49 protein-coding genes (1 of these 49 only partly in view) are annotated in these 56,163 nt (G+C 74.8%); 30 read left to right on the forward strand and 19 right to left on the reverse strand.

What is annotated here, in order from left to right:
- Window positions 1-127: 127 nt before the first annotated feature.
- Window positions 128-1,039, forward strand: coding sequence for an HhH-GPD family protein (locus AB6N24_RS02385; protein WP_412867833.1), 912 nt, complete (start codon window positions 128-130; stop codon window positions 1,037-1,039).
- A gap of 123 nt (window positions 1,040-1,162) precedes the next feature.
- Here the strand turns inward: AB6N24_RS02385 and AB6N24_RS02390 are convergent, their stop codons facing one another.
- The gene (locus AB6N24_RS02390; RefSeq protein WP_412867834.1) at window positions 1,163-1,759 is read right to left on the reverse strand and encodes an amino-acid N-acetyltransferase; all 597 of its coding nucleotides are present in this window, start codon (window positions 1,757-1,759) and stop codon (window positions 1,163-1,165) included.
- Between the two features lie 252 nt (window positions 1,760-2,011).
- Between AB6N24_RS02390 and AB6N24_RS02395 the strand changes: the two genes are divergently transcribed.
- Window positions 2,012-5,389 (forward strand): EAL domain-containing protein, encoded by a 3,378-nt coding sequence (locus tag AB6N24_RS02395; RefSeq protein WP_412867835.1) that lies wholly within the window; start codon window positions 2,012-2,014, stop codon window positions 5,387-5,389.
- Between the two features lie 176 nt (window positions 5,390-5,565).
- A complete protein-coding gene (locus tag AB6N24_RS02400; RefSeq protein WP_412867836.1) occupies window positions 5,566-6,780 on the forward strand; it encodes an MFS transporter in 1,215 nt (404 codons plus the stop codon).
- On the opposite strand, the gene AB6N24_RS02405 is transcribed toward AB6N24_RS02400, so the two are convergent.
- Window positions 6,704-7,756, reverse strand: coding sequence for a sugar-binding transcriptional regulator (locus AB6N24_RS02405; protein WP_412867905.1), 1,053 nt, complete (start codon window positions 7,754-7,756; stop codon window positions 6,704-6,706). The two genes, AB6N24_RS02400 and AB6N24_RS02405, sit on opposite strands and share 77 nt — an antisense overlap.
- A 147-nt stretch (window positions 7,757-7,903) precedes the next feature.
- On the opposite strand from AB6N24_RS02405, the gene AB6N24_RS02410 reads away from it, so the two are divergent.
- The 4 genes from AB6N24_RS02410 (at window position 7,904) to AB6N24_RS02425 (ending at window position 13,238) form a co-directional block, all read left to right on the forward strand.
- Complete coding sequence (locus tag AB6N24_RS02410) at window positions 7,904-9,670, forward strand: glycerol-3-phosphate dehydrogenase/oxidase (RefSeq protein ID WP_412867837.1); 1,767 nt, start codon at window positions 7,904-7,906, stop codon at window positions 9,668-9,670.
- Between the two features lie 40 nt (window positions 9,671-9,710).
- Entirely contained in the window at window positions 9,711-10,472 is a 762-nt protein-coding gene (locus AB6N24_RS02415) for an MIP/aquaporin family protein (RefSeq protein WP_412867838.1), read from the forward strand.
- Between the two features lie 155 nt (window positions 10,473-10,627).
- The gene (gene glpK, locus AB6N24_RS02420) at window positions 10,628-12,145 is read left to right on the forward strand and encodes a glycerol kinase GlpK (protein WP_412867839.1); all 1,518 of its coding nucleotides are present in this window, start codon (window positions 10,628-10,630) and stop codon (window positions 12,143-12,145) included.
- Window positions 12,146-12,302: 157 nt separating this feature from the next.
- On the forward strand, window positions 12,303-13,238 hold the full coding sequence (locus tag AB6N24_RS02425; RefSeq protein WP_412867840.1) for an NAD-dependent epimerase/dehydratase family protein: 936 nt from the start codon (window positions 12,303-12,305) through the stop codon (window positions 13,236-13,238).
- 70 nt (window positions 13,239-13,308) lie between these two features.
- Here the strand turns inward: AB6N24_RS02425 and AB6N24_RS02430 are convergent, their stop codons facing one another.
- Entirely contained in the window at window positions 13,309-13,998 is a 690-nt protein-coding gene (locus AB6N24_RS02430; protein WP_412867841.1) for a ThuA domain-containing protein, read from the reverse strand.
- Between the two features lie 123 nt (window positions 13,999-14,121).
- Between AB6N24_RS02430 and AB6N24_RS02435 the strand changes: the two genes are divergently transcribed.
- Window positions 14,122-15,156, forward strand: coding sequence for a LacI family DNA-binding transcriptional regulator (locus AB6N24_RS02435; protein WP_412867842.1), 1,035 nt, complete (start codon window positions 14,122-14,124; stop codon window positions 15,154-15,156).
- A gap of 141 nt (window positions 15,157-15,297) precedes the next feature.
- Window positions 15,298-15,795, forward strand: coding sequence for an SSI family serine proteinase inhibitor (locus tag AB6N24_RS02440; protein WP_412867843.1), 498 nt, complete (start codon window positions 15,298-15,300; stop codon window positions 15,793-15,795).
- An 85-nt stretch (window positions 15,796-15,880) separates the two neighbouring features.
- Here the strand turns inward: AB6N24_RS02440 and AB6N24_RS02445 are convergent, their stop codons facing one another.
- The 3 genes from AB6N24_RS02445 to AB6N24_RS02455 form a co-directional block, all read right to left on the reverse strand.
- The gene (locus AB6N24_RS02445) at window positions 15,881-17,224 is read right to left on the reverse strand and encodes an ABC transporter substrate-binding protein (protein ID WP_412867844.1); all 1,344 of its coding nucleotides are present in this window, start codon (window positions 17,222-17,224) and stop codon (window positions 15,881-15,883) included.
- A 74-nt stretch (window positions 17,225-17,298) separates the two neighbouring features.
- Window positions 17,299-18,237: a carbohydrate ABC transporter permease gene (locus tag AB6N24_RS02450; protein WP_412867845.1), complete on the reverse strand. Its 939-nt coding sequence runs from the start codon at window positions 18,235-18,237 to the stop codon at window positions 17,299-17,301.
- On the reverse strand, window positions 18,230-19,168 hold the full coding sequence (locus AB6N24_RS02455) for a carbohydrate ABC transporter permease (RefSeq protein WP_412867846.1): 939 nt from the start codon (window positions 19,166-19,168) through the stop codon (window positions 18,230-18,232). Before AB6N24_RS02455 ends, AB6N24_RS02450 begins: the two co-directional genes overlap by 8 nt.
- Before the next feature lie 256 nt (window positions 19,169-19,424).
- Between AB6N24_RS02455 and AB6N24_RS02460 the strand changes: the two genes are divergently transcribed.
- The 4 genes from AB6N24_RS02460 (at window position 19,425) to AB6N24_RS02475 (ending at window position 24,802) form a co-directional block, all read left to right on the forward strand.
- Complete coding sequence (locus tag AB6N24_RS02460; protein ID WP_412867847.1) at window positions 19,425-20,738, forward strand: Gfo/Idh/MocA family protein; 1,314 nt, start codon at window positions 19,425-19,427, stop codon at window positions 20,736-20,738.
- On the forward strand, window positions 20,735-22,045 hold the full coding sequence (locus AB6N24_RS02465; protein WP_412867848.1) for a DUF6807 family protein: 1,311 nt from the start codon (window positions 20,735-20,737) through the stop codon (window positions 22,043-22,045). Before AB6N24_RS02460 ends, AB6N24_RS02465 begins: the two co-directional genes overlap by 4 nt.
- On the forward strand, window positions 22,042-23,586 hold the full coding sequence (locus AB6N24_RS02470) for a UxaA family hydrolase (protein ID WP_412867849.1): 1,545 nt from the start codon (window positions 22,042-22,044) through the stop codon (window positions 23,584-23,586). The genes AB6N24_RS02465 and AB6N24_RS02470 overlap by 4 nt, the downstream gene beginning before the upstream one ends.
- A 250-nt stretch (window positions 23,587-23,836) precedes the next feature.
- The gene (locus AB6N24_RS02475) at window positions 23,837-24,802 is read left to right on the forward strand and encodes an MEDS domain-containing protein (RefSeq protein WP_412867850.1); all 966 of its coding nucleotides are present in this window, start codon (window positions 23,837-23,839) and stop codon (window positions 24,800-24,802) included.
- A gap of 41 nt (window positions 24,803-24,843) precedes the next feature.
- Here the strand turns inward: AB6N24_RS02475 and AB6N24_RS02480 are convergent, their stop codons facing one another.
- Window positions 24,844-27,255, reverse strand: coding sequence for an ATP-binding cassette domain-containing protein (locus AB6N24_RS02480; protein ID WP_412867851.1), 2,412 nt, complete (start codon window positions 27,253-27,255; stop codon window positions 24,844-24,846).
- A 234-nt stretch (window positions 27,256-27,489) separates the two neighbouring features.
- On the opposite strand from AB6N24_RS02480, the gene AB6N24_RS02485 reads away from it, so the two are divergent.
- The 3 genes from AB6N24_RS02485 to AB6N24_RS02495 all read left to right on the forward strand — a co-directional run bounded on the left by AB6N24_RS02485 (window position 27,490) and on the right by AB6N24_RS02495 (window position 28,780).
- Window positions 27,490-27,867 (forward strand): helix-turn-helix transcriptional regulator, encoded by a 378-nt coding sequence (locus tag AB6N24_RS02485; protein WP_412867906.1) that lies wholly within the window; start codon window positions 27,490-27,492, stop codon window positions 27,865-27,867.
- Window positions 27,868-27,872: 5 nt separating this feature from the next.
- The gene (locus AB6N24_RS02490; protein ID WP_412867852.1) at window positions 27,873-28,286 is read left to right on the forward strand and encodes a VOC family protein; all 414 of its coding nucleotides are present in this window, start codon (window positions 27,873-27,875) and stop codon (window positions 28,284-28,286) included.
- Between the two features lie 152 nt (window positions 28,287-28,438).
- Window positions 28,439-28,780 carry a hypothetical protein gene (locus AB6N24_RS02495; protein ID WP_412867853.1) on the forward strand — a complete coding sequence of 114 codons (342 nt, stop codon included), beginning with the start codon at window positions 28,439-28,441 and terminating at the stop codon, window positions 28,778-28,780.
- A gap of 78 nt (window positions 28,781-28,858) precedes the next feature.
- Here the strand turns inward: AB6N24_RS02495 and AB6N24_RS02500 are convergent, their stop codons facing one another.
- Together AB6N24_RS02500 and uxaC are read right to left on the reverse strand one after the other, a co-directional pair.
- Entirely contained in the window at window positions 28,859-29,611 is a 753-nt protein-coding gene (locus AB6N24_RS02500; protein ID WP_412867854.1) for an SDR family NAD(P)-dependent oxidoreductase, read from the reverse strand.
- A gap of 217 nt (window positions 29,612-29,828) precedes the next feature.
- Window positions 29,829-31,280 (reverse strand): glucuronate isomerase, encoded by a 1,452-nt coding sequence (uxaC, locus tag AB6N24_RS02505; RefSeq protein WP_412867855.1) that lies wholly within the window; start codon window positions 31,278-31,280, stop codon window positions 29,829-29,831.
- A 159-nt stretch (window positions 31,281-31,439) separates the two neighbouring features.
- Between uxaC and AB6N24_RS02510 the strand changes: the two genes are divergently transcribed.
- Together AB6N24_RS02510 and AB6N24_RS02515 are read left to right on the forward strand one after the other, a co-directional pair.
- Window positions 31,440-32,552 (forward strand): LacI family DNA-binding transcriptional regulator, encoded by a 1,113-nt coding sequence (locus tag AB6N24_RS02510; RefSeq protein WP_412867856.1) that lies wholly within the window; start codon window positions 31,440-31,442, stop codon window positions 32,550-32,552.
- The gene (locus tag AB6N24_RS02515; RefSeq protein WP_412867857.1) at window positions 32,549-34,111 is read left to right on the forward strand and encodes a mannitol dehydrogenase family protein; all 1,563 of its coding nucleotides are present in this window, start codon (window positions 32,549-32,551) and stop codon (window positions 34,109-34,111) included. Before AB6N24_RS02510 ends, AB6N24_RS02515 begins: the two co-directional genes overlap by 4 nt.
- A 111-nt stretch (window positions 34,112-34,222) precedes the next feature.
- Here the strand turns inward: AB6N24_RS02515 and AB6N24_RS02520 are convergent, their stop codons facing one another.
- Window positions 34,223-34,669, reverse strand: a complete 447-nt coding sequence (locus tag AB6N24_RS02520) for a hypothetical protein (protein WP_412867858.1) — start codon at window positions 34,667-34,669, stop codon at window positions 34,223-34,225.
- 244 nt (window positions 34,670-34,913) lie between these two features.
- On the opposite strand from AB6N24_RS02520, the gene AB6N24_RS02525 reads away from it, so the two are divergent.
- Together AB6N24_RS02525 and AB6N24_RS02530 are read left to right on the forward strand one after the other, a co-directional pair.
- Complete coding sequence (locus AB6N24_RS02525) at window positions 34,914-36,077, forward strand: Gfo/Idh/MocA family protein (RefSeq protein ID WP_412867859.1); 1,164 nt, start codon at window positions 34,914-34,916, stop codon at window positions 36,075-36,077.
- Complete coding sequence (locus AB6N24_RS02530; RefSeq protein ID WP_412867860.1) at window positions 36,074-37,024, forward strand: sugar phosphate isomerase/epimerase family protein; 951 nt, start codon at window positions 36,074-36,076, stop codon at window positions 37,022-37,024. Before AB6N24_RS02525 ends, AB6N24_RS02530 begins: the two co-directional genes overlap by 4 nt.
- Before the next feature lie 181 nt (window positions 37,025-37,205).
- On the opposite strand, the gene AB6N24_RS02535 is transcribed toward AB6N24_RS02530, so the two are convergent.
- Window positions 37,206-38,063, reverse strand: coding sequence for an MBL fold metallo-hydrolase (locus tag AB6N24_RS02535; protein WP_412867861.1), 858 nt, complete (start codon window positions 38,061-38,063; stop codon window positions 37,206-37,208).
- A 71-nt stretch (window positions 38,064-38,134) separates the two neighbouring features.
- On the opposite strand from AB6N24_RS02535, the gene AB6N24_RS02540 reads away from it, so the two are divergent.
- The gene (locus AB6N24_RS02540) at window positions 38,135-39,106 is read left to right on the forward strand and encodes a GlxA family transcriptional regulator (RefSeq protein WP_412867862.1); all 972 of its coding nucleotides are present in this window, start codon (window positions 38,135-38,137) and stop codon (window positions 39,104-39,106) included.
- A 21-nt stretch (window positions 39,107-39,127) separates the two neighbouring features.
- On the opposite strand, the gene AB6N24_RS02545 is transcribed toward AB6N24_RS02540, so the two are convergent.
- From AB6N24_RS02545 to AB6N24_RS02555, 3 genes are all read right to left on the reverse strand, one after another.
- A complete protein-coding gene (locus tag AB6N24_RS02545; RefSeq protein ID WP_412867863.1) occupies window positions 39,128-39,595 on the reverse strand; it encodes a hypothetical protein in 468 nt (155 codons plus the stop codon).
- 17 nt (window positions 39,596-39,612) lie between these two features.
- Complete coding sequence (locus tag AB6N24_RS02550) at window positions 39,613-39,981, reverse strand: hypothetical protein (protein ID WP_412867864.1); 369 nt, start codon at window positions 39,979-39,981, stop codon at window positions 39,613-39,615.
- Between the two features lie 363 nt (window positions 39,982-40,344).
- Complete coding sequence (locus tag AB6N24_RS02555) at window positions 40,345-40,614, reverse strand: hypothetical protein (RefSeq protein ID WP_412867865.1); 270 nt, start codon at window positions 40,612-40,614, stop codon at window positions 40,345-40,347.
- Between the two features lie 149 nt (window positions 40,615-40,763).
- Here AB6N24_RS02555 and AB6N24_RS02560 point away from each other — a divergent pair, with 149 nt between their 5' ends.
- From AB6N24_RS02560 to AB6N24_RS02570, 3 genes are all read left to right on the forward strand, one after another.
- The gene (locus tag AB6N24_RS02560) at window positions 40,764-41,126 is read left to right on the forward strand and encodes a gamma-glutamylcyclotransferase family protein (protein ID WP_412867866.1); all 363 of its coding nucleotides are present in this window, start codon (window positions 40,764-40,766) and stop codon (window positions 41,124-41,126) included.
- A 130-nt stretch (window positions 41,127-41,256) separates the two neighbouring features.
- Complete coding sequence (locus tag AB6N24_RS02565; protein ID WP_412867867.1) at window positions 41,257-41,532, forward strand: hypothetical protein; 276 nt, start codon at window positions 41,257-41,259, stop codon at window positions 41,530-41,532.
- Window positions 41,533-41,615: 83 nt separating this feature from the next.
- Window positions 41,616-42,323, forward strand: coding sequence for a hypothetical protein (locus AB6N24_RS02570; protein WP_412867868.1), 708 nt, complete (start codon window positions 41,616-41,618; stop codon window positions 42,321-42,323).
- 76 nt (window positions 42,324-42,399) lie between these two features.
- Here the strand turns inward: AB6N24_RS02570 and AB6N24_RS02575 are convergent, their stop codons facing one another.
- Complete coding sequence (locus AB6N24_RS02575; RefSeq protein ID WP_412867869.1) at window positions 42,400-44,508, reverse strand: FAD-binding protein; 2,109 nt, start codon at window positions 44,506-44,508, stop codon at window positions 42,400-42,402.
- A gap of 34 nt (window positions 44,509-44,542) precedes the next feature.
- On the reverse strand, window positions 44,543-45,337 hold the full coding sequence (locus tag AB6N24_RS02580; RefSeq protein WP_412867870.1) for a 3-ketoacyl-ACP reductase: 795 nt from the start codon (window positions 45,335-45,337) through the stop codon (window positions 44,543-44,545).
- Window positions 45,338-45,775: 438 nt separating this feature from the next.
- On the opposite strand from AB6N24_RS02580, the gene recQ reads away from it, so the two are divergent.
- The 3 genes from recQ (at window position 45,776) to AB6N24_RS02595 (ending at window position 51,178) form a co-directional block, all read left to right on the forward strand.
- A complete protein-coding gene (gene recQ, locus AB6N24_RS02585) occupies window positions 45,776-47,890 on the forward strand; it encodes a DNA helicase RecQ (RefSeq protein WP_412867871.1) in 2,115 nt (704 codons plus the stop codon).
- 70 nt (window positions 47,891-47,960) lie between these two features.
- Window positions 47,961-49,067, forward strand: a complete 1,107-nt coding sequence (locus AB6N24_RS02590; RefSeq protein ID WP_412867872.1) for an AEC family transporter — start codon at window positions 47,961-47,963, stop codon at window positions 49,065-49,067.
- A 311-nt stretch (window positions 49,068-49,378) separates the two neighbouring features.
- Window positions 49,379-51,178: a beta-1,3-glucanase family protein gene (locus tag AB6N24_RS02595; protein ID WP_412867873.1), complete on the forward strand. Its 1,800-nt coding sequence runs from the start codon at window positions 49,379-49,381 to the stop codon at window positions 51,176-51,178.
- 82 nt (window positions 51,179-51,260) lie between these two features.
- Here the strand turns inward: AB6N24_RS02595 and AB6N24_RS02600 are convergent, their stop codons facing one another.
- Window positions 51,261-52,136, reverse strand: a complete 876-nt coding sequence (locus AB6N24_RS02600) for an alpha/beta fold hydrolase (RefSeq protein ID WP_412867874.1) — start codon at window positions 52,134-52,136, stop codon at window positions 51,261-51,263.
- Window positions 52,133-53,176, reverse strand: coding sequence for an L-glyceraldehyde 3-phosphate reductase (gene mgrA, locus AB6N24_RS02605; RefSeq protein ID WP_412867875.1), 1,044 nt, complete (start codon window positions 53,174-53,176; stop codon window positions 52,133-52,135). Before mgrA ends, AB6N24_RS02600 begins: the two co-directional genes overlap by 4 nt.
- 144 nt (window positions 53,177-53,320) lie before the next feature.
- On the opposite strand from mgrA, the gene AB6N24_RS02610 reads away from it, so the two are divergent.
- Window positions 53,321-54,361 (forward strand): endo alpha-1,4 polygalactosaminidase, encoded by a 1,041-nt coding sequence (locus AB6N24_RS02610; RefSeq protein ID WP_412867876.1) that lies wholly within the window; start codon window positions 53,321-53,323, stop codon window positions 54,359-54,361.
- Between the two features lie 31 nt (window positions 54,362-54,392).
- Window positions 54,393-54,857 (forward strand): tRNA (cytidine(34)-2'-O)-methyltransferase, encoded by a 465-nt coding sequence (locus AB6N24_RS02615; protein WP_412867877.1) that lies wholly within the window; start codon window positions 54,393-54,395, stop codon window positions 54,855-54,857.
- 12 nt (window positions 54,858-54,869) lie between these two features.
- Here the strand turns inward: AB6N24_RS02615 and AB6N24_RS02620 are convergent, their stop codons facing one another.
- A complete protein-coding gene (locus tag AB6N24_RS02620) occupies window positions 54,870-55,331 on the reverse strand; it encodes a MarR family winged helix-turn-helix transcriptional regulator (protein ID WP_412867878.1) in 462 nt (153 codons plus the stop codon).
- Between the two features lie 56 nt (window positions 55,332-55,387).
- Between AB6N24_RS02620 and AB6N24_RS02625 the strand changes: the two genes are divergently transcribed.
- Window positions 55,388-56,163, forward strand: the 5' portion of a protein-coding gene (locus AB6N24_RS02625) for an FAD-dependent oxidoreductase (RefSeq protein WP_412867879.1). 400 nt of this gene lie beyond the right edge of the window; only the first 776 of its 1,176 coding nucleotides appear in the window; its start codon is at window positions 55,388-55,390; its stop codon lies beyond the right edge, outside the window.

The raw sequence follows: 56,163 nt of genomic DNA on the forward strand, positions 1-56,163 counted from the left end.
CGGCAGCGCCCGGCAGTGCGGGGCCACGCCCGCGCCCGGCCGTGCCGCGGCCACGCTCCCGTCGCACGCGGGCGTTCGCCGGGCCCGCGTGTCCCGAGCGGCGTGCCGGACGGGAGAGGATGTGCGCGTGACCGACGACCCCGGCCTGCCCCTGGTCCCGCGGGTGCTCGACTGGTTCGCGGAGAACGCGCGAGACCTGCCGTGGCGGTCGCCGGACCGGACCGCGTGGGGGGTCCTCGTGAGCGAGGTCATGCTCCAGCAGACCCCGGTGGTGCGCGTCGAGCCCGCGTGGCGCGCGTGGATGTCCGCGTGGCCGGAGCCCGCGGACCTCGCGGCGGCGAGCACCGCGGACGTGCTGCGCGCGTGGGACCGGCTCGGCTACCCCCGCCGGGCGCTGCGGCTCCAGGAGTGCGCGCGTGCGGTCGTGACGCGCCACGGCGGCGTGGTGCCGACCGACGAGGCGGAGCTGCTGGCGCTCCCGGGCGTCGGCAGCTACACGGCCGCCGCGGTGCGGGCGTTCGCGTACGGGCTCCGGTCGGTCGTGCTGGACACGAACGTGCGCCGGGTGCTCGCGCGCACCGCCGCCGGGGCGGCGCTCCCCGGACCCTCGCAGACCGTCGCCGAGGTGCGACTCGCCGAGTCGCTCGTGCCCGCCGACGACGCGACCGCCGCGCGCTGGGCCGCCGCGTCGATGGAGCTCGGGGCGCTCGTGTGCACCGCGCGGAGCCCGCGCTGCGACGCGTGCCCCGTCGCGGACCTGTGCGTGTGGCGGGCGGCGGGCTACCCGCCCGACGTGCACGCGTCCCGGCGGCGGACGCAGGGGTTCGCGGGGACGGACCGCCAGGTGCGCGGGCGGGTCATGGCGCTGCTGCGGTCGGCGCTCGAGCCCGTCCCGCTCGACGAGGTCGAGGCGGTGTGGCCGGACCGCGCGCAGCTGGTGCGCTGCGTCGACGGGCTCGTCGCGGACGGTCTCGTCGCGGTCGTCGCGCACCCGGGCGGCCCGGACGCCGGGCCGCCGACGTACCGGCTGCCCCACTGACGACGCCGCGAGCAGGGTGCGCCGCGCCGGCGCCGGACGGGTCCCGCAGTCGCCGACCGCGCCGGGCCGGCGACGCCCGCCCGTCCCCGTCCCCGTCCCCGGGCGGCGCCGGCGCCCGGCGGCTCAGTCGAGCTCGACGAGCATCCGCGTGTTGCCCAGGGTGTTCGGCTTGACCCGCGCGAGGTCGAGGAACTCCGCGACCCCGTCGTCGTGCGAGCGCAGCAGCTCGGCGTAGACGTCGGGCGTCACGGGCGTGCCGTCGATCACGTGGAAGCCGTGCGCCGCGAAGAAGTCGACCTCGAACGTCAGGCAGAAGAGCCGCCGCAGCCCGAGCTCGCGGGCCCGCTCGACGAGCGCGTCGAGCAGCGCGTGCCCGACGCCCCGCCCGCGCCACGACCGGTCGACCGCGAGCGTGCGGATCTCGGCGAGGTCCTGCCACATGACGTGCAGCGCGCCGCACCCGACGACGGCCGCGGCGGGGGTCGTCCCGGAGCGCCCGTCGGCCACGGCGGTCCGCGCGGTCCCCACCGGCCCGGCCGCCTCGGCGCCCCCGTCGGCCGGCACCGCCTCGGCGACCAGGAACTCCTGCACGGCCTCGTAGTACCCGACCCACTCCTTCGCGAGCAGGATGCGCTCGGACGCGTACGGCTCGACGAGCTCGCGGATGGCCCGGACGTCGGCGGGGCGTGCGGGGCGCACGTGGAAGGCAGGCTCGGTCACGCGCCCAACCTACCGACGCGGCGTCGGGCGGCCCGGCAGCCGGCACAGTGGAGCGGCCCGACAGCCGGCACCGTCGAGCGGCCCGGCAGCCGGCTCGGTCATGCCGCGCGCCGCCCGGCCCCGACGCGGCTCCGCCGGCGGCGACCCCGACACCTCACGTCCGGCCCCGCGGTGCCGATGTGCGGGGTGCAGTGCCCCGCGCCGCCGGACGTCGCCCGCCGGCTGCTCCCGCCGAGCGCCACAGAGGTCGCCATGATCCACGTCGGTGTGCTGACGCCCATCACCGGGGGGTTCTACTACGGCGACGTCGTGGCCAACGTCACGCGGGTGGTCGCCGCCGCGGGCGGGCACGTGACCCTCGTCCAGACGATCGACGCCGGGCGCTCGCGGCAGAAGCTGCCGCCGGCCCCGGACGTCCCGCACATCGGCTGGGAGTCCTTCGACGGGATCGTCGCGATCGCCCAGGCCGCGAGCGCGTCGTCGCTGCGGTCCGCGGTGGCGTCGGGCACGCCCGTCGTGACCGTCGGCAGCGAGATCGACCTCGACGCGGCGCAGGTCGTGGCCGACAACCGGGACGTCGTCCGCGGCGCCGTGGGGCACCTCGTCGAGCACGGGCACCGGCGGATCGCGTTCGTGGGCAACCTCTCGCAGTCGGACACGAACGCGCGGTACGAGGGGTACCGCGCGGGGGTCGAGGCGCACGGCCTCGGCGACGCGGTGCTCGTGACGACGGTCGACCACGTCGAGGCCGGTGGGCGTCTCGCGGTCGACGCGGTCCTGAGGTCCGGCGCGACGGCCGTGGTGACGGGCACCGACCGGATCGCCCTGGGCCTCGCTGCTGTCCTGCGCGAGCGCGGGGTGCGGGTCCCGGACGACCTCGCGGTCGTCGGGTACGACGACGTCGAGGAGGGCTGGTGGCACGACCCGCCCCTGACGACGGTCCACCAGGCGATCGGCACGCTCGGCACCCGGGCGGCGGAGCTCCTGCTCGCGGAGCTGCGCGGGGAGCCGGACCACGGGATGCACGTCGTCGCCTCGGCGTTCGTCGCCCGCGGGACGTGCGGCTGCCCCGTGGGCGCGGGCGGGTCGGCCGATCTCGGGGTCGCGGACGCGGCCGAGCTCGTCGCCGCGGTCGTGCAGCACCTCGGGCGCGGCGCTGCGCGGGACGAGGAGCGAGACGACGGGCCGGACGACGGGCAGGACGACGACGGGGCCGGCACGCTCGCCGGCCTGGACGCCGTGCTCGCCTCGACGGTCGCGCGCCTGTACCCCTCCCCGCCGCCGCCCGAGGCGATGGTGAGCTTCACCGAGGCGGTCGTCGACCGCTTCGCGGTGCTCGCGTCGGAGGCCGCCGGTCGGGGCGACCCCGCCGCCGGGCTCCTGCGCCGCGCGGGGGCCCGCACGATGATCGCCCTGCGCGACCACGAGCGCGGCGTGACGCTCGAGCGCACCGAACGGCTCGCGTCGTCGATCGTCGAGCAGTACGACGTGGGGATCGAGGTCCTGAGCACGTCCTCCGGCGACCCGGAACGGCTCGGGTGGCTGAGCAAGGCCTCCGCCCGGGTCGCGTGCCTGGCGCTGTGGGAGGGCGACCCGGTGGACGGCGTCCTGCGCGTGACCGGGGTGTTCGACCCCGAGGGCCGGCTCGGCGAGGTGCCCTCCGGCACGACGCGCATCGAGGAGTTCCCGCCCCGGTCGCTCGTCGAGCAGGCCGACGCGGGCGTCGGGGACGTGCTGTACGTCGTCCCGGTGCGCGGCGTGAACGGCGACCACGGCTTCCTGTGCGTGCTCGGCGCGTGCGAGCGGGGCTCGCGCTCGGACCCCGCGACGTACGCGCACTGGGCGACGACGCACAACCACTGGGCGGCGGTGCTCGGCGTCGCGCTCAAGCAGAAGGCGCTCCTGGAGCACCTCGGGCGCAGCGAGGAGCGGTACTCGCTCGCCGCGACCGCCGCCAAGGACGGGCTGTGGGAGTGGGAGGCCGGCGACGGGCACGTCTACGTGTCCGAGCGGTGCCGGGAGCTGCTCGGCGTCGCGGACGACGCCTCCGTCACGCTCGACACGTGGGTCACCCTCGCGCACCCGCTCGACGCGGACCGCGTGGCCGCGGAGCTCGCGCGTGCGGTCGCCGAGCCCGGCACCCCGGTCGAGGTCGAGTACCGCGTCGCGGGCGCGGACGGCACGACGCGCTGGGTCCTCACGCGCTGCCTCGGGGTCGCGTCGGACGGCGTGGTGCAGCGCGTCGTCGGCTCGGTCTCCGACATCCAGACGCGCAAGGACCTCGAGGAGCAGCTGCGCCAGGAGGCCCTCTACGACAACGTCACCGGGCTGCCGAACCGGCGGCTGTTCGTCGACCGGCTCGACGCCGCGCTGCGGCACCAGGGCCGGCACGACGCGACGGGGTTCGCGGTGCTGTTCTTCGACCTCGACGGGTTCAAGCTCGTCAACGACTCGCTCGGCCACCTCGCGGGCGACGCGCTGCTCCGCGTCGTCGCGGACCGGCTGCGCGTCGCGCTGCGCCCGCTCGACACCGCCGCGCGCTTCGGGGGCGACGAGTTCGCGGTGCTGCTCGTCGACCCGGTGCCCGAGGACGTGCTCGTGGTGGCGCGGCGCCTCCAGGACCGGCTCGCGGAGCCCGTGCAGCTCGGCGGCCAGGTGGTCGCGGTGACGGCGAGCGTCGGGGTGGCGACGTCGTCCTGCGGCTACGTCGCGGCCGACGACGTCCTGCGCGACGCCGACGCGGCGATGTACCACGCGAAGGGGACGCAGCGCGGGTCCGCGTCGGTCTTCGACCCCGACATGCACGTGCGCGCGACCGGCCGGCTGCGGGTGCGCGGGGAGCTGCGCGGGGCCCTCGCGCGCGGCGAGTTCGTCGTGCACTACCAGCCGGTCGTCGCGCTCGACGGCTCGGGCGTCGAGTCGTTCGAGGCGCTCGTGCGGTGGGAGCACCCCGAGCGCGGCCTGCTCCTGCCGGGCGCGTTCCTGCCCGTGATGGAGGACGACGGCTCGATCGTCCAGCTGGGTCGCCTCGTGCTCGACGAGGTGTGCCGGCAGGTGGCGGAGTGGCGCGCCGACCGCGGCCTGCCCGTGACCGTCGCGGTGAACCTCTCGCACCGCGAGTTCTGGGCACCGGACCTCGTCGTGGCCGTCCGGGACACGCTCGCGCGGCACGGCGTGCCGGCCGGGCACCTCGTCCTCGAGATCACCGAGTCGGTGGTGATCTCCCGTCCCGACGAGGCGCGCGACCTGCTCGAGGCCCTCGACTCCCTCGGGGTCGGGCTGCACATCGACGACTTCGGCACCGGGCAGTCCTCGCTCACGGCGCTGCGGACGCTGCCCGTGCACGCGATGAAGGTCGACGGCTCGTTCGTCCGGGAGCTCGCGAGCGCCCTCGCGACGCGGGACCTGGTGCGCGTGATCCTCGACATGGGCCGCGTCCTGGGGCTCGAGGTGATCGCCGAGTGCGTCGAGACGGAGGAGCAGGCGGCGATCCTGCGGTCGATGGGGTGCACGGGGGCGCAGGGCTGGCTGTACGCGAGGGCGCTGCCCGGTGACGAGGCGGGTGCGCTGCTCGGGGCGCCGGCCGGCGCGGTCGGTCCGGCGCTGGTCGCGGACGCGGCCCGGGGCTGACCGCGCTGCGGCCGGGTCGGGCCGGCCGCGGGGAGCCGGGCCGGCCGGGTCGTGCTGGGCCGCGAGCCGGCCCGGCCGGATCGCGGCGAGCCGCCGACCCCTGCGGCGGTGACCGCATCGTGCCCCGCCCGGGCCGCGTCACCCGCACTCGGCGATGATGGCCGCGTGATGTCCCGATGACCGCGCGTGCGGAGAACCTCGCGGTCACGGCCCCCGGTGGGCGCCGCGCCGCGGCGATCGCGCTGCTCGTCGCGGGCCAGAGCACCGCCGGCCTCGCGCTCGGGGCGGTCGGGTTGTTCCTGCCGCTGATCCGCGCCGACCTGGGCATCGGGTTCACGCAGGCGGGCGGCATCGCGGCGGCGGCGATGATCACGTACGCGCTCATGCAGGTCCCGGCCGGTCACCTCGCGGACGTCTGGGGTGCGCGCCGCCTGTTCGTCGTGGGCACGGTCGGCGTGAACCTGTGCACCCTCGGGATCGCGGTCGCGCCGTCGTACGCGTTCCTGGTCGTGGACCAGGCGGTCTCGGGGGCGCTGCGGGCGCTCGTGTTCATCCCGGGCATGGTGCTGATCACGGGGCTGTTCGCGGCCGAGCGCCGGTCGACCGCGCTCGGGGTGTTCGCGATCGGCGGCGTGTCCGGGAACGTGCTGCTCGGGGCTGTCGGCCCGCTGCTCGTCGGTCCCCTCGGGTGGCGCGGCGTGCTCGCGCTGTTCGGCGCGGCGGGCCTCGTGCTCGCGGTGGTCTACGGGGTGCTGCGCGACGCGGGCGCACCGCAGGCGAGGCCGGCGCCGGGGGGCGAGGGCGCGCGCGACGTGCTGCGCCACCCGGTGCTGTGGGTGGCCGGCGTCGTGCAGCTCGTGCGGTTCGGGGTCGTGAACACCCTGACCTTCTGGCTGCCGACGCTGCTCGTCGAGGAGCGCGGCGCGACGCTGCGCACCGCGGGGATCGTGATGGGCGTGGGCGGTCTGCTGATGGCGCCGATGAACTACCTCGGCGGGGTGCTCGCGGACCGCACCGGACGCCCGGCGGCGGTCGTCGGCGGGTCGCTCGTCGTGCTCGGTGCCACCCTGGCGGTGCTCGCGGGCGCCGACGGCCTGGCGGTGACCGTCGCGTGCGTGCTCGTCGCGCACGTCGTCATGCAGCTCTACTTCGGGCCGCTGTTCTCGATCCCGGTGCGCGTGCTCGGCGCCGCGCGGGCCGGCCTGCTCACGGGGGTGTCGAACGGCTGCGCGTGCCTCGGCGCGGTGACGTTCTCGTGGGCGCTCGGCTGGACCAAGGACCTCACGGGGTCGTTCACGCCGGGGCTCGTCGGGCTCAGCGTCGCGTGCGCGGTCGCCCTGACGGCGACCTGGCGCCTGGGCCGGATGCTGCGAGCAGCGCCGTCGCGGTGAGCTCGTCGACCACGAGGTCCGTCACGGCGCCCGCGCGGATCGCGGCCAGCAGCGGGACGACCTTGTTGTCCCCCGCCGCGACGCAGACGCGCCGCGGGACCCGCTGGAGCTCGGCCGGGGTCGGCCCGGTCGCGCGCGCGTTGAGCGGCACGTCCTCCCACGTGCCGTCCGCGCGCAGGAAGACCGTGCACACGTCGCCGACGACGCCCTCGCGGTGCAGCACCTCGATGTCGCCGTCCTCGAGGTAGCCCGCGGAGTACACGTGGCTCGGCACGGCCCCGGCCACCGCACCGACCGAGAACACGGCGACGTCGGCGCGCGCCTGGACGTCGAGCACGCGCCGCACCGACCGCTCGCGCCACATCGCCTGCTTGGTGTCGGGGTAGTCGAAGAACGCGGGCACCGAGAAGTGGTGCACGGCCGCCCCGAACGCGGACCCGAAGCTCGAGATGAGGTCGCTCGCGTACTCCACGCCGGACGTGCGCGTGTTCGCGGCACCGTTGAGCTGCACGACGGCGCTGCCCCGGGTGGGCTTCGGGACGAGGCGCCGGGACACCGCGGCGAGCGTCGTGCCCCAGGCGACGCCGAGCACCATGTCGGAGTCGAACCACGAGCCGAGCAGGCGCGCGGTCGTCAGCGCCACCTGGTCGAGCCGCTCGACGTGGCCCGCCTGGTCGGGGACGGGCACCACGTAGGCGTCGACGCCGAACGTCGCGGCGATCGTGCGGCCGAGCCCCGGTGCACGCGTGCTCGCGGGGCGCAGCGTGATCTCGACGAGCCCGGTCGCGCGGGCGCGCTTGAGCAGCCGCGAGACGGTCGAGCGCGAGGTGCCGAGATGACGCGCGATCACCTCCATCTTGAGGTCCTGCAGGTAGTACATCGACGCGGCGCGCAGCACGTCCTGCTCCCGGTCGAGCCCGTCCCCGCTGCCCGCCAAGGAATCCCCCGGCGCGGCGAGATGTGCACGTTCGTGCATCTCGGTTGCGCGTTCGTTCGTCACGTGACGACGATAACGAGCGGACCGAGGCCGGGGGAACCTCCCGGACGGTCCGCGTCCATGCACGGACCAGCACGCACGGACTGCACGCACGGAACGCACCAGCACCCGGGGGTCGGACGCACGATGAGGACTGCAGCACTGACGGCACGGCTCCGGAGCGACGCGCTCGACGCCCTGCGGAGCACCACCGAACCCGGCCAGGAGCTCGACGTCCTCGTCGTCGGCGGCGGCGTGACCGGGGCCGGCATCGCTCTCGACGCCGTCTCGCGCGGCCTGTCGACCGCGGTCGTCGAGGCCCAGGACTGGGCGAGCGGCACGTCGAGCCGGTCGAGCAAGCTCGTGCACGGCGGCCTGCGCTACCTGCAGATGCTCGACTTCCACCTCGTCCGCGAGGCCCTCACCGAGCGCGACCTGCTGATCAACCACCTCGCGCCGCACCTCGTGAAGCCCGTGAGCTTCCTGTACCCGCTCGAGAACCGCGTCTGGGAGCGCGCGTACGTCGGCGCCGGCGTCGCGCTCTACGACACGCTCGCATCGGTCTACGGGACCAAGCGCGCGCTGCCGATGCACCGTCACCTGACCCGCAAGGGCATGGAGCGGCTGTTCCCCGACCTGCGCCACGACGCCGCGATCGGCGCCGTCCGGTACTGGGACGCGAGCGTCGACGACGCGCGCCTGACCTCCACGATCATCCGCACGGCGGTGTCCTACGGCGCGCACGCGGCGTCGCGCACGCAGGTCGTCGGCCTCCAGACGACGTCCGGCGGGGCGGTCACGGGCGCCGAGCTCGTCGACCTCGAGACCGGCGACCACATCGACGTGCGCGCGCGCCACGTCATCAACGCGACGGGCGTGTGGACCGAGGAGACGGAGTCTCTCGCGAAGAGCGACGGCGGCCTGCGCGTGCTCGCGAGCAAGGGCATCCACATCGTCGTCCCGCGCAGCCGGATCGCGGGCGACACCGGGCTGATCCTGCAGACCGAGAAGTCGGTCCTGTTCATCATCCCGTGGTCGCGGTACTGGGTCATCGGCACCACGGACACCCCGTGGGAGCAGGACCTCGTGCACCCCGTCGCGACGTCCGCGGACATCGACTACGTCATCGAGCACGCCAACGAGGTGCTGTCCCGGCCCATCACGCGCGAGGACGTCATCGGGACGTGGGCGGGCCTGCGCCCGCTGCTGCAGCCCGGCACCAAGGCCGGCACGTCGTCCGCCAAGGTCTCGCGCGAGCACACCGTCGCGTCCCCGACGCCGGGCCTCACCGTGATCGCGGGCGGCAAGCTCACGACGTACCGGGTCATGGCGAAGGACGCGGTCGACTTCGCGATCGGCTCCCGGGCGACGAGCCTGCCGTCGATCACGCACGAGCTCCCGCTCGTCGGCGCCGAGGGCCTCGCCGTCCTGCAGCGCCGCTCCCGGGCCATCGGGCAGAAGTACGGCTGGGACCGCGGGCGGATGGACCACCTGCTGCACCGGTACGGGTCCCTGCTCGGCGAGCTGCTCGACCTCGTCGACGAGAACCCCGCGCTCGGCGACCCCGTGCCGGGCGCCGAGGCGTACATCGGCGCGGAGGTCGTCTACTCCGTCAGCCACGAGGGTGCGCTGCACCTCGACGACGTGATGATGCACCGCACGCGCCTGAACTACGAGGTCGCCGACAAGGGCGTCGCCGCGCTCGAGCACATCGTCGACCTCATCGCGCCGGTCCTCGGGTGGAGCGACGCGCAGCGCGCCGCGGAGCTCGCCGGGTACCGCGAGCGCGCCGCCGCCGAGGAGGCCGCAGCTGCGCTGCCCGACGACGAGTCCGCGGTCCGTGAGCGCCTGCGCGCCGCGGACATCGCCCCGCTCGTCCCGATCTCCGGCGGGCAGGTGCCCGCCGGTTCCTGACCGCTGAGGCGGTCTCACTCCAACAGGAAGGGGCGCAACGATGGGCTCCGTCACCATGGCGCAGGTCCTCATGTCCGAGGTGGTCGGCACCGCTCTGCTGATCCTGCTCGGCGCCGGTGTCGTCGCGAACGTGATCCTCCCCCGCAACAAGGGGTTCGACGGCGGCTGGCTCCTCATCAACTTCGGGTGGGGGCTCGCGGTGTTCGTCGGCGTGTACGCCGCCTTCCGCTCGGGTGCACACCTCAACCCCGCAGTGACGATCGGACTGTTCGCCGCGCAGGAGCCGTTCGCCAGCGCCCGCGTCGGCGAGAGGCTGGAGGTGACCGTCGAGCCGACGTTCTCGAACATGCTCCTGTACTTCGGTGCCGAGCTGCTCGGCGCGTTCATCGGCGCGGTGCTGGCCTACCTGGCGTACAAGAAGCACTTCGACGAGGACGCCGACCCGGCGACCAAGCTCGCGGTCTTCTCGACCGGCCCGGCGATCCGCTCGTACGGCTGGAACCTCGTCACCGAGGTGCTCGGCACGTTCGTGCTGGTCTTCTGGGTCGTCGGCTCGGGCCGGACGCCGTCGGGGCTGGGGCCGCTCGCGGTCGCGCTCGTCGTCGTCGGCATCGGTGCGTCGCTCGGTGGCCCCACGGGGTACGCCATCAACCCGGCCCGCGACCTGGGGCCCCGCATCGCCCACGCCCTGCTGCCGATCCGCGGCAAGGGCTCGAGCGACTGGTCGTACGCGTGGGTGCCGGTCGTCGGCCCGCTCCTCGGCGGTCTGCTCGGCGGCCTCGCGGGCGCCGCGTACGTCTGACCCGGCACCTCGGCACGCCGCAGCACCCACCCCCGTCCCCACGACCCCCGGACGCGGGACCCGCGCAACGACGCACGGGCCCCGCTCCGGGCGCCTCACCCCCACCACCCCCACGAACGCGTACCTCACCACCCCGCACCCGAGAGAGGTCCTCCATGGCTGACTACGTCCTCGCGATCGACCAGGGCACCACCAGCACGCGCGCGATCCTGTTCGACCACTCCGGCCAGATCGTGGCCACCGGTCAGAAGGAGCACGCGCAGATCTTCCCGAGGGCCGGCTGGGTCGAGCACGACGCCAACGAGATCTGGGCCAACACCCGCGAGGTCGTCGGCCTCGCGCTCACCCGCGCGAACAAGACGCACACCGACATCGCGGCGGTCGGCATCACGAACCAGCGCGAGACGGCGCTGGTGTGGGACCGCACGACCGGCGAGCCCGTCTACAACGCGATCGTCTGGCAGGACACCCGCACGCAGAAGATCGCCGACGAGCTCGGGGCGCTCGGCGGCGGCGCGGACCGCTACAAGGACAAGGTCGGCCTGCCGCTCGCGACGTACTTCTCGGGCCCGAAGGTCCGCTGGATCCTCGACAACGTCGAGGGCGCCCGCGAGCGCGCCGAGCGCGGGGACCTGCTGTTCGGGAACACCGACTCGTGGGTGCTGTGGAACATGACCGGCGGCGTCGACGGCGGCGTGCACGTCACCGACGTCACGAACGCGTCGCGCACGATGCTCATGAACCTCGACACCCTCACCTGGAACGAGGAGATCGCCGCGGAGATGGGCATCCCGATGTCGATGCTCCCCGAGATCCGCTCGTCGTCCGAGGTCTACGGGCAGGGCCGCCAGGGCGGCATGGTCCCGGGCGTGCCCATCGCGGGGATCCTCGGCGACCAGCAGGCCGCGACGTTCGGCCAGGCGTGCTTCGAGGTCGGCAACGCGAAGAACACCTACGGCACGGGCAACTTCATGCTGCTCAACACCGGCACCGAGCCGATCCCGTCGAAGAACGGGCTGCTCACCACGGTCGCGTACAAGATCGGCTCCGCCGACCCGATCTACGCGCTCGAGGGCTCGATCGCGGTGACCGGGTCGCTCGTGCAGTGGCTGCGGGACAACCTCGGCCTGTTCGCGGACTCCCCCGACATCGAGTACCTCGCGAGCAAGGTCGAGGACAACGGCGGCGCGTACTTCGTCCCGGCGTTCTCGGGGCTGTTCGCGCCGTACTGGCGCTCGGACGCCCGCGGTGCGCTCGTCGGGCTCACGCGGTTCGTCAACCGCAACCACATCGCGCGCGCGGCCCTGGAGGCGACGGCCTTCCAGACGCGCGAGGTGCTCGACGCGATGAACGCCGACTCCGGTGTCGCGCTCACCGAGCTCAAGGTCGACGGCGGGATGACCGGCAACGAGCTGCTCATGCAGTTCCAGGCCGACGCCCTCGGGGTCCCCGTGATCCGCCCGAAGGTCGCCGAGACGACCGCCCTCGGCGCCGCGTACGCCGCGGGCATCGCCGTCGGCTTCTGGTCCGGGGAGCAGGACGTGATCGACAACTGGGCCGAGGACAAGCGCTGGGAGCCCTCGCTCGAGTCGGGCGAGCGCGACCGGCAGTACCGCCTGTGGAAGAAGGCCGTGACGCGCACGTTCGACTGGGTGGACGACGACGTGCGCTGACCACCGCTGACCGGACCGCACCCGCAGGGGCACCCCGACGAGGGGGCCGTACGCGCCGGGCAGGCCGCTCCCCACCGGGAGGACGTGCCTGCCCGGCGCGCACAGTTCATCCCCTCAGGCCCGGCGCCCGCCGCCGCCCGATGACAGGATCACGCTCATGACCACCGTTGCTGTCACCGGAGCCTGCGGCAAGGCCGGCCGCGCCGTCGTCGCCGACCTCCTCGCCCACGGGTACACCGTCCTGGCCACCGACGTCGTCGGCGTCCCCGGGGACGAGGGCGACCTCGGCACCCCGCTGGTGCACGCCGACCTGACCGACTACGGGCAGGCCATCGAGGCGCTCGCGGGCGCGCAGATGGTCGTGCACCTCGCGAACATCCCCGCACCGGGCCGCTCGACCCCACCGGAGACGATCAACCGCAACACGACGATGAACACCAACGTGTTCCTCGCGGCGGCGCGGCTCGGCGTCCGCAAGGTCGTGTGGGCGTCGAGCGAGACGGCCCTCGGGCTGCCGTTCGCGAACGGCCCGCAGTACGTGCCCGTCGACGAGGCGCATTTCCCGCACCCCACGACGACGTACGCGCTGTCGAAGGTGCTCGGCGAGGAGACCGCGAAGCACATCTCGACGCTCACGGGCATCCCGTTCGTGGGCCTGCGGATCTCGAACATCTTCCGGCCCGAGGACTACGCGCGGGTGCCGGGGTTCCAGGACGACGCGCAGGCCCGCCGGTGGAACCTGTGGGGCTACGTCGACGCTCGCGACGTCGCCCAGGCCGTGCGCCGGGCGCTCGAGACGGAGACGACCGGCTCCCACAACGTCATCGTCGCCGCGGCGGACACGATCATGGACCGCCCCTCGGCCGAGCTGCTCGACGAGGTCTTCCCCGACGCCGAGCGCCGCCGGGACGTCAGCGGCAACGAGACGCTGCTGTCGATCGACGCCGCGCGCGAGCTGCTCGGGTACTCCCCCGAGCACTCGTGGCGCGACCAGCCCGGCGCGTCGGTCGGGACGCGGGACGACGCGGCGCACGACGGCTCGCACGACGACGCCCGCGCCCGGGACGACGAGGCGATCGACCCGCAGATCTGACGTCCGGACGCTCCTGCGCCCCGCCGCCCGCACCGGGCCGCGGGGCGCAGGTGCTCCCGGCCGGCGGAGGTCAGCCGCGGCGCAGCAGCCAGCGGATCTCGCGCGCGAGCAGACCGCGTCGCCCGTGCGACTCGTAGGACTCGACGCCGTGCCCGAGCGCGTCGTACACGACCCGCCCCCGACCGACCTCCGGGACCCCCTCGCGGGCCCACGCGACGGGCTGGCGCAGGCCGTCCGCGGCGAACCACACGAGCGGCTGCACGCCGTCGGCGACCTCGAGGTCGGTGTACCGCTCGTCGTACAGCTCGAACGGCTTGAGGCCGGCCGTCACGGGGTGCGTCTCGTCGGGCTCGACCGTCCAGCGCTCGATGGGCGGGTGCCACGAGCGCCCCTCGACCCACCGGCCGCCGAGCAGGTGGTCCCACGCGGGGCTGTCGCGGAACGTCATCGCCGCGGCGTGCAGCCCGAGCAGCGACCCGCCGGTGCGCACGTGCTCGGCGAGCGCGCGGTGCCCGGGCGCCCAGTCGGCGTCGGTCCCGTCGTGCTCGGGGTCCGGGCGCCCCACGGAGGACATCACCACGACGAGGTCGGGCCCGTCGGTGCCCAGCGCCTCGAGGGAGCCCGGCCGGGTCCCTCGCACGTCGACGTCGACGTCGAGCGCCGTGAGCTCGCGCGCGACCCGGTACGCCGTCCCCGGCAGGTCGTGCCAGGCGTCCTCGTACCGCCCCGTGCCGACCAGGACCCACGCACGCTGCCGCATCCCGCCAGGCTACGGGGCACGTGCTCGGACAGGAGGTCGTTCGCGGCCCCGTTCGGTCCCGTCGGGGCCGGAACGGCGGGCGCATCCCGCTCGGCGGCGCGGATTGCCCCTACCCTGACCTCCATGGCCGGACCCGTGACCCTGAGCGACGTCGCCCGCGAGGCAGGGGTCTCCCTCGCGACGGCGTCCCGCGCCATCAACGGCAGCGCGAACCGCACCGTGCGCGAGGACCTGCGCGAGCGCGTGCTCGCCGCGGCGTCGAGGCTCCGGTACTCCCCCGACGCGAACGCCCAGGCCATGGCGCGCGGGCGGACCACGTCGCTCGGCCTCGTCGTGCACGACATCGCCGACCCGTACTTCTCGTCGATCGCCGCCGGCGTGACGACCGCCGCCGACACCGCAGGGCTCGCCGTGACGCTCGCGAGCACGCAGCACGATGCGTCGCGCGAGACCGAGCTCGTGCAGCTCATGCACCGCCAGCGCGCCCGGGCGATCATCATCGCGGGCGGCCGGCTCGACGACGAGGACGCGAACCAGCGGCTGCGCCGCGCGCTCGCCGACTACCGGCGCGGCGGCGGCTCGGTCGCGCTCGTCGGGCAGCCGATCCTCGAGGTCGACACCGTGGTGGTCGGCAACGCCGACGGTGCGGCGGCGCTCGCGCGGGCCCTGCACGGGCTCGGCTACCGGCGCTTCGCGGTGCTCGCCGGACCGGAGGGCCACCTCACGGCGCGCGACCGGCTCGCGGGGTTCTCGGACGCGCTGATCGACCTCGGGCTCGTGCTCGAGCCGAGCTCCGTGGTGCGCAGCGCGTTCACGCGCGACGGCGGCTACGAGGGCATGCGCACGCTGCTCGGCTCGGGCGCCCAGGTCGACGTGGTGTTCGCGGTCAACGACGTCATGGCGGTCGGGGCCATGGCCGCCGCGCGCGACGCCGGGCTCGAGGTGCCGCGCGACGTCGCGGTCGCCGGGTTCGACGACATCGTGACGCTGCGCGACGTGACTCCCCCGCTCACCACCGTGCGCGTCCCGCTCGTCGACATCGGGGTCGCCGCGACCCAGCTCGCGCTCGCCGCGCCCGCCGACGAGCCGCGCCTCGTGCACGTCGAGGGCACCGTGGTGCTGCGGGCGTCGACCCCGGAGCGCACGCCCGCGGGCTGACCGGCGGAGCAACCCCGCGGGTGCCGTCCCGGGCTCGCCCGTCGCGAGAGGCCCGGCCCGGGCTCTCCCGTCGGGGCGCACCGGGGGTCCGCCCTGTCCCTCCGGCGGGCGACGCGTCAGGATGGGCCCAGGAGGTGCGCCGTGCGCAACCACACGATCGTGCTCGTCGTCGCCGTGCTCACGCTCGTCGGGTGCGCCGCCCCGGGCGAGGACGAGCCGGGCGGCGCGGCGCCGCCGTCCGGCACGCCCGAGGGGGAGACGACCGGCCCCACCCCGAGCCCGACCACCGGGGACCCGACGGAGGCACCCGCCGCCGTCGGAGCCTCGCTCACGGTCGTGCTCGACGAGACCGGCTCGGGAGCGGTCCGGACGATGACCCTGACCTGCGACCCCGTCGGCGGCGACCACCCGGACCCGGCCGCGGCGTGCGCGGCCCTCGCCGCCGCCGGCCCCGGCGCGTTCGACGCTCCCCCGGGCGACGTCATGTGCACGCAGGTGTACGACGGGCCGCAGGTCGCGACCGTCGAGGGCACGGTCGGCGGCGTGCCGGTGAGCGCACGGTTCTCGCGCACCGACGGCTGCGAGATCGGCCGCTGGGACGCGCTGGCCCCGCTGCTCGGGAGCACCGGCGGCGCCTGAGCAGCGCGCCGCACGCCGGACCGCACGCACGGCGACGGCCGGGGTGCGCCGTCCACCCCGGCCGTCGTCATCCCCTGCTCAGGGCTCAGCGCGTCGCGTTCTTGACCTCGGCGGTGAACTGCTCGGCGGCCTGCTCGGGCGTGAGCCGGTCGAAGAGCACCTCCTGGTTGACGCGACGGATGATCGTGGCGACCTCGCCCGACCCGACGGGCGGGACCGGGACGCCGTCGACGATCTCGTCCTGCAGGTCCGTCAGGAAGTCGGCGGCCTGCTGGTCCACGGCGGAGAACTTCGGCTTGACCGCCTCGCGGACCTCGAGGTTCGCCGGGAGCCCACGGTCGGAGAGCAGGATCTCGCCGGCCTCCTCGCTGTTCACGAGGAAGTCGATGAACTGCGCCGCGGCCTGCGGGTGCTTCGAGTTCTTCGCGATCGAGTAGTACATCGCGGGCTTGAAGTACATGCCGGTGCGCTCGTGCTCCGACTCGCCGGGGAAGCGCAGGAGCGTGAGCTCACGCCCCGCCGCGGTCGAGATGGCGCCGAGCTGGTTGGTCCACCAGACGCCCATGGCGCCCGTCTGCGTGCCGAGCAGCGAGCCCTCGGGGCCCGCGGCGTCGACCTCGACCGACTTCGCGCCGTCGGGCTGGCCGCCCGCCTTGCGGATGTCGACCGACAGCTGCCACCACTCGGCGAGCAGCTCGTCGTCGTAGCCGACCTCGCCGTTCTCGTCGTAGAGGTTCTGGCCCTGCTGCCGCGCGTAGATCGAGAAGCCCGGCTCGTTGAACGCGTAGTCCTGCGTGCCGTAGACCGCCCCGCCGGTGTTCGCCGTGATCTTCGTGGCGATGTCGAGGTAGTCGTCCCACGTCCACGTCTTGTCGTCGGGCATCTCGACGCCCGCCGCCTCGAAGGCCGCCGGGTCGGCGAAGACCGCGTAGGCGTTGACGCCGGTCGGCACGCCGAACGTGCCGTCGTCGAACGACGCCGACTCGACGACCGAGGGGTCGATGTTCGACAGGTCGAGCGTGTCCTCGACCGTCGAGAGGTCGAGCAGGACGCCGCGCGTCGCGTAGTCGCGCAGGTACCGCTCCTCCTGCGTGATGACGTCGGGGGCGTCGTCGGCGGCGACGGACGTCGCGAGCTTGTCCCAGTAGCCGCCCCAGTCGGTGAAGTCGCCCTGCACCGTGATGTTGGGGTACTCCGCCTGGAACGCGTCGATGACCTGCTGCGTGAGCTGGTGGCGGGTGTCGGAGCCCCACCACGAGAAGCGGATCGTGACGGGCCCGGTCTCGGTGGGGGCCGAGGCGGGCTCGGAGGCTTCCGGCGTCGCCTCGCCCTGCCCGCACGCGGTGAGGGCGAGGGCCGCGACACCGAGCGCCGCGGCGAGCCGCACGCTGCGCCGCAGGTGCGGGCGGCGGGTCGTGAGAAGAGACATCGTGCTCCTTCGGTGGGGGTGAGGGCGGTACTCCGTGCGCACCGTCGCGCACGGTTCAGGGCCGAGCCGAGCGGTCACTTGATGCCCGTCGTGGCGATTCCCTTGACGAGGTACTTCTGACCGAAGAGGAAGACGAGGAACAGCGGGACGAGCGAGACGATCGACATCGCGAACATCGGGCCCCACGAGCTCTCGCCCGTGGCGTCGATGAAGCTGCGCAGCGCGATCGGGACCGTGTACATGTCCGGCTTGGTGAGGAAGATGAGCTGCCGGAAGAAGTCGTTCCAGGTCCAGATGAACGAGAAGATCGCGGTCGTCGCGAGGGCCGGCGTGGACAGCGGCAGCATGATCTGGAAGTAGATCCGGGCGTGCCCCGCGCCGTCGATCCGCGCGGCCTCGTCGAGCTCGCGGGGAAGGCCCCGGAAGAACTGGACCATGAGGAAGATGAAGAACGCGTCCGTCGCGAGCAGGTGCGGGACGATGATCGGCAGGAACGTGTTGATCCAGCCGAGCTCGGAGAACAGCACGTACTGCGGCACGATCACGACGTGGACCGGCAGCATGATCGACATCAGCATGATCGCGAACCAGAACTTGCGGCCCTTGAAGTTGAGCCGCGCGAACGCGTACGCGGCGGCCGAGCACGAGAGCAGGTTCCCGAGCAGGACCCCGAGCACGAGGATCGCCGAGTTCAGCAGGTAGTGGCTGAACGGGTGCGTGAGCGCGTTCCAGCCGACCGAGTAGTTGCTGAGGTCGATCGCGGACGGGATGAGGCCCGGCTCGCGGAAGATCAGCGCGCTCGGCTTGATCGAGCTCGCGATCATCCACAGCAGCGGGTACAGCATCACGAAGCCGAAGGCGACGAGGGCCGTGTGCTTGAGGGCCGACTTGGCGTGACCGACCCACGGGGAACGGCGCTTGCGGCTCGCGGTGGCGGCGGCGGAGGCGGCCTCGACCGCGGCCGTCCGGTGCAGGTCGTTGTGCACGACGGGGCGGTGGGCGGTGTCAGTCATTGTAGAAGACCCAGTACTTGGAGGCGATGAAGTTCAGGGCGGTCATGCCGGCGATGATGGCCAGGAGCAGCCACGCCATCGCGGACGCGTACCCCATGTCGAGCGCACCGAAACCGCGCTGGTAGAGGTACAGCGTGTAGAACATCGTGGAGTCCACCGGGCCACCGGTCCCGCCGCTGACGATGAACGCCTGCGTGAACGACTGGAACGCGCCGATGATCTGCAGCACGAGGTTGAAGAACACGATCGGGCTGAGCAGCGGGACGGTGATCGCGACGAACTGGCGCACCTTGCCCGCGCCGTCGATCGACGCCGCCTCGTAGTACATCTCGGGGATCTGGCGCAGGCCGGCGAGGAAGATGACCATCGGCGCGCCGAACGTCCACACGTTGAGGATCACGAGGGTGCCGAGCGCGTAGTCGGGGTGCGACACCCAGCCCTGGCCCTGGATCCCGAAGTACCCCAGCACCTGGTTGATGAGGCCGTCGGAGCCGAAGACCTGGCGCCACAGCAGCGCGATGGCGACGGAGCCGCCGAGCAGCGAGGGCAGGTAGTAGACGGACCGGTACAGCGCGAGGCCGCGCAGGCCGCGGTCGAGCACGAGCGCGAGGCCGAGGGCCGCGGCGAGCTGGAGCGGGATCGAGACGAACACGTAGGTGAACGTCACGCGCAGCGAGTTGTGCAGCCGGGTGTCCTCCAGCATGCGCTGGTAGTTCTCGAGGCCGATCCAGCTGGGGTCCTCGAGCAGGTTGTAGTCCGTGAAGGACAGGTAGAGCGACGCGAGGATCGGTCCCACGGTGATCACGGCGAGGCCGAGGAACCAGGGTGCGAGGAAGACGGCCGCCGCCTTGTTGTCGCCGCGCTCGGACGGGGCCATGGAGGCCGGTCCCTTCGTGCGGCGCAGGGAGCGGAGCTCGGTGATGGTCGCCACCGTCACCACCCCCTGCGGAGGCAGGTGCGGGTGGTGGACCCGTCCCTGCCTGTCGTGCCGTGCTGGACGTTCGTCATGCGCACTCCCGGTGGATCCTCATCGATGTCCCGAGCAGGGTGGAAAGCGCTCTCCGCTTTCTGGTAGTAGTTTGGTACCAGTCCGGAATGTGTGATGTCAACCACACGGCCGGGTGCCAGAGCAGTGCCACAGCAGGGGGACAGCCTGCTGACCAGCGACGACGCGAGCGGAGCCGAGCGTGCCAGAGACCGCGCCCACGATCGAGGGAGAGGGGCGCCCGCACGGGTCCCCACCTGCGCAGACGTCACCGCAGGAGCTCGCCGGACCCGACGGCGCCGCCGCGGCCGCCGCTTCCCGACCGGTCTCGGTGGCGCTCGTCGGGACCCACGGGCACGGCACATCACATCTTGGTCACGTTCGCTCGCTCGCCGACGCGGGGGTCCTCCGGCTCGCCGCCGTCGTCGACCCGCACCCGCTCGCGACGCCCGCCGAGGTCGCCGAGGGCGCGGCCCGCGGGCAGCGCCTCGCGTCCGCCGACGACGTGCCCGACGGCACCGTGTGGCACCCCGACCTCGCCGCGCTCCTCGCCGCGGGCGCGCCCGACGTCGTGATCCTGTGCACCCCGATCGACACGCACGCACCGCTCGCGACGGCCGCGCTCGAGGCCGGCTGCGACGTGCTCCTCGAGAAGCCGCCGACCGCGTCGCTCGCGGAGCTCGAGGAGCTCGTCGCGACGCAGGAGCGCACCGGACGGACCGTCCAGGTCGGCTTCCAGACCTACGGCTCGCACGCCGTCGCACGCGTCCGCGAGATCGTGGCGAGCGGCGAGGTCGGGACGGTCACGGGCGTCGGCGGTGTGGGGACGTGGGTCCGCCCGGACACGTACTGGACGCGCGCGCGGTGGGCCGGGCGCCGGACGGTCGACGGGCGCGCGGTGGTCGACGGCGTCGTGACCAATCCCCTGGCGCACGCGGTCGCGACCGCGCTGCTGCTCGCCGGCGCCTCCCGGGCGCAGGACGTCGCCTCGGTCGAGCTCGACCTCGCGCGCGCCAACCCGATCGAGGCCGACGACACGTCGAGCGTCCGGGTCACCACGACCGACGGGCTGCGGATCGCGCTCGGGCTCACGCTGTGCGCCGCCGCGCAGACCCCGCCGCACCTCGTGGTGCACGGCACCGCGGGGCGCGTCGTCCTGCACTACACGCGCGACGTGCTCGAGATCACCGGGCCGGGCGGCACCCGCACGGAGACGTGCGGGCGCGACGACCTGCTCGAGAACCTCCTGGCGCACCGCGCCGACCCCGCGGTGCCGCTGCACGCGCCGCTCGTCGCGACCGGGGCGTTCATGCGCGTGCTCGACGCGGTGCGCGCCGCACCCGACCCCGTGACGATCGGCCCCGCTCACGTCGACGACGTGACGGACGAGGCCGGCCGGCACCTCGTGGTGCGCGGCGTCGAGGAGCTGTGCGCCCAGGTCGCCGAGACGCTGCAGACGTTCGGTGAGCTCGGGGCGCCGTGGACGCGCGCGTCGACGAGCGGGGGTGCGGCATGACGGACTCCCCGGCGAACGGCCCCGCAGGCCCGGACGCGCCCGTGAAGGCACCGCCGTGGGACCCGACGCCCGCGTGGGGCGAGCACGGCGTGCTCGCGCGGCTCGAGGTCGCCGGCCGCGTCGTCGCCGAGTACGCGGACGGCTCGGGGGCACCCGCGTTCGACTCCCCGCGCCCGCACCTGCACCCCGTGCGGACCCCGGGCGGGGTCCTCGTGACCGACGCGGCGCCGCGGGACCACACGTGGCACGTGGGGCTCACCGTGGGCGTGCAGGACGTCGCGGGCAGCAACCTGTGGGGCGGGCGCACGTACGTGCGGGACGACGGCTACACGTGGCGCCACGACCACGGCGCCGTCCGCCACGACGCGTGGCCGCTCGAGGAGCCGAGCCTGCGCGTCGAGGCGCTGACGTGGCTCGACGCGCAGGGCGTGCCGGTGCTGAGCGAGACGCGGACCCTCCGCTGGGGTCCCGCCGGGGCGCTCGCCGCGGGCACGGGCTGGGTGCTCGAGCTCACGACCGTGCTCACGCTCGCCGCCGGACGCACCGGCCCCGTCGCGCTGGGCAGCCCCGGCTCGAACGGCCGCGTCGGCGGCGGGTACGGCGGCTTCTTCTGGCGGCTGCCCGCGTGCCTCGACGTCGACGTGCGCACGCCCCTGGGCCGCGGCGAGGACGCCGTGCACGGGTCGCGGCCGTCGCAGGGTGCGGCCTGGGTCGCGTGGTCGGCGCGGTCGCGCCCGGCGCCCGAGCCGGCAGCCCTGACCAGCGCGAGCGGCATCCCGCTCGGTGGGGTCTTCGGGCGCGACGGGTTCGGGCGCGTCGGCGCCGAAGGGTCCATCGAGGTCGCCGGGTTCGCCGACGGGACCGCGAGCGGCGTGGGCGACGGCCTCCTCAGCGCGCCCGGGCCTGCGGGCGACGCGGCCCGGGCCACCGACAGCGGGCCCTCCGCGGACGGCGACTTCACGGTCGCCCTCGCGCCCGCGCGGGGCCAGGACGCCGACGACCCGTGGTTCGTGCGGGTCGCCGACTACCCGGGGCTGGGCTCGGCCTGGGCGTGGGAGCAGCCCGCGCTCGTCGAGCCCGGGCAGCCGTTCACGCGGGGGCTGCGCTGCCTCGTCGCCGACGGCCGCCTCGCGGACACCGAGGTCGCGGCGGCGCTGCTCGGCACCGCGGCGGCCCGGTCCGCCGGGCCCGTCCCCACCGCCCGGACCCTCGCGCCGCCCGCCGGGCCCGCCGCCGGCTCCCGGGCCCCCCGCGCCGACCGCCCCACGCCCGACGCCCCGCCGACCCCCCAGGAGCAGCACCGATGAGCACCACCCTCCCCGAGCTCACGGACTGCGCGCTGGTCCTGCGGGCCGGTGACGACGTCGCCGTCGCGACCCGCGACCTGCAGTCGGGCACCGAGATCCGGCACGACGGCGCGCCGCTCGTGGTCCGGCAGAGCGTGCCGCGCGGGCACAAGCTCGCGGTCCGGGACGTCCCCGCCGGCGGACAGGTGCACAAGTACGGGCAGTCGATCGGCCTCGCGACCCGTGACATCGCGGTCGGCGACCACGTGCACACGCACAACCTCGGCATGGACGACGTCGCGCGCGACTACGAGTTCGGCACCGCGCGCGTGCGCCCCGCACCCTGGACCGGGCCGGTCCGCACGTTCCAGGGCTACCACCGCGCCGACGGCCGGGTCGGGACGCGCAACTACGTCGCGATCCTCACGTCGGTGAACTGCTCGGCGTCGTCCGCGCGCATGATCGCCGACCAGTTCCGCGGGCCGGTGCTCGAGGCCTACCCGCACGTCGACGGCGTCGTCGCGCTCACGCACACGACCGGCTGCGGACTCGTCGCGCAGAGCGAGGGCGCGCAGATCACGCTGCGCACCCTGCGCGGGTACGCGAACCACCCCAACGTGGCGGGTGTCCTGGTGCTCGGGCTCGGCTGCGAGATGCTGCCCGCCCAGTCGCTGCTCGACGGGCTCGACCTGCCCGCCGACAAGCCGGTGCGCACGCTCGTCATCCAGGAGACCGGCGGCATCCGGCGGACCGTCAGGGCGGGCGTCGAGGCGGTCCAGGACATGCTCCCCGAGATCGAGGCGCTGCGGCGCGCACCGGCGCCCGTCTCCGAGCTCGTGCTCGGCATGAACTGCGGCGGCAGCGACGGGTACTCGGGCATCACCGCGAACCCGGCGCTCGGCTACGCGTCCGACCTGCTCGTCGCGCACGGCGCCAGCACGATCCTCGCCGAGACCCCCGAGGTCTTCGGGGCCGAGCACCTGCTCACGCGCCGCGCGGTCAGCGAGGAGGTCGGCCGCAAGCTCCTCCGCCGCATCGACTGGTGGCAGACCTACGCGGCGCAGGGCGGCGGCTCGCTCGACAACAACCCCTCGCCCGGGAACAAGGCCGGCGGGCTGACGACGATCCTCGAGAAGTCGCTCGGGGCCGTCGCCAAGGGCGGCAGCGCCGAGCTCGCGGCCGTCTACGAGTACGCCGAGCCCGTGACCGCGAAGGGCTTCACGTTCATGGACACCCCGGGCTACGACCCGGTCTCCGTGACGGGCATCGTCGCGGGCGGCTCGACCGTCGTGGTCTTCACCACCGGGCGCGGGTCGGTGCTCGGGTGCAAGCCCACGCCGTCGATCAAGGTGTGCACCAACACCGAGACGTACGACCGGATGTCCGAGGACATGGACCTGAACGCGGGGCGCATCGTCGACGGCGAGGCGACGGTCCAGCAGGTCGGCGAGGAGATCTTCGAGAAGATCATCGCCGTCGCGTCGGGCGAGCAGACCGTCTCCGAGGAGCTCGACCTCGGGCAGGACGAGTTCGTGCCGTGGCAGCTCGGGACGGTGACGTGACGCGCTGAGCGACCGCGACCGCGGCGGTCCGGAGGCGGTCCGGAGCGCCCCGGCCCCGCGCACGGGTGTGCCCGTAGAGGTGTGGGACGCGCCCCGCACACCCCCGGGAGGGACGAGGGCCCCGAACGGTGCGAGCATGGAACCGTTCGGTCCGACGACGCATCGAGCGGGCGGGGGTTCCCGTGTCCAGTCGCATGCCCACGATCGCGGCCGGTCGCGGCCGCACGCAGGACGTCGCCCGGAGCCCGGCATGATCACGACCCACCCGGAGCGGACCTTCCGGCACGACCTCGTCCTGCACGACGGGACCGACGACCTCGTCCGGCTGATGGCGCCGTTCCTGCGCGAGGGGGCTGCCGCCGGCGAACGGACCGTCGTGCTCGGGCGCCCGGACGTCGTCGACGCGCTGCTCGCCGCGGTGCCCGAGGTCACCGACGCCCTCGCCCTGCGCGAGCAGGACCACGAGCGGTTCGCCGGCCGCGACCTGCACCGCGCGCAGCAGCTCCTGGCCCGGCTCGACAGCGAGGGGACCACGGTCCGGATCGTCAACCAGATGCCCGTCGCGACCACCCCGGAGCAGTGGCACGAGTGGCGGCGGTACGAGGCGGCCGCGAACGTCGTCCTCGCTCCCTACCGGGCGTGGGGCAAGTGCGCGCACGACGCGCGCACGATCGACCCGGGCATGCTGGAGGACCTGCGGGCGACGCACGCCCACGTCGAGGACGCCCACAGCGGGGGCCCGAACGCCGACTTCGACGAGGCGGGGACGCGCACCCGCACCTTCTTCGAGGTCCCGGCGCACCCCACGGAGGCCTCGCCCCCGACGCTCGCGCTCGTCGACCCGTCGTCCGCGGACGCCCGCCGCGCGGTGCGCGACCTCGCGCTGCGGGCCGGGCTGCCCGAGACCGCCCAGGAGACCGTCATCCTGGCCACGAGCGAGGCCGTCGAGAACGCGTGGACGCACGGACGGGCTCCCGTGCTGGTGCGGGGCTGGCTCGACCGCCCGGGGCGCGTCACCGTCGCCGTGAGCGACACGGGCCCGGGCCCGCACCCGCTCGTCGGCCTGCTGCCCGCGTCGCCCGGCAGCCCGTACGACCGTGGCGGGATGTGGATGGTCCAGGTGCTCCTGCGCGACGTCCACCACCGCACGGGGCCGGGCGGCTACACGGTGACGTTCAGCGTCGACGACGACCCCGTCGCGCCCCCGAGAGCCTGAGCGCACCGCCCCCCGTCCTGGCGGCGGTGCGCTCCCCCGCCTCAGTCGAGCACGTACCGCGCGAGGTGCTCCCCGGTGAGCGTCGAGCGCGCGGCGACGAGGTCGGCCGGCGTGCCCTCGAACACGATCTGCCCGCCGTCGTGGCCCGCTCCCGGCCCCACGTCGATGATCCAGTCGGCGCGGGCCATGACGGCCTGGCTGTGCTCGATCACGATCACGGACTTCCCGGACTCGACGAGCCGGTCGAGCAGCCCGAGCAGCTGCTCGACGTCCGCGAGGTGCAGGCCGGTCGTCGGCTCGTCGAGCACGTACACCCCGCCCTTCTCCGACATGTGCGTCGCGAGCTTGAGCCGCTGCCGCTCGCCGCCGGACAGCGTCGTGAGGGGCTGCCCGAGGCTGAGGTAGCCGAGCCCGACGTCGGCGAGCCGGTCGAGGATCGCGTGCGCCGCGGGCGTCCTCGCCTCCCCGGCGCCGAAGAACTCCTCGGCCTCGGTCACGGACATCGCGAGCACCTCGCTGATGTCCTTGCCGCCCAGGTGGTACTCGAGCACCGAGGCCTGGAACCGCTTGCCCTGGCACTCCTCGCACGTCGTCGCGACGCCGGCCATCATCGCCAGGTCGGTGTAGATCACGCCCGCGCCGTTGCACGTGGGGCACGCGCCCGCGGAGTTCGCGCTGAACAGCGCCGGCTTGACCCCGTTGGCCTTGGCGAACGCCTTGCGGATCGGCTCGAGCAGCCCCGTGTACGTCGCGGGGTTGCTGCGCCGGGAGCCGCGGATCGGCACCTGGTCGATCGACACGACCTCCGCCCCGCGCGGGATCGAGCCGTGCACGAGCGAGCTCTTGCCCGAGCCGGCCACGCCCGTGACGACGACGAGCACGCCGAGCGGGATGTCGACGTCGACGCCGCGCAGGTTGTGCGTCCTCGCACCCCGGATCTCCAGCGCCCCCGTGGGCGTGCGCACGGAGTCCTTGAGCGTCGCGCGGTAGCCGAGGTGGCGGCCCGTGAGCGTGTCGCTCGCGCGCAGCCCCTCGACGCTCCCCTCGAAGCAGATCGTCCCGCCCGCGGTGCCGGCCTCGGGCCCGAGGTCGACGACGTGGTCCGCGATCTCGATGGTCTCGGGCTCGTGCTCGACGACGAGCACCGTGTTGCCCTTGTCCCGCAGGCGCCGCAGCAGGTCGTTCATGCTCTGGACGTCGTGCGGGTGCAGGCCCGTGGTCGGCTCGTCGAACACGTACGTGATGTCGGTCAGGGACGACCCGAGGTGCCGGACCATCTTGGTGCGCTGCGCCTCGCCGCCCGAGAGCGTGCCGGACGACCGGTCGAGCGAGAGGTAGCCGAGGCCGATCTCGACGAACGAGTCGAGGGTGTCGCGCAGCGTCTCGAGCACCGGGGCCACCGACGGCTCGTCGAGGCTGCGCACCCACTGCGCGAGGTCGCTGATCTGCATCGCGCACGCGTCGGCGATGCTGACCCCGCCGATCTTCGAGGAGCGCGCGCCCTCGTTGAGCCGCGTCCCGTCGCAGTCGGGGCACGTCGTGAACGTGACCGCGCGGTCCACGAAGGCCCGGATGTGCGGCTGCATCGCGTCCTTGTCCTTCGCGAGCAGCGACTTCTGGATCTTCGGGATCACGCCCTCGTAGGTGAGGTTGATGTTGTCGACCTTGATCTTGACCGGCTCCTTGTAGAGCAGGTCGTGCAGCTCGGCCTCGGTGAACTGCCCGACGGGCTTGTCGGCGTCGAAGAAGCCCGACTGGCTGAAGATCCGGCCGTACCAGCCGTCGACGCTGTACCCGGGGATCGTGAGCGCGCCCTCGTTGAGCGACTTCGACGCGTCGAACAGCGCCGTGAGGTCGAAGTCGGTGACCTTGCCGATGCCCTCGCAGCGCGGGCACATGCCGCCCGTGATCCGGAACTCGCGGCGCTCCTTGGTGGTCGTGCCGCCCTTCTCGTACGTGACCGCCCCGGCGCCGCTGACCGACGCGACGTTGAACGAGAACGCCTGCGACGAGCCGACGTGCGGCTGCCCGAGGCGGCTGAACACGATCCGCAGCATCGCGTTCGCGTCGGTCGCGGTGCCGACGGTCGAGCGGGGGTTGGCGCCCATCCGCTCCTGGTCGACGATGATCGCCGTCGTCAGGCCCTCGAGGACGTCCACGTCCGGGCGCGCGAGCGTCGGCATGAAGCCCTGCACGAACGCGCTGTAGGTCTCGTTGATCATGCGCTGCGACTCGGCGGCGATCGTGCCGAACACGAGCGAGCTCTTGCCCGAGCCGGAGACGCCCGTGAAGACCGTGAGCCGGCGCTTCGGGATCTCGACGCTGACGTCCTTGAGGTTGTTCTCGCGCGCGCCGTGCACGCGGAGGAGGTCGTGCGCGTCGGCGACGTGCCGCGTGCTCGGCTGCGTGGACTGCTCGGTCGTGGACGGCTCGGTCTCGGTGCTCGTGGCCATGAGGGGAGGTCTCCGTCGGTGAGGGCTGACCGGCTGGCGGCAGGGCGGGTGGAGAGGGTCCACGCTAGCGAGGCGGGCCCACACGGGAAGACCCCCGGCGCGGCCGGAACTCAGCGATGCGGGAACCCAGCGCTGCGGGAACCCAGCGCTGCCGGGGATCGGCGCGGACCGCTGTGGCACGCTGGGGCGGTGCTGATCGAGGACCTCGTCCGGCTGCGCCGCGCGCGCGACACGATGGACCGCGACTACGCGCAGCCGCTCGACGTCCCGGCCCTCGCGCGCGTCGCGCTCATGTCGGCCGGCCACTTCTCGCGGAGCTTCCGCGAGGCCTACGGCGAGACTCCCTACGCGTACCTGATGACGCGCCGGATCGAGCGCGCGAAGGCCCTGCTGCGGCGCGGCGACCTCTCGGTCACCGAGGTCTGCATGGCGGTCGGCTGCACGTCGCTCGGGTCGTTCAGCTCGCGGTTCACCGAGCTCGTCGGCGAGAGCCCGAGCGCCTACCGGGCCCGGGTGCACGACGACGCGCCGATCCCCGCGTGCGTCACGAAGGTCGCCACGCGACCGGTCAGGAACGGAGAAGCGCGGCCCGCACCGCCGCCCCTAGCGTGAGGCGCATGGACATCTCCCTCGCCTCCTGCTTCATCGCCGTCGACGACTTCGACAAGGCGCTCGTCTTCTACCGCGACGTCCTCGGGCTCGAGGTCCGCAACGACGTCGGCTTCGAGAACATGCGGTGGATCACCGTCGGCTCGCCCTCGCTGCCCGACGTGGACATCGTGCTCGAGCCGGCGCTCGCGGACCCCAACGCCTCGGCCGCCGACAAGCAGGCCGCCGCCGAGCTGCTCGCCAAGGGGATGCTGCGCGGCGTCATCTTCCGCACCGACGACGTGGACGAGACGTTCGAGCGCATCCGCGCGGCGGGCGCCGAGGTCCTCCAGGAGCCGTTCGACCAGCCCTACGGGGTGCGCGACTGCGCGTTCCGCGACCCCGCGGGGAACATGCTGCGGTTCAACCAGCCGCGCGCCTGACCCGCAACGCCTACCGATCGGTCGCCTCGCCCTGAGGCTCGTGCTAGCGTCCCGGCGGCGCTCGGGGACGAGCCCGGCGCCTCGATGAGGAGGTCTGGACCGTGCGACGTCTCGGCAGGTGGGTTGCTGCTCTCACGTGTGTCCCTGCGGCGGTGATCGGGCTGGGTGCGCTGCCCGCCGCGGCCGCCTCCAACGACGTCGTGCTCGCGCGCGCGGGCGAGTGGAAGGCGTACGCGTACCTCGACATGTCGGCCCGGAAGGTGTGCGTCCGGGTCTACAACTCGGGCGCGGGCGCGCTCGCCGGGGTGCACTACGAGGCCTGGGACAACGGGGCCGACGCGTCCGCCTGGGACACCGGGGGCGACAACGCGAACTCGTGCGCGTCGATCCCCGCGAGCTACACGCGCGGCGAGACGGTCAACGTCTACCTGAGCTTCGAGGGCGGCGGCGGCTGGAGCGACTACCGCTACGTCACCGGGATGGTGCTGCAGTAGCACCCGAGCGGCCCTGCGCCGGGGTCGAGCCCGTGGGCCCGACCCCGGCGTGCTGCCCGGCCCGTACGCGCGGAGGGGTCAGCGGAAGTGCGCGCCGCCGTTCACGTCGAGGATCGCCCCGGTGATGAAGCCCGCGGCGCCGGACGCGAGGTAGACGACCGCCCCGGCGACGTCGTCCGGCACGCCGGCACGCTTGACGGCCGTCGACGCCACCGCGGCGCGCTGCGCCGGCTCCGGGGTGTGCGTCGCGTGGAACGGCGTCGCGGTGATGAAGCCCGGGGCGATCGCGTTGACGGTGATCTGACGCGGGCCCAGCTCGCGGGCGAGCCCGCGCGTGAACCCGTCCATCGCGGCCTTCGCGGTCGCGTACGCCACGGCGCCGGTGCCGCCGCCGTCCTGCGCGGCGAGCGAGCTGATCATGACGACGCGGCCGCCGTCGGGCATGAACGGCAGCACCGCGCGCGTCGCGTAGAACGCGCTCGACACGTTGAGGTCGAGGACCTGGTGCCAGTGCTGGTCGTCCATCTGGTGCACGAGCTGCCGGTCGACGAGCCCGCCCGCGTTGTTCACGAGGATGTCGATCCCGCCGCCGAGCACCTCCGCGGCCTTCGCGACGACGTGGTCGACGTCCCAGCTGTGCCGCGCGTCGAGCTGGAACGACTCGCTCGTGCGGCCGAGGCCCTCGATCGTCTCCACGACGGGCGCGGGGTCGTGCGCGAGGTGCGTGACCGCGACGTCGGCGCCGGCCCGGGCGAGCGCGAGCGCGATCGCCTTCCCGATGCCGGCCGCGCCGCCGGTGACCAGCGCGCGACGACCCTCGAGGTTGTCCATCCCCACTCCTTGGGCTCACCGGAGCCGCGGGGCGCCTGCGCCGGGGCGGCGGCAGGGCACGCCGAGGTCACCGGCCGTGCAGACACGGGTTGTCGGCGCGGTGCACGTCGTCGCCGGGGAGGCCGGTCGACGGCGCTGCGGCCGTCGTCGTGCCACCGGGCGCCACGTGCGGGGGGCGCGCCGTGGCCGCACGGTAGCCGTCCGCGGGCTCGGGGGTCTACTCCCCCGATCGAGGGCTCGGGTAGGACGCGAGCGGGAGGCGGTACGCGAGGTCGACGGCGGTCTCGACGGCCTCGTCGAGGTCGAGCCGGTGCTCCGCGACGAGGCGCGCCAGGTGCCCCGCATCGATGCGGCGCGCGAGGTCGTGGCGCGCAGGGATCGAGAAGAAGGCGCGCGTGTCGTCAACGAACCCGGTCGTGTTGTAGAAGCCCGCGCTGTCCGTGACGGCCTCGCGGAACCGGCGCATGCCGTCGGGCGTGTCGAGGAACCACCACGGCGCCCCGAGCCGCATCGCCGGGTAGACGCCGGCCAGCGGCGCGAGCTCGCGCGAGTACGTGTCCTCGTCGACCGTGAACACGATGAGCCGGAGGCCCGGGTGGTGCCCGAACGCGGTGAGCAGCGGGCGCAGCGCGTGCGTGAACTCGGTCGGCACCGGGATGTCGTAGCCGACGTCGGGCCCGCGTGCCGCGAAGACGGCGGGGTCGTGGTCGCGCAGGACGCCGGGGTGGAGCTGCATCACGAGGCCGTCCTCGGACGACATCCGCGCCATCTCGAACAGCATGTGCCCGCTGAACGCCTCGGCCTCGGGCGCCTCGACCTCGCCGCGCACCGCGGCGGCGAAGATCCGCTCCGCGTCGGCGACGGGCAGCGGGGAGGTGTCGCCGCGCAGGTGCCCGTGGTCGGTCGCGCGCGCGCCGGCCGCGACGAACGCCGCACGGCGCTGCTCGAGCGCGCGCAGGTACCCGGTGTAGGTCGTGGCGTCGATCCCGGAGCGCTCCGAGAGCAGGTCGAGGTCGGTGCGCCACGTCGGGCGGTCGAGGTGCAGCAGGGCGTCCGGGCGGAACGTCGGGACGATGCGCTCGCCCCAGCCGCGGCCCGCGAGCGCCGCGTGGTCCACGAGGGTCGCGGTCGCCGGGTCGGTGGTCGCGAGGACCTCGATGCGGAACTGGTCGACGAGCGCGAGCGGGCGCATCCGCGGCTCGGCGAGGCGCTCGCTGATCGCGTCGTAGAGGCGGTCGGCCGACTCCGCGGACGGGCGCTCGGTGAGCCCGAGGACGCCCGCGAGCACGTGCTCGAGCCAGAACCGCGTCGGGGTCCCGCGGTACAGGTGCCAGTGGGAGGCGAACGTGCGCCAGATCGCGCGGGGGTCGGCCTCGACCGGGCGGCCGTCGCGGCGCGGGACGCCGAGCGCGTCGTGCGGGACGCCCTGCGAGACGAGCATCCGCACGAGGTAGTGGTCGGGGACGACGAACAGCTCGGCAGGGTTGCCGAACGGCTCGTCGGCGTTGAGCAGGGCCGCGTCGACGTGGCCGTGCATCGACACGATCGGCAGGTCGACGGTCGCCGCCAGGATCTCGCGGGCGAGCGCGCGGGTCGTGGGGTCCGCGGGCAGGGCGCGGTCGGGGTGCAGCGTCCAGCCCGTGGGCCGGGCGGGGGTCTCGGGGGTCACGGTCTCTCCCTGTGCCGGGCGTGCGGGCGGTCCTCGGTGACTCACACTGCATCGCCGTGCAATCGTTTGCGTCGACGTTAGCGCCGATCCGGAGCCCGGACAACGCCACAGCGAGACGGTCGTTGCACGCGGCCACCGGCTCGTGGTGCAATCGCATCCATGACGGCACCGGTGACGCTGCGCGACGTCGCGCGGGCTGCGGGCGTCTCCCCCGCGACGGCCTCCCGCGCGCTCGCGGCCTCGGGCTCGACCTCGACCGACCGCCGCGCGCAGGTGCACCGCGCCGCCCGCGAGCTCGGCTACCGGCCCAACCGCGCGGCGCGCGAGCTCATCACCGGGCGCACCGGCAACCTGTGCCTCGTCGTCCCCGACCTCGAGAACCCGTTCTTCGCGGCGGTCGCCAAGGCCGTGCAGTCCCGGGCGCGCGCCGCGGGCTACGCGGTGTTCGTCGCGGACTCCGAGGAGGACCCGCACCTCGAGACCGAGCTCGTGACGCAGCTCGGCGCGCAGGCCGACGGCGTGATCCTGTGCGCGCCGCGCATGAGCGAGACCGCCCTGACCCGGCTCAGCGCGGGGCGCTCCGTCGTGCTCGTGAACCGCGAGGCGCCCGGCGTCGCGTCGGTCGTGGTGGACAACGTCGACGGCGTGCGCCAGGCGGCCGCGCACGTGCACGCCCTGGGCCACCGCCGGGTCGCGTGGGCGGGCGGGCCGGCCGACTCGTGGTCGGACCGCGAGCGCCACGCCGGCCTGCTCCGCGCGGCCGAGCGGCTCCCCGGCCTCGAGGTCGTGGACCTCGGCCACTTCGCCCCCGTGTTCGCGGGCGGCGTCGCCGCGGCCGACCTCGTCGCGGCCTCGCGGGCGACCGCGGTGCTCGCGCACAACGACCTCATGGCGCTCGGGATCCTCGACCGGCTGCGCTCGCGCGGCACCGCCGTGCCGGGCGGGGTCTCGGTCGTCGGCTACGACGACGTGCCCGCCGCGACGCTCGTCTCGCCTGCGCTCACCACGGTGGCCGTGCCGTTCGGGCGCCTCGGCCGGGCCGCGGTCGACACCCTGCTCGGCCTCGGCACCGTCGCCGGCACCGGTCGTCGCACCGGCGCCGCGCCGGGGCGGGCAGCATCGACCGCAGGTCCCGGCTCCGCCGCCCCTGCTGCGCCCGACCGTGACGCGCCCGCCCCCGACGCGGCCGACCCCACCGCGCCCGGGCACCGGCTCGCCGTCGAGCTCGTCGTCCGCAGCTCGACCGACACCGCCCCTGGAGGCGCACCGTGACCACGACCCCCACCGACGCGGCCCCGGCCGACGCCGCCGCCGACGCCCCGCGGCTCTCCCTCGCGACCCTCGACGCCGCCGCGGCGGCGCACGCCGGGGCGCCCACGTGGAACCCGCCTGCGGTCGACCCGCGCGCGGTCGAGGTCGGGATCGTGCACCTCGGGCTCGGCGCGTTCCACCGCGCGCACCAGGCCGTGCACACCGAGGACGCCGCCGCCGCGACCGGGGAGACGCGCTGGGGCATCCTCGGCGTCACTCAGCGCAGCGCGCGTGTCGCCGAGCAGCTCGCGCCGCAGGACGGGCTCTACGGCGTGCTCACGAAGGGCCGCGACACGACGTCGCTGCGGGTGATCGGCTCGCTGCGCGGCGTCGCGTTCCCCGGCACGCACACCCCCGAGGTGCTCGACCGGCTGGCCGCGCCGACGACGCACGTCGTCTCGCTGACCGTGACCGAGAAGGGCTACCGCCGCGCACCGGGCGGCGGACCCGACCTGGACGACGCCGGCACGCAGGCGGACCTCACGGCGCTGGCGGCCGAGCTCGGGGCTCCGGGCGCAGGTGGGCCGGACGCGCGCCCGGCCGCGACGTCGGTGGGCCTGCTCGTGCGCGGGCTCGCCCGCCGGCACGCGACGTCGGGCGCGCCCGTCACGGTCGTGTGCTGCGACAACATGGTGGACAACGGGGCCCAGGTGCGCCGCCTCGTGACCGGGCTGCTCGACGCGGTCCCCGGCGCGGAGGCGCTGCGCGCGTGGGTCGAGGAGTCGGTGCGGTTCCCCGGGACGATGGTCGACCGCATCGTCCCCGCGACGACCGAGGAGCACCGGGTGCAGGCGCGCGCGGTCCTGGGGCTGCGCGACGAGGGGCTCGTCGTCGGGGAGCCGTTCACGCAGTGGGTGGTCGAGGACGACTTCGCCGGCCCGCGCCCGGCGTGGGAGCGTGCCGGTGCGACGCTGACCGGCGACGTCGCGCCGTACGAGCGCGCGAAGCTCCGGGTGCTCAACGCGACGCACTCGACGCTCGCGTACCTCGGGGCGCTGCACGGCTACCGGACCATCGCGGAGGCCGTCCAGGACCCAGCGCTCGAGCAGGTCGCGCGCGCGCTGATCGACGAGGACGTGCTGCCGACGCTCACGCCGCCCGACGGCCTCGACCTGCCCACCTACCGCGACTCGGTGCTCGAGCGGTTCGCGAACCCGAACACGGGGCACACGACGATCCAGGTCGCGATGGACGGCTCGCAGAAGCTGCCGTTCCGGCTGCTCGCGACGGCCGCGGACCGGCTCGCCGCCGGGGCGGTCCCGCACGCGGTGGCCCGGGCGGTCGCGGCGTGGGTCGTGTTCGTGCGGCGCGGCACGTCCGTGACCGGCGACGTGCTGCCGCTCGACGACCCGCTCGCCGACGTGCTGCGCGCCGCGGCAGCAGGCCCGGAGGACGGGCTCGCGGACCGGATGCTCGACCTCCGCGCGGTGTTCCCGGCCGAGGTCGGGGACTCCCCCGAGATGCGGGCGGCCGTGCGCGCCGCGGTGCGCGAGCTGCTCGCGGACGTCCGCGAGGCCTGACCCCGGCCGACCGGGAGCCGCCGCGCCGAGCACGGCTCCCGGTCGACCGGGGTGCGCCGGTCGGTCACCCGGCCCCACCGCGGTCGTCGCGGTGCGGCCGTCGCGCCGGGATCAGGGGCAGCTGCTCGTGCTCTGGTCCTGGACGATCGCGCGGCTGCCGTTCTCGACCTTGACGTAGGTGTTCGACGTGCCGCGGCGGTCGTAGCGCACGGTCCAGTCCTTGCCGTACCAGTTGATGAAGCGGATCTTGTAGCACCAGCCGCCGTCGACCTGGACGACGTCCCAGTCCTCGTTGGTGGGCGTCTGGCCGCCGTTGTACAGCGTGAGCGAGGCCCCGCTCACGCACGTCGTGCTCGCGGTCCCGGTGGTGCCGGTCGAGCACGTCCAGTTGCGCCGCGCCGTGATGGTCAGCGCGTCGGCGTTCTCGACGTGCGAGCACCCGCTCCAGGCGCTGCACGTGGTGCCCGCCTGCGCGGCGCCCGCGGGCACCACGACGGTGAGCGCCATCACGGCGACGACGGTGGCGACGATGCGCCCGAACCCCTGCTTCCCGTTCATCTCTCTCCCCTGCTCGTATCCGGACGGGTGCGCCGGCACAGCCACGAGCGGCGCCGACGCACAGCCGGGACGGTAGCGAGGAGCGCGGGCAGCGGGTGTCGGCGCGGTGGCGACGTGCCCCATCGGGCAACGCGGCGGCCCCTGACCTCGCGTGCGGCACGCCGGGAGCGCGACCTTGACGACGACGTTCCGCGCGCCCTATCGTGGAAAGCGCATTCCCGCGCCTACCCCACTCGGAGAGACAATGACGTCCCGCACGCTCCGCATCGCGATGAACGGCATCACCGGTCGCATGGGCTACCGGCAGCACCTGGTCCGCTCGATCCTCGCGATCCGCGACGCAGGCGGCGTCGTGCTCGAGGACGGGTCGGTCGTGCAGGTCGAGCCCGTGCTCGTCGGGCGCAACGAGGGCAAGGTCCGCGAGCTCGCGGCGCGCCACGGCGTCGCCGAGTGGAGCACCGACGTCGACACGCTGCTCGCCGACCCGACGATCGACATCTACTTCGACGCCCAGGTGACGTCGCGCCGGTACGCCGCGCTGACCGCGGCGATGAAGCAGGGCAAGCACATCTTCACCGAGAAGCCGACCGCCGAGACGCTCACCGAGGCCGTCGAGCTCGCGCGCGTGGCCAGGGACGCAGGCGTCACCGCGGGCGTCGTCCACGACAAGCTCTACCTGCCCGGCCTCGTGAAGCTGCGTCGGCTCGTCGACGAGGGCTTCTTCGGGCGGATCCTGTCGCTGCGCGGGGAGTTCGGCTACTGGGTCTTCGAGGGCGAGCACCAGCCCGCGCAGCGCCCGAGCTGGAACTACCGCAAGGAGGACGGCGGTGGCATGACCACCGACATGTTCTGCCACTGGAACTACGTCCTCGAGGGCCTGCTCGGCTCCGTCAAGGCCGTCACCGCGAAGACCGTCACGCACATCCCGACCCGCTGGGACGAGAAGGGCCGCCCCTACTCGGCCACCGCCGACGACGCCGCGTACGGCATCTTCGAGGTCGAGGGCCCCGCGGGCGAGGAGATCGTCGCGCAGATCAACTCGTCCTGGGCCGTGCGCGTGTACCGCGACGAGCTCGTCGAGTTCCAGGTCGACGGCACCGAGGGCTCGGCCGTCGCGGGGCTCAACCGCTGCGTCGCCCAGCAGCGCGCGCACACCCCCAAGCCCGTCTGGAACCCCGACCTGCCCGTCACCGAGTCCTACCGCGACCAGTGGCTCGAGGTCCCCGCGAACGCCGACCTGGACAACGGTTTCAAGCTGCAGTGGGAGGAGTTCCTGCGCGACGTCGTCGCCGGGCGCGAGCACCGCTTCGGGCTGCTCTCGGCCGCGCGCGGCGTGCAGCTCGCCGAGCTCGGGCTGCAGTCCTCGGCCGAGGGCCGTCGCCTCGAGATCCCCGAGATCGCGCTGTGACGACCGGGTCCCCCGACCTGGCCCGGCTCTCGCTCAACACCGCGACGACCAAGGCGTGGGACCTGCGCGAGGCCGTCGACGGCGCCGCGCGCGCCGGGCTGCCGGCCGTCGGGCTGTGGCGTGACCGCGTGCAGGAGGTCGGTGCGCCGCTGGCCGCGAAGATCGTGTCCGACGCCGGGCTGCGCGTGTCGTCGCTGTGCCGCGGGGGCTTCCTGACCGCGTCCGACGACGCCGGGATCGCCGCGGCGCTCGCGGACAACCGGGCCGCGGTCGTCGAGGCGGCGACGCTGGGGACCCGCGAGCTCGTGTTCGTCGTCGGCGGGCTGCCCGCCGCGTCGGCGCCCGGCGGACCGGCCCTGCCGTACCCGGGATCGGGTGGCGCGGCACCGACGGCGGCGTCCGACGCGTCGGGCACCGCCGCGGGGACCGACCCCGCGCGCGACCTCGTCGCGACCCGCGCCCGCGTGGCCGACCGCATCGCCGACCTCGTGCCGTTCGCGGCCGAGCACGGCGTGCGGATCGTGCTCGAGCCGCTGCACCCGATCTTCGCGGCGGACCGCGCGGTGATCTCGACGCTGGGCCAGGCGCTCGACCTCGCGGCGCCGTTCCCGGCCGAGACGGTCGGGGTCGTCGTCGACACGTACCACGTGTGGTGGGACCCGGACCTCGAGCGGCAGATCGCCCGCGCGGGCGCCGAGGGCCGGCTCGCGGGCTACCAGGTGTGCGACTGGGTCCTCCCGCTCGCCGCCGACGCGCTGCTCTCCCGCGGCCACGTCGGCGACGGGTACGTGGACTTCGCGACGATCACCCGCTGGGTCGCCGCCGCCGGGTACACCGGGGACGTCGAGGTCGAGATCTTCCGGCAGGAGATCTGGGACGCCCCCGGCGACGAGACCGTCGCGACGCTGGCCGACCGCTACGCCCGGCACGTGCTGCCGCACCTCTGACGCGGAGCGCACCGCACAGCGCCACCGGCTCTACGCGCAGAGCCACCAGCCCGCCGTCCCGGTCGCACCGAGACGCAGCGGCGCCGAGACGCAGCGGTGCCGGGACGGCGGCCCGCACCCGTCCCTCGCAGGAGCGGACGCGGGCCGGCGCGTCACACGGTGGCGGACGCGGGCCGGCGCGTCACACGGAGGCGGTCTCGCCCCGGTGCGGGACCCGCAGCCGGTCACCAGCGCCCGCCGCGTCGAAGGTCTCGACGAGCAGCGCGAGCGGCTCGCTGAAGTGCGCCCAGTCCTCGGTGTGCACGGGGACGACGAGCGCGTCCGGCCACAGCCGCGCGACCGCGAGCGCGCGCTCCGCGTCGAGCGTGAGCGGCTCACCGGGGAACCCGTCGGTCTGCGCGGACCCGGCGAACAGCACCGCCAGCGTGACGTCGGGGACGCGCCGGGCGATGTCCGCGGCGAGCTCGACGGACGCGTTGTCACCGGACACGTAGACCGTCGGCTCGCCGTCGGCGCGCAGGACGAAGCCGGTGACCGGGCCCGTGAACGGCTCGCAGCCCTCGGGCCCGTGCCGGGCGGGCACGGCGGTCACGACGACGTCCCCGGCAGGCCCGGCGAGCGTGACGTCCTCCCACGGCTCGAGGCCGCGCACGGCCGGCACCTCGGTGAGCCGGGTCGCCGCGGCCGGGGTCGTCAGCACGCTCCCGGCGGAGGGGAGCAGCGCACGGCCGGACGCGTCGAGGTTGTCGGCGTGCTCGTCGTGGGACAGCAGGACGACGTCGACGGGCCCGAGCGCGGCGGCGTCGACCGCGGGGCCGCGGAGCTTGGTGAGCGTCGCGCCCGGCGACGGGTAGGTGCCCGGCTCGTCGAACGTGGGGTCGGTGAGGAACGTCAGGCCGGCGTAGGTCAGGCGCAGGGTCGGGCCGCCGACGAGCGTCGTGGTCGGCCGCGCACGCTCCGGTGCGGCGGTCGCCGGTGTCGCGGGGGTCGGCGAGGGGGATGTCGGGGCACTGGTCGTGGCTGCGGGGTCGAGGTCCATGCCGCCACCCTGCCCCGCACCGGCGGGTCCGCGGCAGTGGCCCGCGGGCACATGGTCGATAGGATCGGGCCATGCCGCACGACGTCGCCGTCCTCGCGTTCGAGGGCATCAGCCCGTTCCACCTCGCCGTGCCGACCACGGTGCTCGGCAACGAGGCGCTGGCCGCGCGCGGGCTCCCCTACCGCGTGCGCGTCGCGGCGCAGCGACCCGGGACGCTCACCACGAGCGCGGGCTACGACCTGACCGTCCGCCACGGCCTCGAGCTGCTCGCCGAGGCGGACACGGTCGTCGTCCCGAGCTGGACGCGCGGCACCCCGCCCGACGCGGAGCTCGTCGCCGCCCTCCGCGCGGCGCACGCCAGGGGCGCACGGCTCGTCGGGCTCTGCCTCGGGAGCTTCGCGATCGCCGCGACCGGGCTCGTCGACGGGCGCGAGGTCGCGACGCACTGGGAGGCCGCCGACGAGCTCGCCCGCGCCCACCCCGCGGTGCGCGTGCGCTCCGACGCGCTGTGGTGCGACCTCGGGGACGTCGTCACATCGGCGGGCGTCGCCGCGGCGCTCGACACGTGCCTGCACCTGGTGCGCACCGACCACGGCGCCCTCGTCGCGAGCGCCGTCGCGCGTGCGCTCGTCCTGGCGCCCCACCGCTCGGGCTCGCAGGCCCAGTTCATCGAGGCGCCCGTGCCGGCGACGCAGGACGACGACCCGCTGGGCGCGGCGATGTCGTGGGCGCTGGCCCGCCTCGGCACCGACGACGTCGACCTCGACGCGTGGGCGCGCGCCGCGACGATGTCCCGACGGACGTTCACCCGCCGGTTCCGCGAGCGCACCGGCACGAGCCCGCAGCAGTGGCTCCTCGACCAGCGGCTCGACCGCGCGCGCGTGCTCCTGGAGGCCACGGACGAGACGGTCGAGCGCGTGGCGCAGCGCTGCGGGTTCGGGGGCGCGGCGTCGCTGCGCCAGCACTTCCGGGCGCGGTTCGGCGTGAGCCCGGGGGGCCACCGGGCGGCGTTCCGCCCTGCGGGGGCCGTCGGCGTCGCCTGACGCAGCGTGCGCCTCGCGGGGTCAGGCCCCGGTGCCGGTCGTGCGGATCGCCGCGCGGCGCACCTCGGCGAACGTGCCGCGCGCGGGCGTGCGGGTGTCCGACCCCGCGGCGGGCTGCGTCCGGCGCTGCTCCCGCAGCGGGCCGACGAGCGCCGCCGCGTCGGCGTCGCGCAGGACGGCGTCGGCCGAGCGCCGCACGAGCGCCACGTTCCACGCCGACGGCCCGACGAGGACCACGACGAGCCCGGCCGGGTCGTGCACCGCGTAGTAGGTCGCGTCGGCCGTCTCGACGACGGACCGCACGACCGACTCCCCCGTCGTGTCGAGGAAGGCCAGCGTCGCCGCGACCGCCCGCGCCGCCGAGACGTGCGCGTCGGGCGCGGCGCCGTCGGCCAGGACGACCCGGTCGACCGTGTCGAGGGCCAGGACGTGCTCGACGTCCCCGACCGCCTGCAGGCGGTCGAGGACGTCGGAGAGCTGGTCGGGCATGTCGCGGTGCCCGGGGCTCAGATGTCGAGCTGGTCCTCGAGCCCCTTGAGCGCACGGCGTGCGAGCGCGAGGTTCGAGCGACTGCGGTCGAGGACGAGGTAGGAGAAGACGCCGGCCAGGTCGGCGCGCGCCGAGAGCCGGATCAGGTGGTACTGGCTGCCGAGCGTGATGAGGATGTCCTCGATCGTCTCGCCGAGGCCGAGGCTCTCGATCGCGCGCATCTTGGCGCGGATGACCTCGGTGTTCACGGCGGCGGCCAGCTCGAGGTCGAACGGCACCTTCGACTGCTGCGCGAGCGCCATCCCGCTCCCGAGGTCGACGAGGGCGATCGCGAGGGCTCCGTCGAGCTCGAGGATCTGCTGGAGCGCGGCGTCGGGCGTGGCCATGGTGGGCCCTTTCGGTTGGCACGGTGTGGTGGTGGGGCGCAGCACCGCGCCGCGTGCCATCGTCCGGAGCGTCCGGCGGAGCGGCAACCGCCCGTCCGCCCGCACTGTCCGTGTTGTCCCGGTCCGTCCCGTTCTCGCGCCCTGCGCGGGCACCAGGTTCACCCCGACCCGCCGCCCCCCGCCACCCGTTCGGAGCACGGGGGCCCGAGCGGCTCCCTCGGGCCGTCCGGACCGCGGTGCCGAGCGGCTGGTCGGGCGCACGGGGCAGCGCGTGCGGTGCGACGGGGGCGCGGGCCGAGCCCGCAGAGGTCGGGGCGACGGTCCGCGGCCGCCGGGACGCCCCCGGCGGCCGCGGACCGCACGTCAGCTGCCCGGGCTCTTGACGCCGAACAGCAGCACGCGGCGACGGATGTCGTAGTGCACCGTGCCCTGCGCGACGAAGAGGTCCTGCAGCGCGTCCGCGTCGTCGGCGGTCAGGGTGAGGACCTCCTCCCACGCACCCTGGTCCAGCACGAGCTGGAGCGTGTACGTGCCGTTCTGCCCGGGCTCACCGGGCACCCACGAGAACTGGTAGTGCGAGACCTGGCGGACCTGGATGCTGTCGTCCGTCAGCGGTTGCGTCACCTTGGCCATGAGCTCCTCCGGAGTGTGCGACGAGACTCCCCGGACCGCCCCGTCCGGCTGCACGGCGGGCCGTGGATGTGGTCCCACCCAGCGTCGGCCGGATGCGCCGCGGGCGCCGCCCGGGCCGACCGTCCTGCCCGATCGGGCACGATGGCGCCATGGCGGAGCACCTCTTCTCGTACGGGACCCTGCAGGACCCGAAGGTCCAGCGCGCGACGTTCGAGCGCGAGCTCGCCATGACCGCCGACGCGCTCCCGGGCTACCGCACCGAGCTCATCGAGATCCACGACGCCGAGGTCGTCCGGACGAGCGGCCTGGCGCACCACCCGGCGCTCGTGCCGACGGGCCGGGACAGCGACGTCGTCGCCGGGAGCCTGCTGGTCCTCACGCCCGACGAGCTCGCCGCCGCGGACACGTACGAGGTGGACGACTACGTGCGCGTCGCCGTCACGCTCGCGTCCGGCGCGACGGCGTGGGCGTACGTCAGCCGCGCGCACGTCACGCCCGGACGGACGGCCTGACGGGCTCGACGCCGGGCACGCGCCCGAGGACGACGGCACCTCGGGGGTCACGTCGCGCGCGTGCGTCTCACGTCGTGACCTCGCCCGCTCCGCCGCTCAGGTCCACGCCCGGTGTGCCGATCCGAAGCGCATGGACGTCAACACCCACCCGGAGTTCGCGCCCACGTACGCCGGCATCCGACGCCAGTACGGCGACACGTGGGCCAAGCGCTTCGTGCTGACCGCACCCCTGCTGCTCGGCGACCCCAAGGGCGCCGTCTTCCGCGCCTTCCGCTCCGGTCTCGCCGCGCACGCCGCCGGCGACGCGCTGGGCGAGGACCGCGCGTGGGCGACGTGCCAGGCGCTCATGTCCGAGCTCGCGGCGTCGCTCGTCGCCGAGGCGGAGCGGTTCCTGACGGACGCGTGACCCGCGGCCCGTCCTGACCGACGCGGGCGGCGACCGCGACTCCGGGCGTTGTCCCCGACCGGGGTCACGGCCAGGATGTCGTCGTGACCCTGCCGCCGCGCGAGTCCTTCTTCCCGCCCGTCGAGCCCGCGGTGCCGCCGGACGAGGTCGACGACGCGGGCGACGAGGGCCTGCCCGACCTGGACTGGCAGGGGCCACCGACGCACCTGCACGCCGGCCTCTGGGCGGGCAGCGCGGTGCTGGGCCGCTCGACGACCACCGCGGTGCTGGTCGAGGGCGCCCGCGCCTACGCCTCCGGCGCCGTGCTGCGGATGGCGATCGTCACGCGCCGCAGCGCACGCCACCTGCGCCGCCGCATGATGTCCGAGCTCGACGTGACGCACGGGCGCGGCACGCTGAACCTCGCCCTGCCTCCCGGCGGGCTGCGCTGGGGCTTCGAGTACGCCGACGGCCGGCGGGTCACGACGCTCGACCCGTCGCCCTGGACGGAGATCCCGGAGGACACGGACCCGCAGACCTGGGAGCCCCGGCGGCCCGTGATGCAGCCGCTGAACGCGCCCTGGGTCTACGGCCCGACGTGGCGCCGCGACGTCTGGCTGTGGCCGCTGCCGCCAGCCGGCGACCTGCACGCGGTGTGCGCGTGGCCGGACGAGGGCATCGAGGAGACCCGCACGACCCTGGACGCGACGGCGCTGCGTGCCGCGGCTCGGGACGCCCGTCCGCTGTGGCCGGGCACGCCGGTCGACGTCGGCCACGCGGATCGACCCGCTCCCGAGGAGACCGAGGCCTGACGCGGGACAGCCACGTCCACCGTGCGCCCCGGGCTGCCGCCCGCGCCGGCGGACCGCCGCGCCCGTCCCGCCGGGGTCAGACGACGTTCCGGTGCTCCCGGTACTCGCGCCACACGTTCTCGAAGAAGTCGTCGTCCTCCGGGATCGGCCGCACGGGTCGCCACGCGAACGTGACCTTGCCCGAGCCGTCGACCCGCACGCCGTCGTCGGGCCGGACCGCACCCGAGGCGGCCGCGGCGGGTGACGCGTCGGGCACCGCCGGCGACCACGCGACCTCCTGCACCTCGCCGTCGAGCGCGCCGCCGTCGAGCGTGAACCGGAAGATCTCGGGGAGCTCGAGCTCGCGTCCGGCGTCCTCCCCGAACCCGACCTGCGGCAGCGCGCCGTCGGGGTCGGTGTAGAGCACGGACCCGCGCGACCGGCCGCCGTGCTCGACGTAGTCGGCCATCGCCGCGAGGTAGACCGACGCGGTCGTGAGGATGTCGCGGACGAGGAAGGTGCGGTTGACGGCGCGGCGTGACCCCGCGTCGGCGGCGACGGTCGCCTCGTAGTCGGCGAGCCACGCGCGGACCTGGTCGAGGGCCTCGTGGATCGACTCGCGCGAGCGGACCGGGCCGGCCTTGGCGCTCATGAGCTCGCCGACGGCGGTGAGCAGGTCGCCGGTGTTGTCGGGGACCCCGGCCGCCGCCCGCGAGGTCGCCCGCTCGACCAGCCCGTGGGCCGCCCCCAGCACCGGCCCGGCGGCGGCCGCGAACTCCTCGTCGGGCAGGGGCGCGCAGGTCCGCTGCACCGCGATCCACTGCGCCGCGCGCGTCGCCCCGACCTGCCCGCTGTTGAGCGCCGCTCCCCCGGGCCGGTACACGCCGTGCGCCCCGCCCGCCTCGCCGACGGGGAAGAACCCGCGGACGTTCGACTGCCACCAGGCGTCGACCACGAGGCCGCCGTTGTTGTGCTGCGCGCACACGTCGACCTCGAGCAGCTCGGTCTCGAGGTCCACGTACGGGTTCTTCTGCAGGTAGAAGTCGTAGGCGGGCCGGTTCATGCGCTGCAGCCGCTCGACCGGGGTGCCGAACAGGACGCCCGCGCGCTCGAGGTAGTCGTGCGCCTCGGGCGACAGGGCCGACGCGTCGAGCTCGTCGCGCACCGGGTTGCGGCGGAAGTCGAGGAACACGCGCCGCCCGCGCAGCACGGTCTCCTGGTAGACGAGCAGGTCGATGAGCGAGGACCCGTCGCGGGCCTTCCGCACGTCGAACGGCCACTGGTAGCCCTTGAGGAAGATGAGGGAGAGCTGGCGGCCGTAGTCGGGGATCGACTCGGACAGGAACTCGCGCTCGTCGTTCCCGTCCTGGTCGGTCGACACGAACCGCGGGAGGACCTGCATGTACGTGCCCGAGACGTTCCAGCGCGGGTGGGTCGACGCGAGCCCGAACTGCCACTCGGTGACGTTCTTGCCGTGCACGCCCGCGCGGTACGCGGCGCCGGAGGCTCCCCACTGGCCGTGCGGGAACACGCGCGTCGCGTAGATGCCGGCCGGGCCACCCGTCGCGTACACGAGGTTGGCGCAGCGGAACAGCAGGAAGGGGCTCTGCTCGCCGTCGTGCGGGACGTCGGTGCGCAGCACGAGCAGCCCGGCGACCTCGCCGTCGCGCACCACGAGGTCGACGACGCGGCACTCGTCGTAGATGCGGGTGCCGTTGCGCGCGACCTTCTTCTCGAGCTGCTCGACCATGCTGCGCGACGTGTACGGCCCGACGGACGTGGCCCGGCGGCGGGGGTCGTGGTCGGTCTTGTAACCGATGAACTCCCCGAACCGGTTCTGCGGGAACGGCACCCCGAGCTCGCACAGCCGCAGGAACGCCCGCGCGGAGAGCGCCGCCTCGGCGAGCGCGTTGTCGCCGTCCATCGCCCCGCCCGAGAACAGGGTCTGCGCCATCTCCCGGACCGAGTCGGGGTCGCCGCCCGAGAGCGTCATCTTGTAGTACGTCTGCTTGTCCGAGCCGGCGTTGCGCGACGCCCCGGCGCCGATCTTGTCGGCGACCATGACGACGTCCGTCTGGCCGAACTCCCAGAGCCGGTCCGCCGCGCAGAAGCCCGCGGACCCCGTGCCGACGACGACGGTGTTGGCGGTCACGACCGGCACCGCGCGCCCGTCGATCGTGAGCTCGTGCGGCTCGTGGCTGGTCATCGCGGGTCCTCCGGCTGGGCGTGGGGGTGGGGCGTCAGAGCGTGGGGATGTGCAGGCCGCCGTCGACGTGGAACACCTCGCCGGTCGAGTACGGGGTCTGCCCCGAGACGAGCAGCGAGACGGCACCGGCGACGTCGGCCGGGCGGCCCCAGCGGTTGACCGGCGCGAGCCCCTCGGCGATCAGCGCGTCGTACTTGCCGGCGACCGCCGCGGTCATGTCCGTCTGGACGACGCCGGGGCGCACCTCGTGGACGACGATGCCCTCGGGCGCGAGCCGCACGGCGAACAGCTGGGTCGCCATCGCGACGCCGGCCTTGGAGACGCAGTACTCGCCGCGCGCGGTGGAGACGGTCGTCGCGGAGATCGAGGAGACGTTGACGACGGTCGCGACCGGACCCTCGGGCGGCTCGGGCAGGTGGTCGAGGTCGCCGCGCAGCCCGATCACCCGGTTCGCGAACGCCTGCGTGAGGAAGTACGGACCGCGCAGGTTGATCCCGAGCACCCGGTCGAAGCTCTCGGCGGTCGCCTCGAGGAGGTCCGCGCGCACGCTGGGCGCGACGCCCGCGTTGTTGACCAGCACGTCGAGGCGCCCCCACGCGTCCACGGCGTCGTCGAGGTAGCGCGCGTGGTCGTCGGGGTCCGCCACCGAGCCGCGCACGTACCGCACGCGGGCGTCGTCGCCCGCGAGCGCCCGCAGCTCGGCGAGCACGTCGGCCGGCTCCTCGCGCGTGGCGAGGATCGAGACGGCGAACCCGTCCTCGACGAGTCGGCGGCTGATGCCGAGGCCGATGCCCCGGTTGCCGCCGGTGACGAGTGCGACTGCCGGCATCGTTGCCATCCTCTTTCGCGGTCGGGCGCACCGCGGCCGTGCGGTGTCGCGCCGATCCTGGCACGCGCGGGGCGGTCGGGGCAAGCGCTTTCCGGATCGGTCGGCCGTGCCGGTCGGCGCGCAGCACGACGGGCGGCAGCCTGGTCGGCTGCCGCCCGTCGGACGAGGGTGCGCACCGGCAGACGCCTCACGGCGCGGGGCCGCTCGTGGCGGCGATGGTTGAGCCCGGGGGTCATGAACCGGTGCGCACCTGGTCCAACCGGTCGACGGAGTGCGGTGTTCCGACGTCGGGCGTGACTGCGCTCACGCCGGCTCACGAACCGCCGCTCAGCGGCCCACCCGGGGGACGCGCCGGGGGCTCGCGCACGAGGTCCCGCGAGCCGCCGGACGCTGTGGACGCGCGCCCTGGTGTCCGCGGCGGCTCGTAGGCTGGTCCCCGTGAACCCGGGTCCCTCCTCCACGTACGACGACGTCCCGCCGTACGACCCGGCGTACGACGACGTCCCCCCGTTCGACCCCGAGTACGACTCGGCACCGCCCGACGACGCGCACCTCGCCTCGTCGTCACGGTCCGGTGGGCGCGGCGCTGCAGCGAGCCGGCCCCGCACCGACGCGCGGCCGGGCAGCACGCCAGCGGCCGGGCGGGCTTCGGGCACCCCGGCAGGCCCTTCGGCTCCCCCCGCCGCCGTCGCCGTCGCCGAGGCCCGCCCCCGCCCCGCGCGTCCCGTCGGCCCTGCGCCGACGCCCACGGAGGTCCTGAGCACCGTCTTCGGGTACGACAGCTTCCGCGGCGACCAGGCCGAGATCATCGACACGGTGGTCGGCGGCGGCGACGCGCTCGTGCTCATGCCGACGGGCGGCGGCAAGTCGCTGTGCTACCAGGTGCCCGCGCTCGTGCGCCCGGGCACGGGCGTCGTGATCTCCCCGCTCATCGCGCTCATGCAGGACCAGGTCGACGCGCTGGCCGCCGCCGGGGTCCGGGCCGACTTCCTCAACTCGACGCAGGACGTCGCCGCCCGTCGCCGGGTCGAGCGCGAGCTGCTCGACGGCGAGCTCGACCTGCTCTACCTGGCCCCCGAGCGCCTGCGCGTCCCGGACACGCTCGAGCTGCTGGGCCGCGCGGACCTCGCGCTCTTCGCGATCGACGAGGCGCACTGCGTGTCGCAGTGGGGCCACGACTTCCGCCCCGACTACCTGCAGCTCTCGGTCCTGCACGAGCGCTGGCCCGACGTCCCCCGCATCGCGCTCACCGCGACGGCGACCGAAACGACGCACGCCGAGATCGCCCAGCGCCTCCAGCTCACCGAGGCCCGGCACTTCGTCGCGAGCTTCGACCGCCCCAACATCCAGTACCGGATCGCCCCCAAGGACAACCCGCGGGCCCAGCTCCTCGACCTGCTGCGCACCGAGCACCCCGGCGACGCCGGCATCGTGTACTGCCTCTCGCGCGCGTCGGTCGAGCAGACCGCGCAGCACCTCGTGGACAACGGGATCCCCGCGCTGCCGTACCACGCGGGGCTCGACTCCCGGGTGCGGGCCGCCAACCAGGCGCGGTTCCTGCGCGAGGACGGCCTCGTCATGGTCGCGACCATCGCGTTCGGCATGGGCATCGACAAGCCCGACGTGCGGTTCGTCGCGCACCTCGACCTGCCCAAGTCCGTCGAGGGCTACTACCAGGAGACGGGGCGCGCGGGGCGTGACGGGCTGCCGTCGACCGCCTGGCTCGCGTACGGCCTGCAGGACGTCGTGCAGCAGCGGCGCATGATCGACACGTCCGAGGGCGACGCCGCGCACCGGCGCCGGCTCGGGGCGCACCTCGACGCGATGCTCGCGCTGTGCGAGACCGTCGAGTGCCGGCGCGTGCAGCTCCTCGCGTACTTCGGCCAGGAGAGCACCGCGTGCGGCAACTGCGACACGTGCCTGACGCCGCCCGAGTCGTGGGACGGCACGGTGCCCGCGCAGAAGCTGCTCTCCACGGTCGTCCGCCTCGAGCGCGAGCGCGGGCAGCGGTACGGCGCCGGGCACCTCGTCGACATCCTGCTCGGCAAGAGCACCCCGCGCGTCACGCAGCTCGGCCACGCGTCGCTGAGCACGTTCGGCCTCGGCACCGACCTCTCGGACACCGAGTGGCGCGGCGTCGTCCGCCAGCTCCTCGCCCAGGGCCTGCTCGGGGTCGACTCCGACGGGTACGGGACCCTGCGCCTCACGCCCGCGAGCGCCGAGGTGCTCACGGGCGCCCGCCCGGTGCGGCTGCGGCGCGAGGCCCCCAAGGCTGCGCGCGCCGCCCGGTCGTCACGGCGCACCGCCGGGGCCGCCGCAGTCGCCCAGCTCGACCAGAGCGCCGCCGCGGTGTTCGAGAAGCTCCGTGCGTGGCGCGCGGCGACCGCCAAGGAGCAGGGCGTCCCGGCGTACGTCGTGTTCCACGACGCGACGCTGCGGGAGATCGCGACGAGCGTGCCCGCGGACCTCGACGCGCTCGGGACCGTGAGCGGCGTCGGCGTGACCAAGCGCGACAAGTACGGTCCGGGGCTGCTCGCGGCGCTGCACGGCTGACGGGCTGACCGCTCGGGCCCGGGTGCGGCCGACCGGCAGGACAGGCGCGACGGGGGCGGAGGCGGGAGACGTGGGCGCGATCCTGGCTGCGCTCGGCACGATGGGCGCGATCGTCGCGCTCGGCTGGGTGCTCGGGCGCCGCGGCACGCTCGGTCCGGCCGCCCCGGCGGTGCTCGCGCGCGTCGTGTTCGCCGTCGCGACCCCGTGCCTGCTGCTCGTGACCGTCGCGAACGCGGACCTGCACCTCCTGCTCTCGCGCGCCGCGCTCGTCACGGCACTGAGCACCACGACGGTCGTGCTGGTCGCGGTCGCCGTGCTGCGCGGGCTGTGGCACCGGCCCGCCGCGGACGTCACGGTCGCGACCCTCGCGGCGTCGTACGTCAACGCCGGCAACCTCGGACTGCCGCTCGCGGTCTACCTGCTCGGGGACGCGGTCGCCGTCGTGCCGTCGCTGCTCTACCAGCTGCTCGTGCTGGCCCCCGTCGCGTTCGCGGTCCTCGACGCCCGGACCCCGCGCGGGTCGAGTCCAGACCGGACGCCCGGGCCTGCGCCGCCGGACGACGCCGAGCGGTCACCCGCCACCCCGCCGACCCCGTCGACCGGCCCGGCTGCCACGCCGGGACCACCGGACGTCCCCCCGGTCCCGCCCGACACCCCACCGACCGCGGCGCCCGCCCCGGCGAGCGGACGCGGCCCGCGCCGCGGGTCCCGCGTGCTGCGCACCGTCCTGGCCCGGACGCTGCGCAACCCGATCATCGTGGGCGCGCTCGCCGGACTGGCGATCGCGGCGCTGCCCTGGACGCCGCCCGAGGTGCTGCTCGGCCCGTTCGCGATCGTGGGTGCCGCCGCAGCGCCCCTCGCGCTCCTCACCTTCGGGATGTCGCTCGCCGTCCCCCGTACCGTCGACGCCCGGCCCGTGCGGCGCGAGCTCGTGCTCGTGGTGCTGCTGCGCTCGCTCGTGCACCCGCTGCTCGCGGGCGGCATCGGCGCGGCGCTGGGGCTCGAGGGCGCGGCGCTCCTCGGCGTCACCGCGATGGCCGCGCTGCCGACGGCGCAGAACGTGCTCGTGTACGCGATCCAGTACGGCCGGCAGCAGCCGCTCGCGCGCGACGCCGGCCTCGTCACCACGGTCCTCGCGGTGCCCGTCCTGCTCGTCGTCACCGCGGTCCTCGGCTGACGCTCCCCGCCGGCCGCACGCCTGCGCCGCCGTCCGTCCGGCCCGCACGGCTCGGGCCCGGAGCGGCGCCCGCGGAGCCCGGAGCGGCGCCCGCGGATGCACCGCGACGGGAGTTCGTCACACTCCGCGTCTCGCCGGGTGGAGCCCCTGACGGCGCACCCGCCCGGCCGGTACGGTCGGCTCGTCCTGGATGACGGCTTCTCGGGTGCAGTCCCCCGGGGCCATCCCGTGGGTCGTCGACCGGCTCGGGTCGCGCGCGTGCACCACGCACGCCGCCCCCGCCGGACCACGCACCACGGCAGAGGGAAGCCATGCTCCGCGTCTCGTCCCGCACCCGGAAGGTCGTCGCAGCCGTCACGGCAGCGGCGGTCCTGGCGCTCGCCGGCCTCACCGGCCTCGCCGCGATGCAGCCCGCGCGCGCCGCGTCGTCCGACCTGCCCTTCATCGTGACCAACAGCTCGGGCCGGGACGAGGAGACGTTCCTCTACGTCATGGCCCGCAGCCAGGCGACCGGCGAGCAGGGCTACGTCGACGCGTCGGGCGACTGGCACGCGTTCGACCTGCCGGCGGCGGTGGCGAACGGCGAGGAGAACCCGACGGCGCCCGACGTGTCGATCCCCGGGCCGCCGAACGCGTCGACCGTGCAGCTGCCGCTGCCCGCGAACCTCACGGGCGGGCGCATCTACGTCTCGTTCGGCGAGCGCCTCACGTTCCAGCTCTCCCCCGGCGGCCTCGTGGAGCCGGCCGCGTGGAACAGCGACGACCCGAACCACGACGTGCTGTTCGACTGGGCCGAGTTCGCCCGCAACGGCACCGCGATCAACATCAACACGACGATGGTCGACATGTTCAGCGTGCCGATCTCCATCACGGTGCGGGCGATGGCGGCACCGCCGCCGCCCGGCCCGGTCGACAACGCGGTCCCGGTCGACCCCAGCCAGCCGCCGCCGGACACCACGCCGGTGCCGGTCACCCGCACCGAGGGCGTGCTGGTCAAGGACGGCCGGCGCCAGGTCTTCGACGCGGTCAGCGCCCTCGGCGGGGACTGGGCGGAGCTCGTCGACGTGCGCGAGTCCGACGGCCTCCCCCTGCGTGTGCTCGCCCCGATCCACGGGATCGACAGCGAGGCGCCGTTCTTCGACGCCGCGTTCTTCGACGCCTACGTCGACGGCGTCTTCCAGTACTACGGCCGCCGGGCCCTCACCGTCGACACGGCGCTCGGGGTCTTCACCGGGAAGGTCGTGGACGGGGCCTTCACGTTCCGCGGCGACGGCGGGCGGGTCGTCGGCACCATCGCGCGACCGACGACCGCCGAGATCTTCGGGTGCCACGGCGCGCTGCAGCCGACCGGGCAGCCCGACCAGGACGCGATCCTCGCGGTCGGTGCCCGCATCTGCGCCGGGTTCCACCGCGGGACCCTCTCGACGCCGGACCGCCCGGGCTCGGACCGCCAGGCGACGTTCGACGCCCAGGCGTTCTACCAGCACGAGTCGTCGGACTTGTACTCGAAGGTCATGCACGACCACGCGACGAACGGCCGCGCGTACGGGTTCGCGTTCGACGACGTCGCCGAGTTCAACCCGAGCATCGACGAGCCGACGCCCACGTCGGTCACGATGACGCTCCAGCCGTTCGGCTCGTCGGTCGCGACCGGCCCCGTCGCGGGCGGGGAGCCGGCGCCCGCGCCGCCGAGCCCCGGCGGCGAGGCCCCGGTGGGCGCGATCCAGGCCGAGGCCCGCACCGCGCAGCGCGGCACGACGCTCTCCCCGACCTCCGACTCGGGCGGCGGGAAGCACGTCGGTCACGTCGGCGACGGTGACTGGCTGCGCTTCGAGGACGTGAACTTCGGGCGCAACGGGCTGGACACGCTCCGTGCGCGCGTCGCGTCGGGCGCGACGACGTCGGTCGGCGGCGTCGTCGAGGTGCGGCTCGACAGCCGGACGAGCACCCCGGTCGGCGCGTTCGCGGTCGGGCGCACGGGTGGCTGGCAGTCGTGGCGGACCGTCGCCGCGGCGATCACGCCGACCACGGGCACGCACGACGTCTACCTGACGTTCGCGACCGGCTCGGGCCAGGACTTCGTCGACGTCAACTGGTTCGCGTTCGGCTGACGGACCGGGGTCGGCCTTCGGGCATCGGACCACGGGCACCGGTCGCCGACGTCGCCGCCGACGCGGTCACCGAGGCGTCCCGTCAGACCCGCCCGAGCGCACCGTCCAGCGCCGTGAGGAACTCCTCCCGGCCCTCGCGCCGCACGCTGTGCCCGACGCCGGGGACCGCCACGTGCGTGAGCCGGTCGCCGAGCGCCTCGCGCGCGCGCTCGACCTGGGCCGACCCGACGAGCGCCCCCTGACCGACGTCACCGGTCACGAGGGTCACCGGCACGCGGACCTCCGCGAGCACCTCGACCCACGCCCGGCCGTTCCAGTCGTGCGCGACGTGCACGAGCCGCTGGTCGAGCTGCGCCTTCGAGCGGGCCCACGGGCCGTGCTCGTCGTCGGCGAACGCCTGCTGCGTCGCCCGGGAGCGGGCCTCGAGCGTCTCGGCGTCGACGCCCGCGAAGGACAGCAGGAACGGCGCGAGGAACGGCGGCACCCCGTCGGGCGTCGCGACCCCGCCGGCGTCCCACGCGGGGTCCTCGAGCACGAGGCCCGCGACGAGGCCGGGCTCGGCGAGCGTGAGCTCGGTCGCGACCAGCCCGCCCATCGAGTGCCCGACGACGAGGGCGGGGCCGTCGACGACGTGCCGCAGGACGGCAGCGGCGTCGGCCGCGAGCGACGCGATCGTGAACGGGCCCTCGCCGAGCGGGGTCCTGCCGTGGCCGCGGGCGTCGACCCCGACGACGAGGCGGTCCGCGGCGAGCAGGCGCGCGACGGGGTCCCAGGTCTCCGCGGAGTCGGTCACGCCGTGGAGCAGCAGCACGGGCGGCGCGTCGCCGGACTGCCCCCACACGGTGTAGCCGACGGGACGCCCGTCGACGCCGAGCGTGCGCTCGCTGCGGTGCACGACGGTCCGGTCGGCCTCGTCCGCCGCGGTGCCGAGGTCGCCGGCGCGCGCGTCGAGCGTCATCGCGCGGTCCCGTCGACGGCGTGCTCCTCGATCGCGGCGAGCTCGTCGTCGGTCAGCGCGGGAGCGTCGAGCGCGGCGACGTTGTTCTCGAGCTGCGCGACGCTCGACGCCCCGATGAGCGCCGAGGTGACCCGCTCGTCGCGCAGGACCCACGCGAGCGCGAGCTGCGCGAGGCTCTGACCGCGTGCGGACGCGATCTCGTTCAGCGCCCGCGCGCGTGCGAGGTACGTCTCGCTGATGCGCTCGGGCTGCAGGAACCGGCTCTGCGCGGCACGCGAGTCGCCGGGGACCTCCCCGGAGAGGTAGCGGTCGGTCAGCAGGCCCTGCGCGAGCGGGGAGAACACGATCATGCCGATGCCGAGGTCGCCGACCGCGTCGAGCAGCGTCTCGTCCTGGCCGTCGCCGACCTGCTCGACGTGCCGGTTGAACATCGAGTAGCTCGGCTGGTGGATCAGCAGCGGCGTCCCGAGCTCGGCGAGCACGCGCTGGGCCTCGCGCGTCTGCGCCGGGGAGTAGTTCGAGATGCCCGCGTAGAGCGCCTTGCCGCTCGTCACGGCGGTGTGCAGCGCGCCCATCGTCTCCTCGACCGGGACGCTCGGGTCGGGGCGGTGCGAGTAGAAGACGTCGACGTAGTCGACCCCGAGCCGGCGCAGCGACTGGTCGAGCGACGCGAGCAGGTACTTGCGCGAGCCGCCGTCGCCGTAGGGGCCGGGCCACATGTCGTAGCCGGCCTTGGAGGAGATGACGAGCTCGTCGCGGTACGGCCGCAGGTCGCTCGCGAGCACGCGCCCGAAGTTCTCCTCGGCCGAGCCGTACGGCGGGCCGTAGTTGTTGGCGAGGTCGAAGTGCGTGATGCCGAGGTCGAACGCGCGGCGCAGGATCGCGCGCTGGGTGTCCCCCGACGTCGTCCCGCCGAAGTTGTGCCACAGGCCGAGCGACAGCGCCGGGAGCGCGAGCCCGCTGCGACCCGCCCGGCGGTAGGTCATCGCCTCGTAGCGGTTCTCGGCGGCGGTGAAGGGGCGGTGGGGCTCGGTCGGCATCGCTGGCGTCCTCTCGCAGGGTCGGTCGCGACCAGCCTAGGCGGCGTTCGCCGTCACCCGGATCGGGGCTTGACCCGGTCGGCCGAGGTCACGATATGGTCACGGCTTCGTCGGGGGGGCGGACGACGCCAGGAGACGCACAGCATGCCCACGACCCGCCGCAGGACCGTCACGATCGCCCTCGTCGCCCTCGCGGCGCTGTGCGCGGGGTGCAAGGCCGGACCCGTGGAGGCCCGCCCGGCGGGCTCCACGCCGACCACCGTGGCCCCCTCCCCGGACGCGAGCACCACGCCGTCCCCGGGTCCGACGGCCACGGCCGCTCCCACGCCGAGCGCCTCCGCCACGCCGTCGGTGAGCCCCTCGCCGTCACCGACCGCCCCCGCGGCCGCAGCCCCCACGAGCGCGCCGACGCCCACCGCCACGTCGGCGGCCCCACCCGTCGCGGCCCCCGCCGGGCTCGGCGGGATCGTCGTCGACTACCAGCTCGGCGGCGCGTACGCCCTGCCCGCCGGCGTCGGCGGCGTCGTGCGCGACAGCACGTCGGAGCCCGCGCCCGGCGCGTACTCGATCTGCTACGTCAACGGCTTCCAGACCCAGCCCGACGAGCGCTCCACGTGGCTGCGCGACCACCCCGACCTCGTGCTGCGCGACGCCGCCGGCCGCGTGGTCGCCGACCCGGGCTGGCCTGACGAGGCGCTGCTCGACACGTCGACCGACGACAAGCGGGCCCAGCTCGCGGAGGTGATCGGGGTGGCCCTGCAGCGGTGCGCCGACGCGGGCTTCGACGCCGTCGAGCTCGACAACCTCGACTCGTACACGCGGTCCGGCGGGCTGCTCACGGCCGACGACGCGCTCGCGACCGCCGCCCGGTACGTCGCCGTCGCGCACGGCCTCGGGCTCGCCGTCGGGCAGAAGAACGCCGCGGACCTGACCCGCCGCGGGCACGACGAGGTCGGCTTCGACTTCGCGGTCGCGGAGGAGTGCCACCGCTGGGACGAGTGCGGGGCCTACACCGACGTGTACGGCGACCAGGTGATCGACGTCGAGTACGTCGACGAGCTGCGCGGCACGTTCGCCGAGGTGTGCGCCGACCCGCAGACGCCCTTCTCGACGGTCCTGCGCGACCACGACCTGACGACCCCGGCGTCACGCGCGCACGTCTTCGAGGCCTGCCCGCGCGGCTGAGCACCGTGCGCCGGGGTGGGAGGATCGCCGGGTGCTGCACGTCGTCTTCTTCGAGCCCCGCATCCCCGGCAACACCGGCAGCACCATCCGGCTGGTCTCCGCGACCGGTGCGACGCTGCACCTCGTGGAGCCCCTCGGCTTCGACCTGAGCGAGCCCAAGCTGCGCCGCGCCGGCCTCGACTACCACGACCTCGCGCACGTCGTCGTGCACCCGACGCTCGACGTGTGCCTCGACGCGCTGCCGGGCTCGCGGGTGTTCGCGTTCACGACCCAGGCGACGACCGGCTACACCGAGGTCGACTACCGCGAGGACGACGTCCTGCTGTTCGGCCCCGAGCCGACCGGGCTGCCCGACGAGGTCCTGGCGCACCCGCGCGTGACCGACCGGCTGCGCATCCCGATGCTCGCGGGACGCCGGTCGCTCAACCTCTCGACGTCCGCCGCGGTCGCGTCGTACGAGGCGTGGCGCCAGCTCGGGTTCGCCGGCGGGGTGTGACGCCTCCGCCGGTCACCGGCCGTCCGTGAGGCGGTCCCGGAGCCGGTCGGTCAGCCCGCGCATGTCGTCGAGCAGCGCGCCGATCCGGTCGAGGTCCTCGACGGTGAGCCGGTCGAGCAGCGCCGCGCCCTCCTCGACGAGCGGGCGGTAGACCTCCCACGTGACGGCCTGCCCGGCGTCGGTCATGCGCACGTGCACCTGCCGGCGGTCGAGCTCGGACCGCACGCGCTCGACGAGCCCCTTGCGCTCGAGCCGGTCGATGAGCGCGGTCGTCGCGGCGGGGCGCAGGCCGGTCGCCGCGGCGAGCTCGCCGGCCGTCTTGGGCCCGTCGACGAGCCAGTCGAGGCACCGCAGGTCGGCCGGTCCGACGCCCAGGTGCCGCGCCGCGGCGTCGTCGAACGCCTGCACGCTGCGCTGGTAGCGCTGGAGCGCGGCGCCCACGGACGCCACGGCCTCTTGACGCGACCCGCTCATCTGCCTAACCTTTCGATTATCGAATCTTCCGAATCTCGTAGGGAAAGGGTACCGCCATGCGCGCAGTCGTCGTGGGAGGCGGGGTCGCCGGACCGGCCGTCGGTCTCGCGCTCCACCGCGCCGGGATCGAGGCCGTCGTGCTCGAGCGGCGGACCGTCGTCGACCCGGACGAGGGCTCGTACCTCACCCTCGGGCCGAACGGCCTCGACGCGCTCACGACGCTCGGCGTGCGCGACGCCGTCGAGGCCGCCGGGTTCCCGACGCGGCGCAACGTCCTCCAGGGCTCGACGGGGCGGCCCCTCGGCGCGCTCTCGCTCACCGGCACCCTGCCGGGCGGCGCCGCGCTGACCCTCAAGCGGTCGCGGCTCGCCGCCACGCTCACCACGCACGCGGCGCGCGCCGGGGTCGACGTGCGTCTCGGCGCCCACGTCGGCCGGGTCTGCCCCGGCGCCGTGACCCTCGACGACGGCACCACCGTGCGCGGCGACGTCGTGATCGGGGCCGACGGCGTGCACTCGCGCGTGCGGCGCGCGATCGACCCCGCAGCGCCCGCCGGCCGCTACGTCGGCCTCACGAACTTCGGCGGGATCACGCGGGGCACGCCGCTCGCCGGCACGCTCCCGCCCGAGGCGTGGCTCCTCGTCTTCGGCAGCCGGGCGTTCTTCGGTGCCCACCCCACGCCCGACGGCGACGTCGTCTGGTTCGTCAACGTCCCGCGCACGCCGACCAGCCCCGACGAGCGGGCGGGGACGAGCGAGGTGCAGTGGCGCGACCACCTCCACGAGCTCCTGCGCGACGACCCGGGGCCGGCCGCGGAGCTCGTCGCCGCCGG

The organism is Cellulomonas jepli, from assembly GCF_047229345.1.
Classification (GTDB): Bacteria; Actinomycetota; Actinomycetes; order Actinomycetales; family Cellulomonadaceae; genus Cellulomonas_A.

Excerpts from the sequence above, each read along its gene's own strand:
- AB6N24_RS02560 (WP_412867866.1), top strand. The coding sequence starts at position 40,764 with ATGGCGGAGCACCTCTTCTCGTACGGGACCCTGCAGGACCCGAAGGTC.
- AB6N24_RS02575 (WP_412867869.1), bottom strand. The coding sequence starts at position 44,508 with ATGACCAGCCACGAGCCGCACGAGCTCACGATCGACGGGCGCGCGGTG.
- AB6N24_RS02425 (WP_412867840.1), top strand. The coding sequence starts at position 12,303 with ATGACCACCGTTGCTGTCACCGGAGCCTGCGGCAAGGCCGGCCGCGCC.
- AB6N24_RS02510 (WP_412867856.1), top strand. The coding sequence starts at position 31,440 with ATGACGGCACCGGTGACGCTGCGCGACGTCGCGCGGGCTGCGGGCGTC.
- AB6N24_RS02550 (WP_412867864.1), bottom strand. The coding sequence starts at position 39,981 with ATGGCCACGCCCGACGCCGCGCTCCAGCAGATCCTCGAGCTCGACGGA.
- AB6N24_RS02415 (WP_412867838.1), top strand. The coding sequence starts at position 9,711 with ATGGGCTCCGTCACCATGGCGCAGGTCCTCATGTCCGAGGTGGTCGGC.
- AB6N24_RS02535 (WP_412867861.1), bottom strand. The coding sequence starts at position 38,063 with ATGGACCTCGACCCCGCAGCCACGACCAGTGCCCCGACATCCCCCTCG.
- AB6N24_RS02480 (WP_412867851.1), bottom strand. The coding sequence starts at position 27,255 with ATGGCCACGAGCACCGAGACCGAGCCGTCCACGACCGAGCAGTCCACG.
- AB6N24_RS02435 (WP_412867842.1), top strand. The coding sequence starts at position 14,122 with ATGGCCGGACCCGTGACCCTGAGCGACGTCGCCCGCGAGGCAGGGGTC.
- AB6N24_RS02450 (WP_412867845.1), bottom strand. The coding sequence starts at position 18,237 with ATGACTGACACCGCCCACCGCCCCGTCGTGCACAACGACCTGCACCGG.
- AB6N24_RS02540 (WP_412867862.1), top strand. The coding sequence starts at position 38,135 with ATGCCGCACGACGTCGCCGTCCTCGCGTTCGAGGGCATCAGCCCGTTC.
- AB6N24_RS02470 (WP_412867849.1), top strand. The coding sequence starts at position 22,042 with ATGAGCACCACCCTCCCCGAGCTCACGGACTGCGCGCTGGTCCTGCGG.
- AB6N24_RS02600 (WP_412867874.1), bottom strand. The coding sequence starts at position 52,136 with ATGACGCTCGACGCGCGCGCCGGCGACCTCGGCACCGCGGCGGACGAG.
- AB6N24_RS02465 (WP_412867848.1), top strand. The coding sequence starts at position 20,735 with ATGACGGACTCCCCGGCGAACGGCCCCGCAGGCCCGGACGCGCCCGTG.
- AB6N24_RS02580 (WP_412867870.1), bottom strand. The coding sequence starts at position 45,337 with ATGCCGGCAGTCGCACTCGTCACCGGCGGCAACCGGGGCATCGGCCTC.
- AB6N24_RS02555 (WP_412867865.1), bottom strand. The coding sequence starts at position 40,614 with ATGGCCAAGGTGACGCAACCGCTGACGGACGACAGCATCCAGGTCCGC.
- AB6N24_RS02445 (WP_412867844.1), bottom strand. The coding sequence starts at position 17,224 with ATGTCTCTTCTCACGACCCGCCGCCCGCACCTGCGGCGCAGCGTGCGG.
- AB6N24_RS02520 (WP_412867858.1), bottom strand. The coding sequence starts at position 34,669 with ATGAACGGGAAGCAGGGGTTCGGGCGCATCGTCGCCACCGTCGTCGCC.
- AB6N24_RS02545 (WP_412867863.1), bottom strand. The coding sequence starts at position 39,595 with ATGCCCGACCAGCTCTCCGACGTCCTCGACCGCCTGCAGGCGGTCGGG.
- AB6N24_RS02620 (WP_412867878.1), bottom strand. The coding sequence starts at position 55,331 with ATGAGCGGGTCGCGTCAAGAGGCCGTGGCGTCCGTGGGCGCCGCGCTC.
- AB6N24_RS02485 (WP_412867906.1), top strand. The coding sequence starts at position 27,490 with ATGGACCGCGACTACGCGCAGCCGCTCGACGTCCCGGCCCTCGCGCGC.
- AB6N24_RS02430 (WP_412867841.1), bottom strand. The coding sequence starts at position 13,998 with ATGCGGCAGCGTGCGTGGGTCCTGGTCGGCACGGGGCGGTACGAGGAC.
- AB6N24_RS02400 (WP_412867836.1), top strand. The coding sequence starts at position 5,566 with ATGACCGCGCGTGCGGAGAACCTCGCGGTCACGGCCCCCGGTGGGCGC.
- AB6N24_RS02410 (WP_412867837.1), top strand. The coding sequence starts at position 7,904 with ATGAGGACTGCAGCACTGACGGCACGGCTCCGGAGCGACGCGCTCGAC.
- AB6N24_RS02395 (WP_412867835.1), top strand. The coding sequence starts at position 2,012 with ATGATCCACGTCGGTGTGCTGACGCCCATCACCGGGGGGTTCTACTAC.
- AB6N24_RS02565 (WP_412867867.1), top strand. The coding sequence starts at position 41,257 with ATGGACGTCAACACCCACCCGGAGTTCGCGCCCACGTACGCCGGCATC.
- AB6N24_RS02610 (WP_412867876.1), top strand. The coding sequence starts at position 53,321 with ATGCCCACGACCCGCCGCAGGACCGTCACGATCGCCCTCGTCGCCCTC.
- AB6N24_RS02595 (WP_412867873.1), top strand. The coding sequence starts at position 49,379 with ATGCTCCGCGTCTCGTCCCGCACCCGGAAGGTCGTCGCAGCCGTCACG.
- glpK (WP_412867839.1), top strand. The coding sequence starts at position 10,628 with ATGGCTGACTACGTCCTCGCGATCGACCAGGGCACCACCAGCACGCGC.
- mgrA (WP_412867875.1), bottom strand. The coding sequence starts at position 53,176 with ATGCCGACCGAGCCCCACCGCCCCTTCACCGCCGCCGAGAACCGCTAC.
- AB6N24_RS02475 (WP_412867850.1), top strand. The coding sequence starts at position 23,837 with ATGATCACGACCCACCCGGAGCGGACCTTCCGGCACGACCTCGTCCTG.
- AB6N24_RS02525 (WP_412867859.1), top strand. The coding sequence starts at position 34,914 with ATGACGTCCCGCACGCTCCGCATCGCGATGAACGGCATCACCGGTCGC.
- AB6N24_RS02500 (WP_412867854.1), bottom strand. The coding sequence starts at position 29,611 with ATGGACAACCTCGAGGGTCGTCGCGCGCTGGTCACCGGCGGCGCGGCC.
- AB6N24_RS02405 (WP_412867905.1), bottom strand. The coding sequence starts at position 7,756 with ATGCACGAACGTGCACATCTCGCCGCGCCGGGGGATTCCTTGGCGGGC.
- AB6N24_RS02490 (WP_412867852.1), top strand. The coding sequence starts at position 27,873 with ATGGACATCTCCCTCGCCTCCTGCTTCATCGCCGTCGACGACTTCGAC.